This window comes from Denitrobacterium sp., from assembly GCF_056180635.1.
The window spans coordinates 1-52,984 of the sequence record NZ_JAZZJS010000069.1 but is presented as its reverse complement, the minus strand read 5'-3'; the positions used below and the strand labels follow the sequence as shown (position 1 = coordinate 52,984).

43 protein-coding genes, 2 tRNA genes and 1 pseudogene are annotated in these 52,984 nt (G+C 61.4%); 38 read left to right on the top strand and 8 right to left on the bottom strand.

Annotation, left to right across the window (positions count from 1 at the left end; translation table 11 throughout):
• From AC04P6_RS06295 to AC04P6_RS06235, 13 genes and pseudogenes are all read left to right on the top strand, one after another.
• A pseudogene (locus tag AC04P6_RS06295) lies at positions 1-373 on the top strand (tRNA threonylcarbamoyladenosine dehydratase); the annotation flags it as partial.
• Between the two features lie 39 nt (positions 374-412).
• Positions 413-1,177 carry a TatD family hydrolase gene (locus AC04P6_RS06290; protein WP_475565764.1) on the top strand — a complete coding sequence of 255 codons (765 nt, stop codon included), beginning with the start codon at positions 413-415 and terminating at the stop codon, positions 1,175-1,177.
• Entirely contained in the window at positions 1,170-1,388 is a 219-nt protein-coding gene (locus AC04P6_RS06285; protein ID WP_475565763.1) for a hypothetical protein, read from the top strand. Before AC04P6_RS06290 ends, AC04P6_RS06285 begins: the two co-directional genes overlap by 8 nt.
• A gap of 413 nt (positions 1,389-1,801) precedes the next feature.
• On the top strand, positions 1,802-3,328 hold the full coding sequence (locus AC04P6_RS06280) for an anthranilate synthase component I family protein (RefSeq protein ID WP_475565762.1): 1,527 nt from the start codon (positions 1,802-1,804) through the stop codon (positions 3,326-3,328).
• On the top strand, positions 3,325-3,927 hold the full coding sequence (locus AC04P6_RS06275) for an anthranilate synthase component II (protein ID WP_475565761.1): 603 nt from the start codon (positions 3,325-3,327) through the stop codon (positions 3,925-3,927). Before AC04P6_RS06280 ends, AC04P6_RS06275 begins: the two co-directional genes overlap by 4 nt.
• Positions 3,920-4,939: an anthranilate phosphoribosyltransferase gene (gene trpD, locus AC04P6_RS06270; protein WP_475565760.1), complete on the top strand. Its 1,020-nt coding sequence runs from the start codon at positions 3,920-3,922 to the stop codon at positions 4,937-4,939. The genes AC04P6_RS06275 and trpD overlap by 8 nt, the downstream gene beginning before the upstream one ends.
• A gap of 6 nt (positions 4,940-4,945) precedes the next feature.
• Positions 4,946-5,740, top strand: a complete 795-nt coding sequence (gene trpC / locus AC04P6_RS06265; protein WP_475565759.1) for an indole-3-glycerol phosphate synthase TrpC — start codon at positions 4,946-4,948, stop codon at positions 5,738-5,740.
• Entirely contained in the window at positions 5,737-6,345 is a 609-nt protein-coding gene (locus tag AC04P6_RS06260) for a phosphoribosylanthranilate isomerase (protein ID WP_475565758.1), read from the top strand. The genes trpC and AC04P6_RS06260 overlap by 4 nt, the downstream gene beginning before the upstream one ends.
• The gene (trpB, locus tag AC04P6_RS06255; protein ID WP_475565757.1) at positions 6,345-7,535 is read left to right on the top strand and encodes a tryptophan synthase subunit beta; all 1,191 of its coding nucleotides are present in this window, start codon (positions 6,345-6,347) and stop codon (positions 7,533-7,535) included. Before AC04P6_RS06260 ends, trpB begins: the two co-directional genes overlap by 1 nt.
• Positions 7,528-8,319: a tryptophan synthase subunit alpha gene (trpA, locus tag AC04P6_RS06250; protein ID WP_475565756.1), complete on the top strand. Its 792-nt coding sequence runs from the start codon at positions 7,528-7,530 to the stop codon at positions 8,317-8,319. Before trpB ends, trpA begins: the two co-directional genes overlap by 8 nt.
• A gap of 109 nt (positions 8,320-8,428) precedes the next feature.
• Entirely contained in the window at positions 8,429-9,994 is a 1,566-nt protein-coding gene (locus AC04P6_RS06245; RefSeq protein WP_475565755.1) for a sodium:solute symporter family protein, read from the top strand.
• A 121-nt stretch (positions 9,995-10,115) separates the two neighbouring features.
• Entirely contained in the window at positions 10,116-11,186 is a 1,071-nt protein-coding gene (locus AC04P6_RS06240; protein ID WP_475565754.1) for a PseG/SpsG family protein, read from the top strand.
• A 78-nt stretch (positions 11,187-11,264) separates the two neighbouring features.
• A complete protein-coding gene (locus AC04P6_RS06235; RefSeq protein ID WP_475565753.1) occupies positions 11,265-13,751 on the top strand; it encodes an EAL domain-containing protein in 2,487 nt (828 codons plus the stop codon).
• Here AC04P6_RS06235 and AC04P6_RS06230 read toward each other — a convergent pair.
• Positions 13,748-14,773, bottom strand: a complete 1,026-nt coding sequence (locus tag AC04P6_RS06230; RefSeq protein WP_475565752.1) for a C40 family peptidase — start codon at positions 14,771-14,773, stop codon at positions 13,748-13,750. The genes AC04P6_RS06235 and AC04P6_RS06230 overlap by 4 nt on opposite strands.
• 122 nt (positions 14,774-14,895) lie before the next feature.
• Positions 14,896-15,360: a MarR family winged helix-turn-helix transcriptional regulator gene (locus tag AC04P6_RS06225; RefSeq protein WP_475565751.1), complete on the bottom strand. Its 465-nt coding sequence runs from the start codon at positions 15,358-15,360 to the stop codon at positions 14,896-14,898.
• A 167-nt stretch (positions 15,361-15,527) separates the two neighbouring features.
• Here AC04P6_RS06225 and AC04P6_RS06220 point away from each other — a divergent pair, with 167 nt between their 5' ends.
• From AC04P6_RS06220 to thrH, 11 genes are all read left to right on the top strand, one after another.
• Positions 15,528-16,604: a beta-ketoacyl-ACP synthase 3 gene (locus AC04P6_RS06220; protein ID WP_475565750.1), complete on the top strand. Its 1,077-nt coding sequence runs from the start codon at positions 15,528-15,530 to the stop codon at positions 16,602-16,604.
• Positions 16,605-16,772: 168 nt separating this feature from the next.
• The gene (locus AC04P6_RS06215) at positions 16,773-18,035 is read left to right on the top strand and encodes a hypothetical protein (RefSeq protein ID WP_475565749.1); all 1,263 of its coding nucleotides are present in this window, start codon (positions 16,773-16,775) and stop codon (positions 18,033-18,035) included.
• A 139-nt stretch (positions 18,036-18,174) separates the two neighbouring features.
• Positions 18,175-20,787 carry a heavy metal translocating P-type ATPase gene (locus tag AC04P6_RS06210; protein ID WP_475565748.1) on the top strand — a complete coding sequence of 871 codons (2,613 nt, stop codon included), beginning with the start codon at positions 18,175-18,177 and terminating at the stop codon, positions 20,785-20,787.
• Positions 20,788-20,937: 150 nt separating this feature from the next.
• Positions 20,938-21,159 (top strand): acyl carrier protein, encoded by a 222-nt coding sequence (locus AC04P6_RS06205; protein ID WP_066664791.1) that lies wholly within the window; start codon positions 20,938-20,940, stop codon positions 21,157-21,159.
• Between the two features lie 7 nt (positions 21,160-21,166).
• Positions 21,167-22,129 carry a nitronate monooxygenase gene (locus AC04P6_RS06200; RefSeq protein WP_475565747.1) on the top strand — a complete coding sequence of 321 codons (963 nt, stop codon included), beginning with the start codon at positions 21,167-21,169 and terminating at the stop codon, positions 22,127-22,129.
• Between the two features lie 14 nt (positions 22,130-22,143).
• The gene (locus AC04P6_RS06195; protein ID WP_475565746.1) at positions 22,144-23,082 is read left to right on the top strand and encodes an ACP S-malonyltransferase; all 939 of its coding nucleotides are present in this window, start codon (positions 22,144-22,146) and stop codon (positions 23,080-23,082) included.
• Between the two features lie 106 nt (positions 23,083-23,188).
• Complete coding sequence (gene fabG / locus AC04P6_RS06190; protein WP_475565745.1) at positions 23,189-23,953, top strand: 3-oxoacyl-[acyl-carrier-protein] reductase; 765 nt, start codon at positions 23,189-23,191, stop codon at positions 23,951-23,953.
• The gene (gene fabF / locus AC04P6_RS06185) at positions 23,950-25,230 is read left to right on the top strand and encodes a beta-ketoacyl-ACP synthase II (protein ID WP_475565744.1); all 1,281 of its coding nucleotides are present in this window, start codon (positions 23,950-23,952) and stop codon (positions 25,228-25,230) included. Before fabG ends, fabF begins: the two co-directional genes overlap by 4 nt.
• A 30-nt stretch (positions 25,231-25,260) precedes the next feature.
• Positions 25,261-25,713, top strand: a complete 453-nt coding sequence (gene fabZ / locus AC04P6_RS06180; RefSeq protein WP_475565743.1) for a 3-hydroxyacyl-ACP dehydratase FabZ — start codon at positions 25,261-25,263, stop codon at positions 25,711-25,713.
• 18 nt (positions 25,714-25,731) lie between these two features.
• On the top strand, positions 25,732-28,068 hold the full coding sequence (locus AC04P6_RS06175; protein ID WP_475565742.1) for an acetyl-CoA carboxylase carboxyltransferase subunit alpha: 2,337 nt from the start codon (positions 25,732-25,734) through the stop codon (positions 28,066-28,068).
• A gap of 66 nt (positions 28,069-28,134) precedes the next feature.
• On the top strand, positions 28,135-28,743 hold the full coding sequence (gene thrH, locus AC04P6_RS06170; protein WP_475565741.1) for a bifunctional phosphoserine phosphatase/homoserine phosphotransferase ThrH: 609 nt from the start codon (positions 28,135-28,137) through the stop codon (positions 28,741-28,743).
• 6 nt (positions 28,744-28,749) lie between these two features.
• Here the strand turns inward: thrH and AC04P6_RS06165 are convergent, their stop codons facing one another.
• Entirely contained in the window at positions 28,750-29,898 is a 1,149-nt protein-coding gene (locus AC04P6_RS06165; protein ID WP_475565740.1) for a GGDEF domain-containing protein, read from the bottom strand.
• A gap of 299 nt (positions 29,899-30,197) precedes the next feature.
• Here AC04P6_RS06165 and AC04P6_RS06160 point away from each other — a divergent pair, with 299 nt between their 5' ends.
• The 3 genes from AC04P6_RS06160 to AC04P6_RS06150 all read left to right on the top strand — a co-directional run bounded on the left by AC04P6_RS06160 (position 30,198) and on the right by AC04P6_RS06150 (position 34,911).
• Positions 30,198-31,658 (top strand): solute carrier family 23 protein, encoded by a 1,461-nt coding sequence (locus AC04P6_RS06160; protein WP_475565739.1) that lies wholly within the window; start codon positions 30,198-30,200, stop codon positions 31,656-31,658.
• A gap of 246 nt (positions 31,659-31,904) precedes the next feature.
• Complete coding sequence (locus AC04P6_RS06155) at positions 31,905-33,317, top strand: uracil-xanthine permease family protein (RefSeq protein WP_475565765.1); 1,413 nt, start codon at positions 31,905-31,907, stop codon at positions 33,315-33,317.
• Between the two features lie 181 nt (positions 33,318-33,498).
• Positions 33,499-34,911, top strand: a complete 1,413-nt coding sequence (locus AC04P6_RS06150; RefSeq protein ID WP_475565738.1) for a helix-turn-helix transcriptional regulator — start codon at positions 33,499-33,501, stop codon at positions 34,909-34,911.
• Between the two features lie 56 nt (positions 34,912-34,967).
• On the opposite strand, the gene AC04P6_RS06145 is transcribed toward AC04P6_RS06150, so the two are convergent.
• Positions 34,968-35,052: transfer RNA gene (locus tag AC04P6_RS06145), tRNA-Leu, on the bottom strand.
• A 329-nt stretch (positions 35,053-35,381) separates the two neighbouring features.
• Here AC04P6_RS06145 and AC04P6_RS06140 point away from each other — a divergent pair.
• The 8 genes from AC04P6_RS06140 (at position 35,382) to AC04P6_RS06105 (ending at position 42,462) form a co-directional block, all read left to right on the top strand.
• Positions 35,382-36,965, top strand: a complete 1,584-nt coding sequence (locus AC04P6_RS06140; protein ID WP_475565737.1) for a L,D-transpeptidase family protein — start codon at positions 35,382-35,384, stop codon at positions 36,963-36,965.
• A 63-nt stretch (positions 36,966-37,028) separates the two neighbouring features.
• The gene (locus AC04P6_RS06135) at positions 37,029-38,384 is read left to right on the top strand and encodes an MATE family efflux transporter (protein WP_475565736.1); all 1,356 of its coding nucleotides are present in this window, start codon (positions 37,029-37,031) and stop codon (positions 38,382-38,384) included.
• 57 nt (positions 38,385-38,441) lie between these two features.
• A tRNA-Val gene (locus tag AC04P6_RS06130) sits at positions 38,442-38,516 on the top strand.
• Positions 38,517-38,721: 205 nt separating this feature from the next.
• Positions 38,722-39,210 (top strand): CarD family transcriptional regulator, encoded by a 489-nt coding sequence (locus tag AC04P6_RS06125; protein ID WP_475565735.1) that lies wholly within the window; start codon positions 38,722-38,724, stop codon positions 39,208-39,210.
• Positions 39,211-39,350: 140 nt separating this feature from the next.
• Positions 39,351-39,815, top strand: coding sequence for a universal stress protein (locus AC04P6_RS06120; protein ID WP_475565734.1), 465 nt, complete (start codon positions 39,351-39,353; stop codon positions 39,813-39,815).
• A 5-nt stretch (positions 39,816-39,820) separates the two neighbouring features.
• The gene (locus AC04P6_RS06115) at positions 39,821-41,224 is read left to right on the top strand and encodes an NAD(P)/FAD-dependent oxidoreductase (RefSeq protein WP_475565733.1); all 1,404 of its coding nucleotides are present in this window, start codon (positions 39,821-39,823) and stop codon (positions 41,222-41,224) included.
• Positions 41,217-42,269, top strand: a complete 1,053-nt coding sequence (gene mtnA, locus AC04P6_RS06110) for an S-methyl-5-thioribose-1-phosphate isomerase (RefSeq protein ID WP_475565732.1) — start codon at positions 41,217-41,219, stop codon at positions 42,267-42,269. The genes AC04P6_RS06115 and mtnA overlap by 8 nt, the downstream gene beginning before the upstream one ends.
• A gap of 4 nt (positions 42,270-42,273) precedes the next feature.
• Positions 42,274-42,462, top strand: coding sequence for a hypothetical protein (locus tag AC04P6_RS06105; RefSeq protein ID WP_475565731.1), 189 nt, complete (start codon positions 42,274-42,276; stop codon positions 42,460-42,462).
• Between the two features lie 7 nt (positions 42,463-42,469).
• On the opposite strand, the gene AC04P6_RS06100 is transcribed toward AC04P6_RS06105, so the two are convergent.
• Positions 42,470-42,934: a metallophosphoesterase family protein gene (locus AC04P6_RS06100; RefSeq protein ID WP_475565730.1), complete on the bottom strand. Its 465-nt coding sequence runs from the start codon at positions 42,932-42,934 to the stop codon at positions 42,470-42,472.
• A gap of 124 nt (positions 42,935-43,058) precedes the next feature.
• On the opposite strand from AC04P6_RS06100, the gene rlmB reads away from it, so the two are divergent.
• Together rlmB and AC04P6_RS06090 are read left to right on the top strand one after the other, a co-directional pair.
• The gene (gene rlmB, locus AC04P6_RS06095) at positions 43,059-43,805 is read left to right on the top strand and encodes a 23S rRNA (guanosine(2251)-2'-O)-methyltransferase RlmB (protein WP_475565729.1); all 747 of its coding nucleotides are present in this window, start codon (positions 43,059-43,061) and stop codon (positions 43,803-43,805) included.
• An 85-nt stretch (positions 43,806-43,890) separates the two neighbouring features.
• The gene (locus AC04P6_RS06090; protein WP_475565728.1) at positions 43,891-44,403 is read left to right on the top strand and encodes an NYN domain-containing protein; all 513 of its coding nucleotides are present in this window, start codon (positions 43,891-43,893) and stop codon (positions 44,401-44,403) included.
• An 11-nt stretch (positions 44,404-44,414) separates the two neighbouring features.
• On the opposite strand, the gene AC04P6_RS06085 is transcribed toward AC04P6_RS06090, so the two are convergent.
• Genes AC04P6_RS06085 through AC04P6_RS06075 form a run of 3 tightly spaced genes read right to left on the bottom strand, consistent with a single transcriptional unit; the run spans position 44,415 to position 49,640 of the window.
• On the bottom strand, positions 44,415-45,059 hold the full coding sequence (locus AC04P6_RS06085; RefSeq protein ID WP_475565727.1) for a hypothetical protein: 645 nt from the start codon (positions 45,057-45,059) through the stop codon (positions 44,415-44,417).
• A gap of 31 nt (positions 45,060-45,090) precedes the next feature.
• Entirely contained in the window at positions 45,091-45,612 is a 522-nt protein-coding gene (locus tag AC04P6_RS06080) for a hypothetical protein (RefSeq protein WP_475565726.1), read from the bottom strand.
• A 23-nt stretch (positions 45,613-45,635) separates the two neighbouring features.
• Positions 45,636-49,640: an MSCRAMM family protein gene (locus AC04P6_RS06075; protein WP_475565725.1), complete on the bottom strand. Its 4,005-nt coding sequence runs from the start codon at positions 49,638-49,640 to the stop codon at positions 45,636-45,638.
• A gap of 287 nt (positions 49,641-49,927) precedes the next feature.
• On the opposite strand from AC04P6_RS06075, the gene rpoB reads away from it, so the two are divergent.
• Positions 49,928-52,984, top strand: a 3,057-nt coding sequence (gene rpoB, locus AC04P6_RS06070) for a DNA-directed RNA polymerase subunit beta (protein WP_475565724.1), incomplete at its 3' end; no start/stop codon positions are given.

Sequence of the window (52,984 nt, the reverse complement as noted above, 5' to 3'; positions counted from 1 at the left end):
CTCGACGAAGCTTGCCATCGCCGAGGCGGCGCAGAAGCGCGGCATCAATCTCATCAGCTCGATGGGTGGCGGCAATAAGCTTCATCCCGAATACCTGCGCGTCGCCGACATCTTCGATACGGTGAACTGCCGCATGTGCCGTATCATGCGCAAGGAATGCCGCAAGCGCGGCATCACCCATTTGCGCGTTCTGTACTCGTGCGAAGAGGCTGCGCCCGCAACTGCACGTCCTGGCACGGAACGTGGCGAGCGCACGGGGCTGGGAACCATGCCGTATTTTCCGCCGATTATGGGCCAGACCATCGCGGGCTACGTCATCCGCTCCATCGCGGGCGTAGAGTCGCGTGAGGATGTGCTCGCGCGCCGAGGATAGGCTTCGTCAACCTGCCCGCCGCGTCGAAAGGAGAGTGGCATGCGCTACGTGGATATGCACTGCCATCCCGGCTTCCTGCGGGATGCTCCCGCATTCGTCGAGCGTGCCGGGCGCGATGGCATGGGGCTTTTCGCGAATACCGTCCTTCCCTCCGAATTCGAGCGCCTTTCGCGTGATGTGGCAGCTTGCGCGCATGCGCGCGTGGGGCTTGGGCTTCATCCCTGGTGGATTGCGAATGGGGAAGCCGATGAGCGAGAGATTGCCCTATTCGAACGCCATGCCGCGAAATGCAGCTACATTGGCGAGATTGGGCTCGACTTCGGAAAACGTTTCGCGCAGTCTCGCGACCTGCAGATTTCCGTGCTTCGGCGCATTCTTTCCGTATGCGCGTTCACGGGCGTGCAGCATGTAATCTCGTTTCATTCGTCGGGGGCCGCAGGCATGCTCATGGACGAAGTCGAACGTGCATGCCTACCCGATGCGATCTGCATCTTCCATTGGTTTTCCGGCTCGTCCGACGAGCTGGTGCGCGCTCGCGATGCCGGCTGGTATTTCAGCGTGGGGGAGCGCATGCTCGCCACGAAGCGTGGCAAGGCGTACTTGAGCGCCATACCTGCCAATCGGCTGCTCTTGGAAACCGACTTCCCCTCGGCGCCTGGGAGCAAGATGCATTATGATGCGTATTGCCGTAGTTTGCGGGGCGTTGCCAAGGCGGTGGCGGCTGCGCGCGGCGAGGAGGTAGTGCAGCAGGCGCTGGAAACCAGCTACAGGCTGCTTGATTTGAATGTGGTGAATCATGGCTAACGAGGAAAAGCAGGAATTCGTTCCCCAGACTGAAGACGAGGCACTGGCCGAAGAGGCGCGCAAGATGGCTCAGATCAGCAACGAGTACGTTGCGATGACCGACGAACTTGCCGAGCTGAACGCCCTGGAGGCGTTCGTCGACGCGCACGACGCAAGCGAGTTGGGTGGCGTATACGGTTCTATGCTGGGCATGCTTGGCAACCGCAAGTAACGTTGCTGCAACTCTATTGCGCGCTGCCGAAAAATCACTTGCGCGCGCTAAAGCGTGCGTGCTAGTATGAGCGCATTCACAAATGAATAGCCAAACCGTTGAAGCGGAAGTAACGGCGAATATGCTTTCACAGAGAGCCCGCGATGGTGGAAATCGGGCAAAACACAGTTCGTCAAATGGACCGCCGAGGGCGCGGTGAAAGGCCTAGGCCAAGTAGCACGCGACGTGTGGGCATACGTTAGTTGCCGGGAATGTGTTGGCATTCCGCAGAGTGCGTGGCCGAAGGGTCGCGAATCAAGGTGGCACCACGGATCTTCAGATTCGCCCTTGATGGAACCAGGTTCCGTCGGGGCGTTTTTTATTGCCCCGACGCGCTCGTCTCCAACAGGGCGGGCATGGGGAAGGAGGATCCCATGGGTGTTGCTGAAATGACAGTGCGCGCAGATGGCATGCGGGATGGCCCGCGTGCTTCCGTGCGGAATGCGTCGCCTACGCTCGACGAAGCGCTCTCTATCGCGCACGAGCAGGACGTTTCGCGCGTTCCCATCGCCATCGAGATGCTTTCCGACGCGTATACCCCGCTCACGGTGCTTTCGAAGCTGAAGGCGGTGTCGCAGCACTGCTTCGTGCTGGAGAGCGTAGCGGGCGGCGACAAGCGCGGGCGCTATACGTTTCTGGGCTTCGAGCCCCGCATGGCCATCGCCTGCAAAGACTCCGTGTTCACGGTTGATGGCGAAAGCCGGGCCGCATCGAATCCCAGCTCAGAGCTGCGTGCGATTTTGCGCGAGTATCGCACCGCGCGCGTTGAGGGCCAGCCGCCGTTCACGGGAGGCCTGGTGGGCTACTTCAGCTACGACTACCTGAAGTACGCCGAACCGACGCTCAACCTGGATGCGCGCGACACCGAGAACTTCCAGGACTTCGACTTGATGCTGTTCGATCGCCTGATCTGCTTCGACGACGTACGGCAGAAAATCATCCTCATCGCCCACGCCGATCTTTCACGTGGGAGCGAGGGCTACGAAGATGCCCTTGAGTCGCTCGAGCATATCGCGAATATCATCGAGCGTGGCGAATTGTCCGTCGAAATGCCAGGTCACGTGCTTGGTCCGGCGAAGGCCCTCTTCGACGAGGAAGCGTACTGCTCGATGGTGCGCCGAGCACAGGAGTTCATTCGCGAAGGCGACATCTTCCAGGTCGTGCTGAGCAATCGCCTGGAAGTTCCCTACGAGGGAAGCCTGCTGAACGCCTATCGCGTGCTTCGCGCCATCAATCCGTCGCCCTATATGTTCTATTTCAGCGGCAGCGACATGGAGGTCGCCGGCGCGAGTCCCGAAACCCTCGTGAAGCTCGAGGATGGCGTACTGCATACGTTCCCCCTGGCAGGAACGCGTCCGCGCGGGAAGACGCCCGAGGAAGACCGTGCGCTCGAGGAAGAGCTGCTGTGCGACGAGAAGGAGCTTGCCGAGCATAACATGCTTGTCGACCTGGGGCGCAACGACCTGGGCAAGGTGAGCGAATTCGGGACGGTGGAAGTGGAGCGCCTCCATTCCATTGAGCGTTACAGCCATGTCATGCATATCGGCAGCGTGGTGCGCGGGCGCCTGCGTGAAGGGTGCGACGCGCTCGACGCGGTGGAGGCCGTTCTTCCTGCGGGCACGCTTTCGGGGGCTCCCAAGATTCGCGCTGCGCAAATCATCAACGATCTCGAGGACAACAAGCGTGGCATCTACGGCGGTGCGCTTGGCTATCTGGATTTCACGGGCAACCTGGACGTTTGCATTGCCATCCGCATTGCGTACAAGAAGAACGGCCGCGTGTTCGTGCGCAGCGGTGCGGGCATCGTGGCTGATAGCGACCCCGCAAAGGAGTATCGCGAATGCGTGAACAAGGCCGCGGCGGTAGTGCGTGCCCTGGATGATGCGGAGGAGCTGCGATGATTCTGCTTATCGACAACTATGACAGCTTTTCCTACAACCTGTTCCAGATGCTTGGGGCGATCGAGCCCGATATTCGCGTCGTGCGCAACGACGCCCTGTCGGTTGAGGATATTCGCGACGCTAACCCAGCTGGCATCATCCTCTCGCCTGGGCCGGGCCGTCCGGAGGATGCGGGCGTGTGCGTCGAAGTGGTACGCGAGCTGGGCGCGCATATCCCAATTCTGGGAGTTTGCCTGGGGCATCAGGCGATTGCGGTGGCATCTGGCGCTCGCGTGGGGTATGCGTCCACGCTCATGCATGGCAAGCAGTCGGTGGCTTCTCTCGCCGATGGCTGCCCGCTCTTCAGCGGGGTTCCGCATGAGACTCCGGTTGCCCGCTACCATTCGCTTTCCGTCGACGAGGCGACGTTGCCCGATCACGTGCATGTCGTCGCGCGTGCCGACGATGGCGAGGTGATGGCCATCGCGTACGAGGGCGCTCCCGTCTGGGGCGTTCAATTCCATCCCGAGAGCATCATGACGCCTGATGGCGCGCGCATGCTTTCGAACTTCATCCAGCTTACGAAGAGGTACGACCTGCAAGGAGGCAGCAATGATTAAGGAAGCGATAGAGAAAATCGTGCGGAAGGAAGACCTCACGTACGACGAGGCGTATGCCGTTATGAACGAGATCATGGACGGCGCGACGAGCGCGACGCAGAACGCGGCGTTTCTGGCTGCGCTGTCGACGAAGAGCGCCAAGGCGGAAACCATCGACGAGATTGCGGGATGCGCTGCGGCGATGCGCGACCATGCGACGCCCGTTCCGCATCCTGGCATGGAGGTGCTCGAAATCGTGGGCACGGGCGGCGACCGCAGCAACACGTTCAACATCTCGACGACCACCGCTCCCGTGGTGGCTTCGACGGGCGTGAAGGTAGCGAAGCACGGCAACCGCGCGGCTTCGAGCAAATCGGGCACGGCCGATTGCCAGGAGGCGCTGGGCGTGAATTTGCAGCAGAGTCCCGAAAAGGCGCTACAGCTGCTCGACGACGTGGGCCTGTGCTTCTTCTTCGCGCAGATGTACCACGCTTCGATGAAATACGTTGGTTCTATCAGGCGCGAACTGGGGTTCCGCACGGTGTTCAACATCCTGGGGCCGCTTACCAATCCTGCTCGCCCCGAGTACTTCCTGCTGGGCGTCTACGATGAATACCTGGTAGAGCCCATCGCGAAGGTTCTTGACGCCATGGGCGTGAAGCGCGCGTTGGTGGTGTACGGCTCCGACAAGATGGACGAAGTGTCTGCAAGCGCTCCCACCGTCATGTGCGAGCTGCGCGACGGCTACTATCGCACGAGCCGCATTGCGCCCGAGGACTTCGGGCTCGAGCGTTGCCGCAAGGAAGACCTGGTGGGCGGCACGCCCGAGGAGAATGCCGCTATTACGCGCGACGTGCTTTCGGGCGCCGAGGGGCCACGCCGAACCGTGGTGCTCATGAATGCCGCGGCCGCGCTCTTTGCGGCGGGCGCCGTCGATAGCCTGCAAGAGGGCGTTAAGCTTGCCGCGCGTCAGATCGATAATGGCGCCGCGCTTCAGACGCTCGATGCGTACATTCGCGCAAGCAACGAGTAAGGGCGCATGATGGCGAATATCCTGCAAGAACTTGCCCGCGCAGCCGAGGTGCGCGTTGCGGCCGACAAGGAGGCGTGCTCCCTCGACGAGCTGCGCTCTCGGACGCTCGCGTTGCCGGCCGACGACGCGTTTTCCTTTGAGCGCGCGCTTGCAGCGCCGGGCATGTCGTTCATCTGCGAATGCAAGAAGGCGTCGCCCAGCAAGGGCGTCATCAACGAATCGTTTCCCTATATGGACATTGTGCGCGCGTACGAGCAGGCGGGTGCGGCCGCAATTTCGGTGCTCACCGAGCCAACGCGCTTTCTGGGAAGCGACGCGTACCTGGCCGAGATTTCCGCGACGGTGGGCATCCCGTGCCTGCGGAAGGATTTCACGGTCGACGAGTACATGATCTACCAGGCGAAGCTCCTGGGCGCCAAGGCAGTGCTGCTCATCTGCTCCATCCTTGACGATGCGCAGCTCGCGCGTTTCATCGACGTGGCGGACGGCCTGGGGCTCAGTGCGCTCGTGGAGGCGCATGATGCGCGCGAGGTGGAGCGTGCGTTGCGGGCGGGGGCTCGCGTAGTGGGTGTGAACAATCGCAATCTGGCGGATTTCTCGGTCGATTTCCGGAACAGCCTGCGCTTGCGCGACATGGTGCCGTCCGATGTTCTCTTCGTCGCGGAAAGCGGCGTGCGCGAGCCCGAGCAGGTACGTGTGCTCGAGGAAGGCGGCGTGGATGCCGTGCTGGTGGGGGAGGCGCTCATGCGCGCATCCGATATCGGCTCGGCGCTGGCGGCATTGCGGGGCGATGCCCTATGACGCGCATCAAGATGTGCGGGCTCCATTCCCCGCAGGATATCGAGGTGGCGAACGAGGTTCGTCCCGAGTACGCCGGCTTCGTGTTCGTGCCCAATTCCCATCGAGGCGTATCGCTGAGCCAGGCTATGGAGCTGAGCGCCAAGCTCGATGCGTCGATTTGCCCGGTGGGCGTGTTCCTGGATGCGCCCATTGCGTTTATCGCCGCAGCGTGCGAATCGGGTGCGATACGCATGGTTCAGCTGCATGGGAACGAAGGCGAGCCGTATATCGATGCGCTTCGCAAACGCGTGGATGTGCCAGTCGTGCAGGCGTTCGTCGTACGCGATGAGGAAGATGCCCGCCGCGCTTCCCGCAGTAGCGCCGATTACGTGCTGCTTGATGCAGGGCGCGGTGATGGGAGGGCGTTCGACTGGTCGTTGGCCACGCGCGTGCAACGCCCCTTCTTCCTGGCAGGTGGGCTCGACCCCGAAAACGTCGTACGCGCCATTGAGTCAGTGCATCCCTTCGCCGTTGACGTGAGCAGCGGCATCGAGACCAATAAAGCGAAAGACCCTGGGAAAATGCGCGCATTCGCTGCGGCGGTGCGCTCGGAAAGGACGGAATGATGGCCGAGAGGAAAGGACGCTATGGCGTGCATGGCGGGCAGTATATGCCCGAAACGCTCATGAACGCCGTGATCGAGCTGGAGGAGGCGTATGGGCATTACCGCAACGACCCGACGTTCCAGCGTGAACTGACCGAGTTGCTGAACGGCTACGCCAATCGCCCGAGCTTGCTGTACTTCGCCAAGAAAATGACGGAAGACCTGGGTGGCGCCAAGGTATACCTCAAGCGCGAGGACCTCAACCATACGGGCGCGCACAAGATTAACAACGTGCTGGGCCAGGCGTTGCTAACCAAGAAGATGGGCAAGACGCGCATGATCGCCGAAACTGGCGCGGGCCAGCATGGCGTTGCCGCCGCCACGGCCGCTGCCCTGCTGGGGCTCGAATGCGTGGTGTTCATGGGGAAGGTCGATATCGAACGCCAGGCCCTGAACGTCTATAAGATGCGCCTGCTGGGCGCCGAAGTGGTTTCCGTTGAAACGGGGACGGGCACGCTGAAGGACGCGGTGAGCGAGGCGATGCGCGAGTGGACGGGCCGCATGGCCGACACCCACTACTGCATCGGCTCCACGATGGGCCCGCATCCGTTTCCCGCGATGGTGCGCGACTTCCAGGCTGTCATCGGCCGCGAGATCAAGCAGCAGCATCTTGCGGCGGAGGGGCGGCTCCCCGATGCCGTTGTCGCATGCGTGGGCGGCGGAAGCAACGCAGCCGGTACGTTCTACGACTTCATTGGCGATGCGGATGTGGCGCTCTATGGCTGCGAGGCCGCAGGTCGGGGCATTGATACGTTCGAGACGGCCGCAACCATCTCCACGGGCAGCCAGGGCATCTTCCATGGGATGAAGAGCTATTTCTGCCAAGACGAATATGGCCAGATAGCGCCCGTGTACAGCATTTCCGCGGGCTTGGATTACCCGGGCATCGGGCCAGAACACGCCCATTGGCACGACATTGGGCGCGTGCGCTACGTGCCCGTTACCGATGAGGAATCGGTTGAGGCGTTCGAATACCTGTCGCGCATGGAGGGTATCATTCCCGCCATCGAAAGCTCGCATGCCTTGGCGTACGCGATGAAGCTGGCGCGGGAAATGACTCCGGACCAGAGCATCGTCGTAACCGTTTCGGGGCGCGGCGACAAGGATTGCGTGTCCGTCGCGCGCTATAGGGGAGAGGATATCCATGAGTAACATCGCACGTGCCTTTCAGGGCGGAAAGGCATTCATTCCGTTCATTACCGCAGGCGATCCCTCGATTGCGGTTACCGAAGAGTGCATTCGGGGCATGGCTGCGGCAGGCGCCGACCTCATCGAGATAGGCATTCCCTTTTCCGATCCCACAGCCGAAGGCCCCGTCATCATGGAGGCGAATGAACGCGCGTTGGCGGGCGGCGTCACGACCGACGATGTGCTCGACATGGTGGCGCGCCTGCGCTCGGGCGAGCATGGGCAGGCGGTGAGCATTCCATTCGTGTTCATGACCTACGCGAACGTCGTGTTCAGCTATGGCGTCGAGCGCTTCATGGACCGCGCGGCGAGCGTGGGCGTGGATGGGCTCATTCTTCCCGACGTGCCCTTCGAGGAGCGCGAGGAGTTTGCGCTTCCGGCTGCGCGCCATGGGCTTGACGTCGTATCGATGGTGGCTCCCACCTCGAAGGATCGCATTCGCACTATCGCGAGCGAGGCGTCGGGATTCATCTACGTCGTTTCCTCCCTGGGCGTGACGGGCGTGCGCAGCCACATCACCACCGATATCGGGGAGCTAGTCGCGCATATTCGCGAGGCTACCGACGTGCCTGCGGCTATTGGGTTCGGCATTTCCACGCCCGAGCAGGCCTCAAGCATGTCGCGGGCCGCCGACGGCGCCATCGTGGGCAGCGCGATCATGAAGCTCATCGCCGCCCATGGCGATGGGGCCCCTGGGCCTGTTTCTGCCTACGTTGCCGAAATGGCTGCGGCCGTGCATGGGGAATAGCATTCGGCACGCACGGTCACGTGCCGAATTCATTGGCACTGGGGCACTCTGCTGTGGTAAAGTGCCCCATGTCCGATGGTGGGTACCTGCTCTCTGGAAGGAATAGCCCGTGTTTGCAAAGCTCCTCATGATCGTCGTGTTCGTCGCCATCGTAGTTGCGATTGGCATATACACGCGCCATCATGCGAACAGCGTCGATGGGTTCGTTTTGGGTGGTCGCAACGTTGGCCCGTGGCTTTCCGCCTTCGCCTACGGCACCAGCTACTTTTCCGCGGTCATCTTCGTGGGCTATGCTGGCCAGTTTGGCTGGAAGTTCGGTCTTTCGGCATTCTGGATTGGCCTGGGCAACGCGTTCCTGGGAAGCTTGCTTGCCTGGTGGGTGCTTGGTCCGCGCACGCGCGAGATGACCCAGCGCCTGAAGGCCGCCACCATGCCCGAGTTCTTCGGCAAGCGCTATGCGAGCAAGGCGTTGCGCGTGGCTAGCGCCGCCATCATCTTCGTGTTCCTCATTCCCTATACCGCCTCGGTTTATAACGGCCTATCGCGCCTGTTCACGATGGCGTTTGGCATTCCCTATGAATGGTGCGTCGTGGGTATGGCGGTTGTGACCTGCATCTACGTGGTTCTGGGCGGCTACATGGCCACCGTGGTGAACGACTTCGTGCAGGGCTGCATCATGCTCGTGGGCATCATCGCCGTCATCGTGGCCGTGATGCTCTCGAATGGCGGCTTTTCGGAGGCGGTTATCTCGCTTTCGCAGGTGCAAGCCGATACGGGCGGCCTCCAGGGCGCGTTCGTGAGCATGTTTGGCCCCGATTTGTTCAACCTCGTGTGCGTCATCATCCTCACGAGCCTTGGCACGTGGGGATTGCCCCAGATGGTTCAGAAGTTCTACGCCATCAAGAGTGGCCCCGCGGTGAAGGAAGGCGCCATTATCAGCACGCTGTTCGCCGTGGTGGTTGCGGGCGGGAGCTACTTCCTGGGTGGCTTTGGGCGCCTGTACGAAGGCGATATCGCCTTTGCCGCCAATGGCACTCCGGTGTACGACTCCATCATGCCCACCATGCTTTCCAGCCTGCCCGATGCTCTTATCGGCTTGGTCGTGGTGCTCGTGCTTTCGGCGAGCATGTCCACGCTTAGCTCCCTCGTGCTCACCAGCTCCAGCACGCTTACGCTCGACCTCATCAAGGGCAACGTGGTGAAGAAGATGTCCGACGAAGCGTCCCTTGGCTGGATGCGCGCGCTCATCGTGTTCTTCGTCGTGGTGTCGGCGGCCATCGCGCTCGTGCAGTATCACAGCACGATTACCTGGATTGCCCAGCTCATGGGCATTTCCTGGGGCGCGCTTGCCGGCGCGTTCCTGGGTCCTCTGCTATGGGGCCTGTTCAGCAAGCGCATTTCGAAGGCTGCGGTTTGGGCGAGCTTCATCTGCGGCGTGGGCCTTACCACTGCCAACATGATCGTTCCCTTCATGGGGTCGTCCATCGTGGCGGGTGCGGCCGCCATGCTGCTTTCGATCGTCATCGTGCCGCTCGTGAGCCTCGTTACGCCCTCGGTGCCGTTCGAGGTCACGCCGCCTCGTGCAACCGCGGCCATCGACCGCGAATACGCGCACGAACTCGCCGAAGGGGGCCAGCCGGCCTTCGATAGCGCCGAGACCCTGGAGCGCCTGTAGTCACGCCGTTTGCCCATCGATACATCGATTTGCAGGGCGCGGCGCATGTCGCACCCTGTCTGGGTGGGGTATAATCCCCTCTGGAAATGAAGCGCCAGAGACGACGAGAGGGGTGCATGAGATGCTTCTTATTCGCACCGATGCGAGTGCCGATGTGGCCATCGGGGTAGGGCATGTCATGCGTTGCGCCGCCGTTGCCGAGCAGGCGCGTCTCGCTGGCGAAGACGTTCTGTTTCTCGTGTCCACCGAAGAGTCGGCTCTCATCGTCGAGTCGTTTGGCTTCCCCTGCGAAATGGTGGGCGGCGATCCGCACCTGTTCATGCGCGTCGACGCCATCAATCTCGCGCGCGTGGCCCGCGATGAAGACGCGTCGGCCATCCTCATCGACTCGTACGCCGTAACGAACGGGTTCTTCGACGAGCTTGCGAATCTTCTTGCCTCGCGTGACACCAAGGTCGCCTACATCGACGATGCCTTCACGTTCAAGGAGGGCTTCACGTCGCATCCCGCGCCCATCCAGGCCGACGTGGTCATCAACTACGGCTTTGCCTTCACGGAAGCCCAGTACCGCGACGCCTACGAGGGCTTGCCTACCATGCTCTGCATTGGCCCCGCGTATGCGCCCGTACGCCATGCGTTTTCGGAAATGCGCTCCGCCGAACCTACGGGCGACGAGGTGCATTCCATTCTCGTTACCTGCGGCTATGCAAATCCCGATGGCATTCTGGAAAGGCTTGCCGATTGCTGCCTGCGCGCGCATGAAAGCGCCCATGTCTACGTGGTGCTGGGTGGCGACGCCCCGTTCTCGCTCAGCTCGTTCGGCACGCAGGTGGCCGGCCGCGTGCATTTGGTGCGCAACGCCACGAACATGCCCGAGCTCATGCGCTCCGCCGATGTCGCTCTTTCCGCTTCGGGGCTTACTCTGTACGAGCTCGCCTGCGTGGGCGTACCTACGGTGGCCCTGCCTACCGCCGAGAACCAGACGGGTCATGCCCGCGGATTCCAGGACCTTGGCTTGGGGCCGCATGTTTCGATCGAGCGTCCATTCGATTTCGACGGAATCGCCCGTGCACTCGCCAATCTTGCCGCCGATGCCTCCGCTCGCGGCCGTTTTTCCCGTCTAGAGCAACAGGCAGTTGACGGATGTGGTGGTGCGCGCATCTTCCAATGCATCTCGAACGGTACCAATTAGTACCTCTGCTATAATTGTCAGACACTTGGGGGCGCAGTTTGGGGCCATGCGTTGGCTCCCGAATGCGAAGGGTGTGCTGTGCCGGAAGCGTTGGAGTCATATGCGGCAAAAGACAGTGTGACGGGGTTGCTGAGCGAACCCGCCTTCCGTGCCCGTGCGTCTTCTTTCATCTCCCATATGAAAAATCCGGGCACCCACGCCCTCATCGTCATCAATATCGGCAACTTCAAGGGAATCAACAGCCGCCACGGCTATGCGCGCGGCGATGAATGCCTGCGCACCATGGGCGAGGTCCTGCGAAGCATTTTCCCCGACGGCATTCTGGGGCGCTTGTATGCCGACCGCTTCTGCTGCATCGTGCGCAATGAGCGAATCGAGCAGGCTATCGCCGCCATTCATTCGCACATGGCGTGGCATTACGAGCGCACGTCGCTGGGCATCATCGCGGGCGTGTACGTGCTCGACGATTCATCGGCGAGCGAGAAGCGCGCTATCGACCGTGCCTTGTTTGCGTGTCAGAGCGTCACCGACCGCTTCGGCGTGCACGTTCGCTATTTCGACGACGAGCTGGCGCGCAAGCTCAGCCGCGATGGCTACGTGCTCAATAATTTGGAAGAGGGCATAGCTTCGGGCGAGCTCACCGTGTACTACCAGCCCATCGTGCGCGTGATCTCGGGAAAGATCTGCGGCGTGGAAGCTCTTGTGCGCTGGAACAGCCGCGTGCACGGCATGATGGACCCCGGCCAGTTCATCTCCACGCTCGAGCAGAGCCGTTTCATCCATAAGCTCGACGCGTTCGTGATTCGCACGGTGTGCAGCGAGTTTCATCGCATCCGCGAGCTCGTGCCCACTGCAAGCGTTTCCGTGAACCTTTCGCGCCTCGACTTCGAGCTGTGCGATATCTTCGAGATCGTCGACAGCGCGGTGCGCGAAAATGGCATGAATCCGTCTGACCTGGATATCGAGGTGACGGAAAGCTCGTTCGCCGAGGACTTCGTCATGGTGCGCGAGGGGGTCGAGCGGTTCCGTCGCGCTGGATACAAGATCTGGATGGATGACTTCGGCAGCGGGTATTCCTCGCTTTCCGCCCTTACTGCCGTGCTGTTCGATACCGTGAAGATCGACATGAGCCTCATTCGCGACATCGACAAGAACCCGGCTACGCGCACGGTGCTCTCGCAGGTCGTTGGCATGGTGAAGCGCCTGGGGGCCCATACGCTCACCGAGGGCGTGGAAACGCAGAACCAGCTTGAGTTCCTTCAGTCGATTGGCTGCGAGAAGGCGCAGGGCTACCTGTTCTCACGCCCGGCTCCCATCGACGATATCGTCGAGCGCATTCAGGGCGGCACGCTCGAATCGGAAACGGTTACGGAAAGCGGCTACTTCAGCGATATCGGCCGCGTGAGCCTGGCGGGTGGTTTGGCGGATGCCATGGCGGCATCGGACATGCTCATTTCCGGCACGGTGCCCCTGGCGGTCGTTGAGATTGACCGCGGACGCCTGCGCGTCATTTCCCGCAATCGCCCGTTCGGCGGCTTTCTCGCGGCATTGGGCGTGCATCATTTCGAGGACCTGATGAGCGAGGAGCGGGAATTCGGAACCATTCTGCGCGACCGCTTCCTGCATACGGCGCTCGAGGCGAAGACGGAACAGGCCGACCGTGCCGTCGAGTTCAATTTCGGCGGCGACCTGTGCGCGCTCAGCGTGCGCCATGTCGCGCAGGCCGACCATCGTGACGCATATCTGGTGCGAGCCGTGAACCTCACGCGCCTCGATTCGGCTGATAGCTGGGATAGCCAGGTGACGGTGCGCTCGTTCGTATATGGCCTGTTCGATCGCATCGACGTCATCGACATCGTATCCGGGGAGTTCGACAACATTCGCTATGCCTCGGAAGCGGACAAGAATTTGTTCGCCCGCGGAAAGCTCTCGAAGGTGATCCAGCTCGTGTCGGAGGGCTACGTGCATCCTGACGAGCGGCAGCTGTTCACGGCGTTCTTCGACCAGCACTCCATATTGCGTCGCCTGCGCGCGAATAATGGCCTTATCTCGCTCATCTTCCGCTTCCGCATTCGCACGCGTGGCTATCGCTGGGTGCGCGTTGTCATCACGCCGGTTGCGGCTTCGGGCGAGCGCCGCGTCGTTGCCTGCTTCAAGCTCGTGGGCACGCTTGGCGACCAGGGGCTTTCCGCCATTGTGGGCGGGCTTGCCACCACGTCGCTCGTCGATGCCGTGCTGTACGCGACCGAGCAGAAGGTGTTCTGGAAAGACAAGCATCGCCGGTTCCTGGGGGCGAACCGTGCGTTCTTGGATTACTACGGCTTCGGCAGCGTGCGCGATATCTTGGGAAAGACCGACGAGGATATGGGATGGCATAGCAACCCCGGTCCCTTTAGGTCGGACGAAGAGGATGTTCTAGAGGGCGGGTGCATTCAGGGTGCCCATGGCTTTTGCATCGCGAAGGGCGAGGAGCGCGCAATCATTGCGAACAAGATGCCCGTATTCCAAGATGGCCACATCGTGGGCCTGTTGGGCTATTTCTCGGATATCACCGACCGCGCCTAGTGAGGGAAGCGCAGGCCGCAGACGAATTTCGAATACGAGAGCGAATCGGTGGTGCGCACGAGTGCGCCAGTGTTGGGCGCGTGCACGTAGGGGAGTCCGCCGTCGCCCAGCGCGATTCCGCAGTGCCCGGGGCGAAAGAGGATGTCGCCCGGCTTTACGTCGGTGAGGTTCAGGATGGCGCCCCTGGCGTGCGCCAGGTCGTAAAGCGAGCCCGTGTAGTGGGGCATTCCCTTGATGCCCGCCTGCGCGAATGCCCAGATGACCAAGCCCGAGCAATCGAACGTGTCGGGGCCGGCGGCGCCCCAGACGTAGGGGCATCCCACGCGCGAGAGCGCATAGTCGATGATGGCGGGGAAGGGCTCGATGTTGCGCGGATTGCCGATGATGTCGACCGGCCAGTCGGCGCTCGCCATTGCCTGCGCTTGGGCGGTTTCGAGCAGCTCCTTTGCCTGGGCGTCGAGGCTGTCGTACAGCGTTTGCAGCTCGGCCGTCTTCTTTTCGGCCTCTTCCTTGATGCGGTTCGCCTCATCCATCTTCGAACGGGCGATCTGCTCCTGCTCTTGCTTCTTGCGCTTGGCTTCCTCGTTTTGGGCACGCAGGTCTTTCGTTTCCTGCACCATTTCGGCGTCGGCCTTGTTGATGTAGTCGTACATGTCGAGCTGCGTGGCAAGCTCTTCGAACGTGCTCGAGCCGAAGAGCAGGTCGTATATGCTCGTGAGCCCCGTCTTGTATTCCAGGCGGATGCGTTCGCCCATGCGGTCCTGCAGCTCGCCGATGCGCTTGTTGTTAACGTCGATGAGCTTCTGGACTTCGGCGACTTCCGCTTCGGCGGCGTCGTGCTCTTCCAGGGCCTTCTGGTAATTGTCGGCAGCGGTTTCCACTTCGCCGCGCATCTGGATGATCTGCTGCTGCACATCGTATTGCTGCGTCTTCAGGTCGAGCAGCTCGTCGGCGGACGCGCGGCGTGGCAGCGCGCACCCCAACGCCCCCGCTACTGCAAGAGCGCCCATACCAACTACCACGCGCCGGCGTCCTGAACTAAATGATATGTCTTTTGTAGCAATCATGGAAGGCCATTGTAGCGCGAGCGCCAAGGGGGCGCAATTGCGCGCGACCAAGGCGCACCAAGTTGTAATGTGGGGCATTAGGCCCGTTCGTCGAAGAAGTTCTTCACTTTCGCGAGGGCGTGGGCGAGGACGCGCTGCTCTTCGCTCGTAAGACCGTTGAGTGCTTCGGAGATCATGCGCTCATGGAAGAGGCGGTGCGCACGGTACGCCTTGCGGCCCTTCGTGGTGAGGGAGAGGAGCACCTTGCGGCGGTCTTCCTGCGAGCGTTCGCGACGCACGTAGCCCAGCTTTTCCAGCTTGTTCACGGCGGTGGTGAGCGTGGCGAGCGTTACCTCCAGGCGCGTCGCGCAGACGTTCATTGGGTTTCGCTCGTAGAGCCCAACGGCTACGATAGTATGGATGTCCGTGATGGTAAGGCCCTGGGTGAACTGGTTGGCAAGCGCGCGCTCTTCGATGCGCATGACCGACTGGAACGTTCCCGAGAACAGGTCGTCGAGGCCAAGATTATGCGCGGCCATGGCCGGATATGCGGAAGCTGCCATAGATGGGTCCACCTTCATCGCCGTGGGCGTTGCATGTATACGCTTGCATCGCCTGGGGGCATCGGATAATTTTGTTTGAGTTTCAAAGTATTTTACCGCATCGTAAACCTTGCGCGCGTGCTGCACAATACGACCATGCGTGAGCGGTGCGTGAAGGAGGCATATACGTGGGTTGCACGGTTATTGGATGCGGCAAGGCGCTCCCGAAGCTGTCGGTGAGCAACGACGATTTGGCCAAGCTCGTCGATACGAGCGACGAATGGATCGTGAAGCGCACGGGTATCCACGAACGCCGCATCGCCGTGAACGAGTCGAGCACCGACCTTGCGGCTGCTGCCTGTTCTGCTGCTTTGGGTCTTGAGGGCTCTTCCATCGAGGCCTCCTCGTGGAATCTGGGCTCGGTCGACCCCGAAAGCATCGACCTGCTCATCTGCATGACCATCACGCCCGACGCCACCATTCCCTGCCAGGCTTCCCTGATCAAGATGCGCCTGGGCCTTACCAATGCGGTGGCGTTCGATTTGAATGCCGCCTGCTCGGGGTGCGTGTACGGCATCACCGTGGCCGAAAACATGATGCGTGCCTCGCAGATGGCACCGGGCAGCGGCAACAGCATTCGCCGCGCCCTCGTGGTGGGCGTCGAACGCCTGAGTCGCATCGTCGACTGGACCGACCGCGCGACGTGCGTGCTGTTCGGCGATGGAGCGGGCGCCGTTCTCTTGGAATGGGACGAATCGCAGACGGGCATTATCAGCTCGTTTTTGAAGAATACCGACGACGAGGAACTCACGCTTTCGCGCGCGAACATGTTCGATCGCGCCCTGTTCCCCTTCGACGAGGCGGGTGTCGCGGAATCCTCGAACGATGCCGCATTCGATTGCGCCATTCCCGTGACGCCGTTCATCGGCATGGCGGGGCGTACCGTCTTCAAGTTCGCCACCGCTGCCATGCGCGAGGCCATCGAGGCGGTTCTCGAGCGTGGCTCCATCGATATCGACCAGGTGAAATGCATCGTCCCCCATCAGGCGAACGAGCGCATCATCGCCCACGTGGCCAAGAAGATGGAAGTCCCCCTCGAACGTTTCCAGGTTTCCATCGGCACGAGCGCAAACACGAGCGCGGCCAGCGCCCTCATGGCGCTGTGCGACGCGTATTGCGACGGTCGCATCAAGCGCGGCGACAAGGTGGTCATGGCCGGCTTCGGCGGGGGCCTCACCTCGGGAGCCGTGCTGTTCGAGGCGTAATTCACGGTATCGCCTGGCTGAAGACGTATATGCGCTCACGTGGTAAAATGGGGCGCATCGCGGCCAGGCTGTCTTAAATCGCAGCTGAAACGGAAAAGGATAGACATGCAGTGTCCTCGTTGCGGAGCAAGGAACGGTAGGCAGGCGGAGCGCTGCCACGCGTGCGGCATGCCCCTCATGCAAATGGGCGGGCGCGTAGTGCCCGTTCAGGTTCACCATAATCGCAGTAGGCTCGCCAATCGCCAGATGCGCCCGCAGGGGGCCGCGTATTCCGCGGTGCCGCTGTACGAGCGCCGTCAGCCCTGGTATCAGAAGCTGCTCATGTTTGTCGTGGCCATTCTGGTAATCTGCGGCGTGATCTTCGGCATCTATTCCGCGTTCCAGACGTTCCAAAACGATAAGGCCAGTCAGGCCGCCTACGATGCCCAGCATGTAAGGCAGACGGTGAAGATTGCCTTCGACCTGCCCGAATACAAGGCGGGTTCCTCGTCGGTCATTCCCATTCGCGTTACGGGCACCGACCTCGACGGCAATAGCGTCAACGAGATTCATCTCATGACGCTTGCCGACAACACCATCGATCTGCTGCAGGGCACCTACACGTTCACGCCTGCGGGATCCCCGGTTACGGCAGCTGGCAATATCTACAACCTTCCCGCTGCGGTGAACGTATCCGTTACGGCTGATGGCATTGCCGTCGACGGCAATGCGGGAACCACTGCCTCGATGTCCTATTCGGTGATTCAGCCCATCGATATTACCGACCAGCAGATTTCCGATGTTCGCCAGTGGATGACCGAAGCGTCGTTGGACGATGCGACTATCCAGAAGTACGTCGATGCCATTACCACTGCGCGCACCACGGCGCAGGAAGAGGAGGCGGAGGCTTCCGGTAGCGTGGTGGAAACCGATTACTTTACGGTCACCATTCCCGCGTTGTGGCGCGACGAGGTGAGCACGAAGACCACGAAGAACAATGGGCTTCCCACCGTTACCGTGTACCTGGATGGCTACAGCAGCCTCGAGCTCATGACGGTGACATGCGTGAAAGACGGCGCCAAGAGCGACGAGGAAGACAACGTCGACCATATCGCGGGCACCGTGCAGGGCAATGGCTATCGCGTGGAAGTCTGGACGACGAACTGGGCCTATTATGCATCGCTCATGGCCCAGGGCTCCGTCGACCAGATCGTCTCGACGAGCGTGCTCGAAGACCTGGTACGCCTCTCTTCGGGTGGCGCATTCACGTATAGCCAGGTGAGCGAAATGAGCAAGAGCGCCATTGGCACGCCCGACATCGATTTCGCGCAGGATAGCGTCATCCCGTCGGTGAAGGCCACGGGCACGGTGAGCGCCTCTTCTTCCGCCAGCGACGAAGACGAATACACCACCGTTACCACGACGACCACTACCACCACGCGTTCGAACTAGCCAAGGTTGCAGAATGGTTACAGCTGCGTGTGCACCTCGCGGCTGTGAATTCCTGCCCCATGCACTCCGTTCCGTAGGGGTACAATGACCCCGAAAAATGTCATTGCCCGCTGCGAGTTTTGCAGAACGGAGTACGAACGTGAAACATACCTTCGATGTGACGGGGATGTCGTGTGCGGCATGCTCGTCGCGCGTCGACAAAGCGACGCGCGCAGTTCCCGGCGTGGCCGATTGCGCCGTCAACCTTCTGAAGAACAGCATGGAGGTGGAATACGCCTCCGACGTCACGCCCGAGCAGGTGAGCTCGATTGATGACGAAATCGCGGCTCAAGTGTCGAAAGCGGGCTACGGGGCGATTCTACGCGAGCCCGTTGAGCAGCAAGGCGGCGGCAAGAGCGCCGCGCGTTTCGCCCATGAGCGCCAGGAAGAGCTCGCTGCTAGTCGCGAGCGCCATATGCGCATGAGGCTTATCGTCTCGGCGATTTTCTGCGTTCCCCTGTTCTATCTGGCCATGGGCCATATGCTCGAATGGCCGCTTCCCATGATCTTCATGGGCGACGAGAACATGTTCATCGTCGCGCTTACCGAGCTGCTGCTCTCGATTCCCATCGTGGTAGCCGGTGCCGATTTCTTCCGTGGGGGTTTCAAGAGCCTCTTCCACCTGTCGCCCAATATGGATGCCCTCATTGCCATTGGCGCGACTGCGTCCATGGGGTACAGCATCGCGAACATGTACCTGATGGCGTATGCGATGGGCGCGGGCGACATGGAGGCCATGCACGGGGCGTTTTCTTCGCTGTACTTCGATTCCGCGGGCATGATTCTCACGCTCATCACGGTGGGCAAGTACTTCGAGGCCCGTGCGAAGGGGCGTACCACCGATGCTATCTCGAAGCTCATCGACCTCGCTCCCAAAACGGCGCGCGTTTCCCGCGATGGCGTTGAGGTGGAGCTCCCCGTGGAGCAGGTCTCCGTGGGCGACGTGCTCGTGGTGCGCACGGGCGAGGCCATTCCCCTCGACGGCGTGCTGCTCGAAGGCGCGGCTTCGGTAGACGAATCGGCTCTTACCGGTGAAAGCGTGCCCGTGGAGAAGGCTCCCGGCGATGTGGTGACGGGCGCCACCATGAATACGGCGGGCTATTTCACCATGCGCGTAACCAAGACGGGCGACGATACGGTGCTTGCGGGCATCATCGCCCTGGTCGACGATGCCACGAGCTCGAAGGCCCCCATCCAGAAGACGGCCGACAAGATCGCCGGCGTCTTCGTGCCGGTGGTCATTGCGTTTGCCCTGGCCGTGTTCGCGCTTTGGATGGTGCTGGGCGCCGATTTGTCGCAGGCCCTGAACTACGCCATCAGCGTGCTCGTCATTTCGTGCCCGTGCGCGTTGGGCCTGGCCACGCCTACGGCAATCATGGTGGGAACGGGCCGCGGCGCGCGCAGCGGCATCCTCATCAAGTCGGCCGAAGCGCTCGAGGCGGCTGGCAATGCCCATACCGTGGTGTTCGACAAGACGGGCACCATCACGGCCGGCGCGCCTTCCGTTGTCGACGTGTATCCCGTTGGCCTGGGCGAGCATGAGCTCGTCTCCTTTGCCGCAGCGCTCGAGGCGAAGAGCGAGCATCCTTTCGCGCGCGCCATCGTTGCGTATGCATCCGAGCATGAGGCGTCTTCGCCCATCGCCGTCGAGTTCGAGCAGATTCCCGGCGGGGGAGTGGCTGCGCTCGTCGACGGGCATACGGTTTGCGCTGGCAATGCGTCGCTCATGGGCGAGCGTGGCATCTCGGTTAGCGAGGTCGAGGAGCTGGCCTACGCGTATGCCGACGAAGGCGCGACGCCGCTCTATTTCGGTTGCGACGGCAAGTTGGCCGGCGTTATCGCGGTTGCCGACCGCATCAAGCCCACGAGCGCTCGCGCTATCGAGGCGCTGGGCGGATTGGGCATCGAGACCATTATGCTCACGGGCGACAACGAGCGCACTGCCGCTGCCATTCAGCGCCAGGCGGGCGTGGGCCGCGTGATCGCGGGCGTGCTTCCTGCCGACAAGGAGCGTGAGGTTTCGCGTCTCTCCCAGGCCGGGCGCGTGATCATGGTGGGCGATGGCGTGAACGACGCTCCCGCGCTTGCCCGAGCCGACGTGGGCATCGCCATCGGCAACGGTACCGATATCGCCATCGACAGCGCAGACGTCGTGCTCATGCGCAGCGACTTGGCCGATGTCGTTTCCGCCGTCGAGCTTTCGCGCCGCACGTTGCGCACCATTCGCCAGAACCTGTTCTGGGCGTTTATCTACAATGTCATTTGCATTCCCATCGCGGCGGGCTTCTTCGCGTGGGCCGGCCTTACCATCAACCCGATGATCGGTGCCGCGGCCATGGGCTTCTCGTCGGTGTTCGTGGTTGGCAACGCGTTGCGCATGCGCTCGTGGAAGCCTTCGCTCGCTGCGTCCACGGTTGCCGCGGTCGCAGATGGGGAAGAGGAACTGGAATCGTCCGGCGCCGAGGGCGCGCCGGTGGAACATGCCGATAGCGCAAAGGAGACCGTCATGGAAAAGAAGTTCAACGTCGAGGGCATGATGTGCCAGCACTGCGTCGCCCACGTGACCAAGGCCCTGGAGGGCGTCGAGGGCGTAACCTCCGCCGATGTCGACCTGGATGCGAAGAGCGCCGTGGTTCATCTATCTGCCGATGTGGCCGACGATGTGCTCGTGGCCGCCATCGTGGAAGCGGGTTACGAGGCGACCGTCGCCTAGCTTGCCACCACAACTTAGCTGCTTGGTTCGCGCGCCCTCGTTGGCGCGCGAATACTGTGGAGACGGTTGCGTTCTCCAGGTGGTATCCTTACCATATCTGAATAGTTAGATTGTCTAAGGAATTAGATTCCAAGCGAAAGGAAGATGTTCATGGCTACCATCGACGTCATCAAAGAAGTGCTCTCCGACAACCTCGACATCGACCCCGAAACGGTTACTCCGGAGTCCACCCTGGAATCTCTGGGCATCGACTCCCTCGACATGGTTGAAATGACCTGCGACATCGAAGAGAAGCTCGACATCGAGTTCGGCGAGCCCGAAGGCCTCGATACCATCGGCGCCATGGTGGAATACATCGACTCTCTGAAATAAGGCGCGCATGAATACTCGCGTAACTGAACTACTGGGCATTCGCGTGCCCATCATTCAGGGCGCTATGGCTCGCATCGCCGATGCGAGCCTTGCGTCTGCCGTGAGCGAGGCTGGCGGACTGGGCATCATCGCCTGCGGTGGTGCCCCGCTTTCGTGGGTGGAAGAGCAGGTCGAGGCCGCACGTGCCAAGACCAGCGCTCCCATCGGCGCCAACGTCATGCTCATGGATCCTCAGGCTGCCGATCTGGCCAAGCTTCTGGTCGACCTCAAGATCGACGTCATCACTACGGGCGCTGGCAGTCCGGCCAACTACATGGAAATGTGGAAGGAAGCCGGCATCAAGGTCATCCCCGTCGTGGCGAGTGCTGCTCTGGCCCGCCGCATGGAGCGCCTGGGCGCCGACGCCGTTGTGGCGGAAGGCACCGAATCGGGCGGTCATGTGGGCGAGCTCACGACCATGGCTCTTATTCCCTCGGTATGCGAAGCTGTTAGCATTCCCGTTATCGGCGCTGGCGGCATTGCCGATGGCCGCGGTCTCGCGGCTGCATTCGCGCTGGGCGCCGAAGGCGTTCAGTGCGGTACACGCTTCCTCACGGTAGAGGAGTGCACGGTTTCCGACGCGTACAAGGAAAAGATTCTGGGCGCGAAGGATGCCGACACCATCGTCACCGGTCGTGGCTCGGGTCATCCGGTGCGTTGCCTGAAGAACAAGTTCGCACGTACCGCGCGCAAGCTCGAAACCGACCCGACGAAGGGCGCCGAGCTCGAGGCCATGTACGTGGGCAGCCTGCGCCGCGCCGTGGAGGGCGATGTTGAAAATGGCACCGTCATGGCTGGTCAGATTGCCTCCATTGTCAACAAGCGCGAAACGGCTGCGTCCGTGTTGCAGGAAATGGTGAGCCAAGCCGAAGCCATCTGCGGTCTTTCCCTCGAGGCACGCGCCGCGAAAAGCGCCGAGCGCGCGCTGTAGTGGGGCGTGATCGTATGGAATTGAACGAAGCAAACGCACGCGTGTTCATGTGCTCTGGCCAGGGTTCCCAGAAGCCTGGCATGGGCGCCGACATCATCGACATCCCCGAAGTGGCCGAAGTGTTCGACTGCGCGGGCGATGTGCTGGGCCTCGACGTTCGCAACCTGTGCACGCAGGCCACTGCCGAAGAGCTCAACGAGACGCGTAATGCCCAGGCCGCCATCGCGACGCTGTCCATCGGCGTTGCGGCGGCGCTTGTCGCCCGCGGCATTCGCCCCCAGGCCGTTCTGGGCTTCTCGCTCGGGCAGATCAGCGCCCTGGCCATTTCCGGCATGCTTTCCGTGGAAGACACGTTCCGCCTTCTGTCGGTGCGTTCCGGGCTCATGGCGAAGGCTGCCGCCGAAAGCGCCGGCGTGATGAGCGCGTTCATGAAGGGTAAGCCCGAAGAGGTCGAAGAGGTGTGCGCTCAGTGCGCCCAGGGCCAGGTGCTTGTTCCCGCGAACTATAACAGCGCAGCTCAGATTGTTGTTTCGGGCGAAGTCGACGCCGTCGACCGTGCCGAGGCCGCATGGAAGGAACGTGGCTACAAGGCCCGTCGCCTGGCTACGTCGGGCGCTTTCCACAGCCCGCTCATGCAGCAGGCGGCAACCGAGTTCGCAGCGTACCTGGAAACGGTCGACTTCGACGAGCCCCGCGTTCCGCTCATCTGCAACACGGATGCGCAGCCCCTTTCCGCTGCCGAGGCTCCCGCTCATCTGGCGGCGCATCTCACGCATCCCGTGCGATTCATGCAGAGCGTGCAGGCGCTTGCTTCCGCCGGCGCCACCGATTTCGTGGAAGTCGGCTTTGGCGGCGTCCTGAATAACCTGGTGAAGCGCATCGATCCATCGCTTACCCACGTGTGCGTGCAAGATAAGGCGAGCTTCGAATCCCTTATCGAGAGTCGAGCTTAAACACAGACGGGCGCCGGTTTCATCCGGCGCTCGGATTTCTGGAAGCATCCAGAGCGTTCGCCGCGCCCGCGTGCGCTAAGGCGAACGTCGATATGAAGGAGTAGCAATGCAAGAACAGGAAACGCCCATCACCCGTTCGGCTATCGTCACGGGTTCGGGTCGCGGCATTGGCCGCGCAATTGCCCTGGAATTCGCATCGAGGGGGTATAACGTCTGCGTGAATTGCCCCAGCGAGTCCTCCCTGGAAAGCGCGAACGCGGTTGCGTCTGAAATCGAACGCGATTTCGGCGTGCGCGCCATCGTTGCCGTGGCCGACGTATCCAAGATGGACGAGGCCAAGCAGATGGTCGATACGGTCCTTTCCGAATTCGGCCGCGTCGACGTGCTGGTGAACAATGCCGGCATCACGCGCGACGGCCTTATCATGCGCATGAAGGAAGAGGATTTCGACAGCGTCATCGCCGTTAACCTCAAGGGCTCCTTCAACTGCTGCAAGGCGGTTTCCCGCGCCATGACCAAGCAGCGTTATGGCCGCATCATCAGCCTTTCCAGCGTCGTTGGCGTATACGGCAACGCTGGCCAGGCTAATTATGCGGCTTCCAAAGCGGGCATCATCGGCCTTACCAAGTCGCTGGCGAAGGAACTCGCTGGCCGTGGCGTAACGGTTAACGCCGTCGCCCCCGGTTTCGTCGAGACGCCCATGACCGATGCGCTCACCGAAAAGCAGCGCACGGCAATCATCGACCGCATTGGCTGTGGTCGCCTGGGCCAGCCCGAAGACGTGGCGCATCTCGTCGCCTTCCTGGCCGAAGAAGAATCGAGCTATATCACCGGCCAGGTGGTATGCGTGGACGGAGGTCTTTCCGAATGAGCGAACTGAACACCGCAACCCGTCGCCCCGACGGCACCCACCGCGTAGCCATCACGGGCATGGGCGCCGTTTCGCCTGCGGGCATCGGCGTCGACGTCCTGTGGGGTGCGCTCATGCAGCGTTCGTGCTGCATCGCGCCCATCGAGCGCTTCGATACCGAGGAATTCCAGGTTCATAACGCGGGCGAAGTGCGCAACTTCGACGGCACCGAACATGGCCTGAGCAAGAAGGAGGCGCGTCGTTTCGAGCGCTTCGTGCAGTACGCCATCGTGGCGAGCGACGAGGCCCTTGCCCAGAGCGGCCTGAAGATGGAAGAGGAGGACGCTTCCCGCGTCGCCGTCATCTTCGGTTCGGGCATCGGTGGCATCGACGAGCTGCAGAAGGGCTTCCACGACCTCGAGAACAAGGGTGCCAAGCGCGTGAGCCCGCTGTTCGTGCCCACCATGATCAGCAATATCGCTGCGGGCAACCTCGCCATTCGCTACGGCATGAAGGGCGAGTGCCTCGACATCGTGACGGCATGCGCCACGGGTGCCCATTCCATCGGTACCGCCGTGCGCGACATCCGCCATGGCTATGTCGACGCCGCCCTGGCTGGTGGCGCCGAAGAGGCCATCAGCCCTATTTGCATCGCGGGCTTCAGCAACCTGGGCGCCCTTACCAAGGAAGAAGACCCCACGAAGGCGTCTCTTCCGTTCGACGCCCGCAGGGGCGGCTTCGTGGCGGGCGAAGGCGCAGGTGCCGTGGTTCTGGAATCGTTCGAGCATGCCATTGCGCGTGGCGCCGCCATCTTGGCCGAGGTCACGGGCTACGGCTCCACGGGCGATGCCTATCATATGACCGCCCCCGATCCCAGCGCCGAGGGCATCACGCGCGCCATGCGCATGGCCCTGGAAGAGGGAGGCTTCACGCCTTCTGACCTGGGCCATTTGAATGCCCATGGCACGGGCACCGCTGCCAACGACAGCACCGAATCGGCAGCGCTTCTCGCGTTGTGCGGCGAAGAAGAGGGCAAGAAGGTGCCGGTAACCAGCGTGAAGGGCTGCATCGGCCATACGCTGGGCGCTGCGGGCGCCATCGAGGCCATCGTGTGCGCGCTCTCCGTGATGCGCGACGCGGTTCCTCCCACGTCCGGCTTCGAGCAGGCCGACCCGGAATGTCCCGTAAACGTCGTTTCCCAGCCCATGGAGGGCTACGAGCAGAAGGTCGCCCTTACGACGTCCCTGGGCTTCGGCGGACATAACGCCGCCCTGGCCATTTCGCCTTACAAGGCATAAGCGCGTACCGCGCAAAGGAGTGTGTACAAGATGGATATTACCTTTCCCGCAGATGCGTCTGTCGTGAAGAGCGTGCTTCCGCACCGCGAGCCCTTCGTATGGGTCACGCGCGTGCTGGAGTGCGCGCCGTGCGAGCATGTCGTCGCCGAGCTCGACGTCGATTCCGAGCTCGAGATCTTCAAGGGGCATTTCCCCACGCATCCCGTCCTGCCCGGCGTCATCCTCATGGAGGCGCTCGCCCAGGCTGCGTCGTTCTGCGTTCTCGCAGGTCGTGGCATCGAGGGCACGGTAGGGTTCCTCACGGGCATCGATAAGGCGAAGTTCCGCCGCCAGGTTCTGCCCGGCGAGACGGTTCGTCTGGAAGGCACGATCGTGAAGGCTGGCTCCCGCATGGTGGTCGCCGAAGTCGTGGCCACGGTCGATGGCGAAGTGTGCGCGCAGGCGACGCAGAAATACGTGCTCGCCACTGCTCAGCAGGCGTAACGCGCGGAGGGGGTTTACATGGAGAACTACTATACCTATGGGCGAACGCCCGTAGCGAACCAGAGCGAAACGGCTGATGCCGCAAAGGTACTGTATCGGCTCGACCGCATCACCGAGGAAGCGCCTGCGACGATTCCCGTTGCGCTGGTCATGACGCATGGCAAGGATGCGCGCACGGTCCTTCAGGATGTCGCGTCTGCGGGCATGCAGCCGTGCGCCGTATACACCGAAGACCACAAGGCGGCTTCCTATCTGCGCTTCGCCGAGAAGCGCGTGTGCCTGGGCGAACGCTATTCCGATGAGCTCTTCTCGAACGCCTATGCGGTGCTTGGCGCCGCCCTGGAGGCGGAGGCTCAGGTCATCCTGCTGTGCGAAGAGGCGCTGCCCCTGGCGACGGTCGACTCGTTCCTCGCTCGCGCGAAATGCCATGGCATTAGCGTGTATGCCACCGACGACGTTGCCGCCAACCTTCTGGGTTGGAAGCTCTGCGAAACCGACCGCGATTCCGTAGAGGAAGAGCATTGGTGCACGTGCCGCAATTGCAAGCTCACGTTCGCCGAGTCCTCGCTGGCGAAGAGCTACTACACCTGCCCGGCGTGTGGCACCTACTACCGCCTGTCCTCCACGCAGCGCATCAACGACCTGCTGGATATGGACAGCTTCGAGGAGTGGAACGCCACCTGCACGGAAACCGACCCACTCGATTTTCCCGGGTATCAGGACAAGCTGCAGAAGCAGCGCGAGAAGACGGGCCTCGATGAAGCCGTTCGCACGGGTCGTGGCCGCATCGCGGGCCTGCCGTGCGCGTTGGGCGTGATGGAGGCAGGCTTCTTCATGGGCTCCATGGGCTCGGTTGTGGGCGATAAGGTGTCGAAGCTGTTCGACCGCGCCACGGAAGAGGGCTTGCCCGTCATCATCTTCTGCGCGAGCGGTGGTGCGCGCATGCAGGAGGGCCTTGTGTCCCTCATGCAGATGGCGAAGGTCAGCTGCGCGGTGGAGCGCCATTCCCGCGCGGGCCTGCTCTACATTTCCATCATTACCGACCCCACCACGGGCGGCGTTACCGCGTCGTTTGCCACGCAGGGCGACATCATCATCGCCGAACCGCATGCGCTTATCGGCTTCGCCGGCAAGCGCGTCATTCAGGATACGATTCGCCAGGAGCTCCCGAAGGGCTTCCAGACGGCGGAATTCGCCCTGGAGCACGGCTTGATTGACGCCATCGTTCCGCGCGAGGAGCTGCGCCGCACGCTGGCGCACCTGCTGGCCATGCATCGTGCCACCACCAGCTCGGTGGAGCCGGGCACGCCCACGGCCATCCTTACGTATGGCAGCGTGAAGGAGGCAATCGAGACGGGCCGCAACTCGTATAACCACGTTACGTACGGCCGCGTGCCCGTAACCGAGCTCGAAGAGCCCGAACCTGGCTTCTTCGATGCGCTGCGCAAGAAGCTGGGCATCCCCGAGCTTCAGGAGGCGCTTGGTTCGCGCGACGCCGTGGCGTTTTCCGATGGCGTGCCCCTGTACAAGGAGCCGCGTCCCGTATCCGACACGAGCCAGTCGAGCGAGGAGCCGAACGAGGCCTGGAAGAGCGTGCAGCTTGCCAGGAACACGCATCGTCCCACGGCCATCTACTACATCCGCAAGATGATCGACGGCTTCATCGAGTTGCATGGCGACCGCGCGTTCGGCGACGATGGCGCCATCGTGGGCGGCATCGGCTGGCTGGGTGGCCAGGTGGTTACCGTTATCGCCGAGGAAAAGGGCGAGGACTTGAAGCAGCGCATCGCGCGCAACTTCGGCTGCCCGCAGCCGGAGGGCTATCGCAAGAGCCTGCGTCTCATGCGCCAGGCCGAAAAGTTCGGGCGTCCCATCATCTGCCTGGTCGACACGCAGGGCGCCTTCTGCGGCGCCGAGGCGGAAGAGCGTGGGCAGGGCAATGCCATCGCCGAGAACCTGCAGGCCATGGCCGGGTTGCGCGTTCCCGTGGTGAGCGTGCTCCTGGGCGAGGGCGGTTCCGGCGGCGCGTTGGCGCTTGCCGTTTCGAATCGCGTGGCCATGCAGGAGCATGCGGTGTATTCGGTGCTTTCGCCCGAAGGCTTCGCGTCCATTCTGTGGAAGGACCGCTCCCGCGCCGCCGAAGCGGCTGCCGTCATGCGCATGAATGCCAATCAGGTGCATGAGATGGGCATCATCGATGCCGTGCTCGCCGAAGGCGACGCGCCCGCTCACGAGAATCCCGAGCAGGCTGCTCGTGAGCTGCGTCATTACCTGAAGCGCAGCTTGAACGACCTCGCGGATCTTACTCCCGACGAGCTCGTGGCGCAGCGCCAGGAGCGTTTCGCGAAATTCTAGAATTCCAGGCGTCATGTTCGTAGTAGCATGGCGCCTGTACTTTTTTACGACCGAAAGGAATTCCCCATGGCCATGCATGTCGTATGCCTCGATTTGGAAGGCGTACTCGTTCCCGAAATCTGGCAGGAGTTCGCGCAGGCGCGCAACATTCCCGCGCTCATGAAGACCACGCGCGACGAGCCCGATTACGATAAGCTCATGGCCTATCGCATCGACATCCTGCGCGAGGCGGGGCTGGGCCTTGCCGACATCCAGCAGACCATCGGCGCAATGGACCCGCTTCCCGGCGCTGCCGAATTCCTCGACGAACTGCGCTCCTTCGCGCAGGTCATCATCGTGAGCGACACGTTCGACCAGTTCGCGCGCCCGCTTATGCGCAAGCTCGGCTGGCCCACGCTGTTCTGCAACACGCTGGAGGTCGACGAGAATGGCATGCTGTGCGGTCACATCATGCGCGTGCAGGATTCCAAGCGCACCACCGTGCGCGCCCTGCAGAGCTGTGGCTTCGAAACGCTCGCGAGCGGCGATAGCTACAACGACCTGGGCATGATCCAGGCGAGCAAGGCCGGTTGGCTGTTCCGCGCGCCCGAGAGCATCAAGGAAGCCCACCCCGAGGTTCCCGCGCTGGAAACCTACGACGAGCTTCTAGCTGCCATCAGGGAAGAACTTGCGTAAGCGCGTTTAGCGCACGCAGCGCTTGTCGTCGTAGAGGCGCAAGTCGGCAATCTGATAGAGCTCGTCGGCGTCGAAGGGGCGAATGGTGTTGGCAACCGCCACGCCCACCGATGCGCTGGCGAAGGAGGCCGTTTCCCGGTCGACGCAAATAAGGCGAATACGGTCCACGATGCGCTGCGCGATTTCTCGCGCAGCGTTTTCGTTTTCCACGTTGCGCGCTGCCACGATGAACTCGTCGCCGCCCAGGCGCGCTGCGAAGTCGCTGCCGTCTTCCAACGTGCGCTGCATGAAGTCCCACGACTCGGGGTTCATGTTCACTTCCTCGCGAATCGCGCGGCCAACGGCCGTGAGCGTCGCGTCGCCGCGCTTGTGCCCGAAGCTATCGTTCACGAGCTTGAATCGATCGAGGTCGATGACCAGGAAGGCAACGGGCTTGCTACGTTCGCCCGCAAGCATGCTGTCGGCCAGGTCGAAGAAGGCCGTGCGGTTCAGCAGACCCGTAAGGGGGTCGAATGTCGACTGCACCTTCAGCTGCCGGCGGCTTTGCTCGAACATGCGCGCCGTGATGAAGCGCTCCATCTTCTCGCGCTGGAACATGAAGTGCAGGATGAGCGCGCCCACGAGGAAGATGACGACGTTGGTGGTGTCGCCTGCCGAAAGCGCTGGGTCTTTCGAGGCAAATGAGAATACGAGGAGCAATCCGCCCGCCAGGATGAGGCGCAGGGCCATCATCGCCATGGTTTCCATGAACACGATTCCCACGATGACCATGATGACCAGGAAGCTCGTGGCTACCATCGACGGGTCGATGGCGCTGGCCACCACGCCGAATGCCAGGAGCTCCGTCATGATGGCGTGGGATAGCGCGCGGATGAGGCGGTCGTCTCGTTCGTCGCTTGCGTCGAGGTCGCGGCGCTTCAGCTGCAGCGATGCGTGCTCGGTTGCGGCGGCGAGCACGGTGAAGACGACGTAGGCGGGGAAGAAGGCGCCGTCGAACAGACCAACGCCCGAGCAGAACGTCAGAATGGTCATGATGGCCAGGAACCAGGTGTTCAGGTGGTATCCGGCGTTGAAGTTGTTGATGGAGACGTCGCGGAGGGATTCGCGGAACACGCGCTGTGAATACCCGTAATGGTTGAATTCGTCGAGCGTCATGCGCTGCGTTCCCCCTAATGGTGTCGCAAGAATGCCATATACGTCACTATACTACAGGCGCTATGGCTCGTGTTCCTTACCATCGCTTTGCCACATTGCCCAAATCAATGTTCGCTCGGGCAATGCGCGGATAAATGTAATAAATTGACCAGCGACTAATAGGGTAAAGACTGGTACATTTTTACGCACATACATATGCGTATGTCATGGATTGCTGTATGAAACAGGGGCTTCTGCTCGGTTCATGCTGCGCATCGCCGGAAAAGGGGAGTCCGGCGTCCTTCGAGGAGGGAGCATACATGGCTTTCATGAAGCGTTCTTACGGTGGCGTCCAGCCTTACATTCCGTGCGGGCTGCTGCGCATACGCTTGCCATTCATTCACTTCAAGATTTCCCCTCCCGAAATCGTCACAGGCCTCATGAACGCATGCACGAGCTATGGCGCGCTCGCCGTGCTCATCACCACGCTGGGGCTCGACCCCGAAGTGGCATGGGCGCTCGTCGTGTTCGAGACCATGATGTACACGCTCAACTGGTTCTTGGGCGAACCCTCCATCTGCGGATGGATTACGCCTGCCATGGCAATCGTCATCGTGTACCTGGAGGGCTTCGACCCGGGCGTCGTGCGATTGCAGGCGCTTACCGCGGTTCAGCTGGAATTGGCGGCGATGTTCATATTCCTTGGCTTAACGGGCCTATCGAAGAAGCTCAACACGCTCGTGCCCCCGGGCGTTAAGGCCGGCATCGTGCTGGGCGCCGGCGTGAACGCCGTGTACGCGCGCCTTCAGCAGGGTGGCGCGGTCGACACCGTAACCGTGGGCTGCATGGCCGGCCTCATCGTCGTGTTCGTGCTAATGTTCAGCCAGCGCATCCGCAGTCGCATGGAAAAGCACCGTGTGCTTCAGGTACTTGGCAACTACAGCTTCCTGTGGGCCGTTCTCGTGATGTTCGTCGCGGGCGGCATTTCCGGCGAGTTCAATTACAACTTCAGCGGGCAGATCTTCAAGGTCCCCGATTTCGGTGCCCTGTTCGTGGCGGTTTCCCCGTTCTTCATCGGTTGGGCTCAGCCTGCCATCTGGATTTCCAGCCTGCCTATCGCGCTCATCGCGTGGGTTATCGCCTATGGCGACTTCATCACCGTGCAGCAGCTGGGCATGCAGGCGCAGCGCGAAGACGAGTACATCGAGTTCGATACGAACCGCACCAACGTCATCTGCGGTATCCGCAATCTCATCCTCGCGCTCTTCGCGCCGTACCCGGCACTTGCCGGCCCGCTGTCTGCTCCGTACTGCGTTGCCACGTACCAGCGTTATAAGGTTTCCGGCCGCCAGGGCATGGACAGCATCTACGACGGCTCGGGCACGAACCTCATCTTCACGGTAATCGGCCTGTTCATCTATCCGCTGTACGAGGCTGCGGCAGCTGCCGCCGGCGCAATGCTCGTGGTAGTGCTCTGCATTCAGGGCTTCGTCTGCACGCAGATCTGCTTCGATTTGGCGAACGACAAGCTCGACCAGGGCGTTGCCGGCATGATGGCCGGCTTCATCCTGGCGCGCGGCGGTGGCGTGGGGCTCGTGGCCGGCATCGGCCTGTATCTGCTCCTGGCCAGCAACTCGAAGATTCGCGACGACTTCCGCAAGAACAAGGAGAAGCAGCGCATCGAAGACGAGGAGACGGCGCGTCAGATTGCCGCGCTGGAAGAACGGCGGCGCCGCTTCCAGGCGGGCGAAATGCAGGAAGAGCCCAGTGCCCGCGAGTAGGGGCGTGGCGCTGTAATGTCGCAGGGGACCTCCCGTGTGGAACTGCCGAATGCGTTCCGCGCGGGAGGTTTTTCATATGCGGCACGCGCGTTTACCGCCTTTGCGTTGTTGTCAACGTGAATTGCTCGTTTCGCGCATATGACGATATCCGCCTTTGTGATAATGTCGCAACCGTTTATGCGCATTTCCGAATTGCAAGGAAGGGTAGGGACCGCAGTGACGGAAGACAAGACGATAATCCCCACGATGGGCACGAAGGATAGCGAGGACGCCGTTTACGACGCTCGCACCATTGGCAAGCCCAAGATGGCCGTGTTCGGCCTCCAGCATATGTTCGCCATGTTTGGCGCGACTATCCTGGTTCCCACGCTCACGGGCCTCTCGGTATCTGCGACGCTTCTGTTCGCGGGCCTGGGCACGCTCCTGTTCCACCTGCTCACGCGCGGCAAGGTGCCCGCGTTCCTGGGCTCCTCGTTCGCCTTCATCGCGGGCTACGCGGCCATCGCGCCCGCCGGCGAGCCCGAGCTGCTGCCGTACGCCTGCCTGGGCGTTGCATGCGCTGGCTTGCTCTACCTGGTTCTTTCCGGTCTGTTCAAGGTGTTTGGCGCCGCGCGTGTCATGCGCTTCTTCCCGCCGGTAGTAACGGGCCCCATCGTTATCTCCATCGGCCTCACGCTGGCATCTTCCGCTATCGCGAACTGTTCCACGAACTGGATCGTGGCCGTCGTCGCCATCGTCGTGGTTATCGCCTGCAACATCTGGGGCCGTGGCATGGTCCGCATCATTCCCATCCTGATGGCCGTCATCGTGTCGTACATCGTGGCTGCCTTCCTGGGTGAAGTCGACTTCACGCCCGTTGCCGAGGCTTCCTGGTTCGGCCTCCCCGTGCTTTACGACAACACGGTGTTCTCGCTGTTCACCAATGGCATGGACACGGGCCTGGCAATCACGGCCGTCATCACCATCATGCCCCTGGCGTTCGCCACGATGATCGAGCATATCGGCGACATCTCGGCCATTAGCTCCACGTGCAACCGCAACTACATCGCCAATCCTGGCCTGCATCGCACGCTTCTGGGCGACGGCTTGGCCACCATCCTGGCTTCGCTCTTCGGCGCTCCCGCCAACACCACGTACGGCGAGAACACCGGCGTTCTGGCGCTCACGAAGGTCTTCGATCCTCGCGTCGTGCGCCTGGCTGCCCTGTTCGCCGTTATCTTCTCGTTCTGCCCGAAGTTCGCCGCGGTTATCGAGGTCATGCCTGCGTGCGTTATCGGCGGCATTTCGCTCATCCTGTACGGCATGATTTCCGCCGTGGGCATTCGCAACCTGGTTGAGGCCCATGTCGACTTCACGCTCAGCCGTAACGTCATCGTCACGGCGCTCATCATCGTGCTGTCGGTGGGCATTGCCTACAGCGCCGACGGCGCCATCATCATCCCCGCGGGCTCCATCGTCATTTCGCTTTCCGGCTTGGCAATCGGCTCCCTCGTGGGCATTCTGGTGAACATCATCCTTCCTGGCAAGGAAACCGTGTATGGCATCGACGGCACGAAGGTGCAGGGGCATGCCGAAGACGCGGCCGTTGCCGGCGACCTTCCGCTCGAGGGTCCCACGCGCGACGAAGTGAAGAACGTCGCGGAGCATATGACCCGATAGGCCCTTCTTTTTGAATGAGTCGCACCCCGCTTCGTCGCTAGCGCGATGAGCGGGGTGTTTGTGTATCTTGCGCTCGTTTCGCCCTATTTATTTTCCAGCTCGGTTATATTCATATGAGTGAAACGAGGCTAAGAGTGGTACGTGCAGTGGCGCGTCGCCGTGAAGAGAGACGAGGACCGCTGTGACGGCAGAAGAGCGGGGTCATTCGAATAAGCCCTATGTGTTCGAGCATTTCAAGCTTGGATATATCGGCTTCTGCATTCCCTGGACGTGGGTGTATGAAATGGCCCATCGTCGTGCCACGGAGTCTTCTTCGTCCGACAACGCCGCCGTTCTCTTCCTCATGGTTGCGGCGGGCATGCTCCTGTTCGTTGCCCTGCGCAAGATAGTGAAGAATGATGCGGTGGAGCGCCTTCTCCATTGGCCTGCCGCCATTCTGGCAACCCTTTCCGTTGCGCTTATCACGTTGCCGCATTTCGGCATCACCATCTTGCCCGATACGGCTGGCTTCGCGCTTGGCGGCCTTGCCGGTGCTTTCTTGTACCTGTCGTGGGTGCCCTTCTACTCGGCGGTCGATGTGCGTTCCGCCGTGGCGTGCGTTTTCTCCTCGATGATCGTGGCGTCGGTGCTGAAGTTCACGCTCGACGTGCTTCCCCTCTTGGCGGGGAACGTCCTTCTTGCGGCGCTTCCGCTCTTCCTTCCGTATTTCGTGCGTCAGGCGTCAAAGAACATGCCTCCCAAGGACGCTCCGCTCATCTACTTCGGGTCGGCCCGCCAGTCGTTCCCGCATCTGGTTCTTCTGGGCGTCATCGTCTGCGCGTTCGTTATCGGCGTGGCTCCCGCCGTTGCGCCCACGTCTGCTTCGCAGCCCATCTTCCCGTTGGTGCTCGCGCAGCACACCATCGACATCATCGTGGCGCTCGCCGTGCTCTGGTGGGTTTTCGCGTATCGCGGGAAGCTGCATTTCACCAATACCTGGCGCGCCATTGTGATCATCGTTTCCACGGCGCTGCTGTTCCTGCCCAACATCGACACCGACCTTGCGGGCTGGGCGCTCGTGCTCGTGGGCGTCGCTCAGGGCATTCTGGTGGCCGTGCTGTGGTGCATGCTTTCCGACGTGGCGCATCATAGCTCCGCGAACCGCTTTACCATTTTCGGCGTCGCATGGGTGTGCTATGCGCTTCCCCTCGCGCTGGGCAGGCTTGCTGGCGGGGCGCTCGCGCAGCTGTCCAACGTGGTGTTCGTCGTCGCGCTTCTGTCGTATGCGCTCACGGTAACGGGCATTCTCTCGCTGAACGAGCGCAATTTCATCGAGAGCCAGATCTTCCGCGACCTCGACATGCCCGAAACCGGTCGCTCCATGTACGCGAGCATCGACGAAGGCTGCGAGCACCTTGGCGCGCGCTACAAGCTCACGAGCAGGGAAGTGGAAGTGCTGAAGCTCCTATGCAAGGGGCGGTCGAAGAGCTATATCGCCGAAACGCTCGTCATTTCCGAGAACACCGTGCGCAGCCATGCGCGCCATATCTACCGCAAGCTCGACGTTCACAGCAAGCAGGACGTCATGGACATGATTACCGAGAAGTCCGTCTAGGCACCTTGCCCCAAGAAGCAGAACAGCCTCCCAATGGGAGGCTGTTTTCATGTGAATGGTGCCCGAGGCGGGATTCGAACCCGCATGTCTTGTGGACAGCGGTTTTTGAGACCGCCGCGTCTGCCATTCCGCCACTCGGGCGCAGAATGCGATTATACCCGAACGGCGCATGCCCGCAAGAGCGCAGGCTCCGACCCACCATTGCTCCACGACGTGCTGGTGCGTGCTTGTCATGCTGCGCGGTAAAACGGGCTCAAGCGTTTGACGTGCGCATGCGTCTCTGCGAACATGGGCGAGCGTTGTTTTTCGGGAGGAATGCTATATTTCAAGTCTCAATTTTAAGAATCGCTTAAGCTATATGTAGATAGCGGTAGCATTTCGATGAATTGGGGTCATCCGTTCATTTGCGCGGCATCATAGATGGGCGATGTTGCTACAATTGCGAATGGTATTTATCTTAGGTAGGGGCGATGTCAGGCAAAATGGAATCTATGGGCAAGCACGCTGCTGTTTCGCAGGAGCAGGCCGAAGCTACCCAGACTCAGCAGGTCTCTGCTGTTAATCAGGCTGAACCGGATTCGTTCGCGTCCGCATTCAAGGCGGCTGGCATCAGTGCGCCCAAAGAGAAGAAGCCCTTCAACAAGCGTCTTGCCGCGAAGATCGGCATCGTCATCGCGGCCGTTCTCGTGGTTGCCTACATTGCCGGCGCGGTGTTCTTCTCGGGGCATTTCTTCCCCAACACGGCGCTCGGTTCGCAGGATATCTCTCTGAAGTCCACGCAGGAAGCGGCGAAGGTCGCCACCAGCATCGGCAGCAGCTATTCCGTCACCGTGAAGGGCGACGGTCTGTCGTTCAGCGTTTCCTCCGCTCAGGCGGGCCTCGAGGTCGATGGCGACGCGGTTGCGAACGCCTCCATCGCCGATAACAACATCTGGCTGTGGCCCATCGAGTTCTTCCGCACGCACGATGAAAGCGCCAATCTCTCTTCCGAGTACAGCGAAAGCGGTCTGGGCGATGTCGTGAGGCAGCAGGTGGAAACGTTCAACGCCACCGCCACCGACCCCCAGAACGCGTCGGTTCAGTACTCCTCCACTACGAAGCAGTTCGAAGTTGCCGCCGAAAAGGTGGGAACGAAGCTCGATTCCGATGCCGTGCTCCAGGCGGTCAACGATGCCGTGCTCGACATGTCTTCCACGGTCACGCTCGACGACGAGCAGCTTGTGAAGCCTACCGTCTTTTCCGACAACCCCGATCTCATCGCTGCCGCGCAAACCGCGAATGGGTACCTTACCGCCGATATCGAGCTCGTTCTGGGCACTACGGCCATCCATGCCGCGAACATTGGCGCGAACGAGATTTCCCAGTGGGTCGTCATTGGCGACGACCTTGCGGTCACCTTCGATGAAGATGCCATGCACGAATGGGTGGAAGAGCTTGCTTCCAGCTTGAACACCGTTGGCACCGAGCGCACTTACACGCGCCCCGACGGCCAGACGTTCACCGTTTCGGGCGGCACGTATGGCTGGAACATCGACGATGACGCCATGGTGTCCGATGTCGAAGATGCCATCGTGAATGGCCTGGTGGGTCAGCTTACCGTTGCCACCACGCTCGAGGGCTACACCTACAACGGCGCGGGCACGCAGGACTGGGGCGCATATGCCGACGTCAGCCTTTCCGAGCAGCACGTGCGCTTCTACAACGAAGCGGGCGAGCTTGTGTGGGAAGCCGATTGCGTCACCGGTAAGCCCGACGGCAAGCACAACACGCCCACGGGTGTGTGGCGCGTGCTGAACAAGGCGCGCAATTATACGCTCAAGGGCGACATTATGGTTGCCACGGGCCAGCCCGAATACGAGACGAAGGTGTCGTATTGGATGCCCTTCACGTATTCCGGTTGCGGCTTCCATGATGCCACCTGGCAGTCGGCGTTCGGCGGTACGCGCTACAAGGATGGCTACGGTTCGCATGGATGCGTGAACCTGGCTATGGGTGATGCCGCGTCCCTGTACGACCTCATCGCCGTGGGTAACGCCGTAGTCGTCCACGACTAGCGATTCGCACTACAAGAGGGTATGATGAGGGCCGCATTGCGGCCCTCGTTGCTTGGAGGGGTAATGCTTGACGTTCGCATGCTGAAAACGTACGTAAGCTACGTGGTGCCGTCCACGTTGGCTTTCGTGCTCACGGGCGTGTACAGCATCGTCGACGGCTTTTTCGTCGGGCAGATGGCGGGCGATGTCGCGCTGGCGGGCATCAACGTTGCATGGCCCATCGTGGCGCTTGTCATGGCATTGGGCACGGGGATTGGCATGGGCGGTGCCGTCGTGTCCTCCATTCGTTCCGGCGAGGGCAACGAGCAAGCCTCCCGTCGCGCAATCGGCTGCGCCATCACGCTTCTTCTGGCGGTAACTCCCCTCGTCATGGTCGTGCTTCTCGTGGGCGGCCAGCCCCTTCTATGGGTCATTGGCGGTCGTGACGAGGTTCTGGTGCAGGCCCAGGCATATCTTTCCGTTATTGCCTGGGGCTCCGTGTTTCAGATGATCGAGGGTGGAAGCGTTCCGCTCGTGCGCAACATGGGGCACGTGAAGTTCGCCATGGTGGCGCAGATGGTTGGCGGGCTCATCAACGTCTTCGGCGACTGGGTCCTCGTCGTGCTGCTGGGGTGGGGGCTCGTTGGCGCCGCTCTGGCTACCGTTTCGGCGCAGGCCGTAGCTTCGGTCTTCTTCATCGTCTTCTTCCTGCGCAGCGGCCGTCTTTCCAAGGGCGACCTTGGCATCGAACGCGCGCTGGTGGGGCGCATGTTCAAGATCGGTTTCGCTCCGGCTGCGCTTACCCTCCTGCCCGAAGTCACCACGATTGTGATGAACATCGCGACGGTCACGTATGGTGGGGTGACCGCTCAGGCATCGTTCGCCATCATGTCGTATACGGTTGTGGCGGTGCAGTGGGTTATCCAGGGCGTGCACGACGGCTCGCAGCCCATCATCAGCCTCTGCTATGGTTCGGGCGACGCGCGCAGCGTGAAGCGCCTGCGCTACATCAATTACGTTCTGGCCGTGCTCGTGGGCATCGTGGGCTGGGTGGGGTTGTATGCGTCGCGTGCGCAGATTGCCATGCTCTTCGGTGCTTCCGCGGAGGGTGCTGCGGTGTTCGCGCATGGCGTTGCCATCTTCGCGTTCTGCCTGCCGTTCTACGCTATCGCCCATGTGGCCGTGTCGTTCTTCTACGCTGTCGAGCACGCACGGGGCGCTATGGCGCTTATCGTGGGCGAGATTGCCCTCATGGTGGCGTTGCCCGTGTTGCTCCCCCTTGCATGGGGGCTCGATGGCGCGTGGGCATCGGCGCCTTGCTGCTATGCGCTGCTGGCCGTTCTGGCCGTATGCCTTGTGCGTGTGGGGAATGAGCGTTTGCGGGAACGCCTGCTCAGGCAAAAGCGTTTACATGATGAAAAAGAAAACGAGGTCGTGTGAAAAGTTTAATTTGGCTTGCATGAACCGCATCGCTTGTGGGACAATACCCCAGCATTCGGGCGATTGGCGCAGCGGGAGCGCAAATGCCTTACAAGCATTAGGTCGCAGGTTCGAATCCTGCATCGCCCACCACGAATAGCAAGTCCGCATCGTATTCGATGCGGACTTTTTTGTACCCGAAAGTGAATGGCCTCTTGTGGCCTCCGCGGGGTTTTCCACATCATATGGCGCGCCATGGAAACAGATTTGAACAGTTGATGGGGATTATCTGCCAGCGTATGTGGAAAACGTGGATAGAAAAGGGTGCAGGGTAAAATAGTTTGCGGAGATGATATAAATGATTAATTTTGCCCTCAACGATGTTGTTTTGTACGGTTCAAATGGCGTCTGCAAGGTCGATGCCATCGAAGAGCGGGAAATGGGTACGTATTACATTCTGCGTCCCGTCCACAAGTCGCATACCAAGCTCATGGTGCCCGCCAATAACGAACGCCTTCTGAATCGCATTCGCGCAATTCCCTCGGCAGCCGATGCAAGGGAATCCATCGAAGCCGCCCGCAATGCCGAGCCCTGTTGGATTTCCGATGCCAACGCCCGCAAGGAACGTGCGAAGGAAATTCTGGAAAACGGAACCGAATATGAACTGCTCATGCTCGCCCGTAGCTTCTACCTTCACAAGAAGAAGGTCCTCGAGGCGGGGAAGAAAGCCACGTCGAGCGACAATGGCATCCTTCGTTCCGCGCAGGAGCGCGTGCGCGACGAGTTTTCGGTTGTTCTGGGCATCGAGCCCGAAGAAGTCGACGAGTACGTTTTCGCCGAAGCCTAAGCCAGAATCGCATATCGGTCTAACGGCCCCGCATCTACTTCCCGGTTAGATGCGGGGCTTACCGTATGGGGCTTTCCGCATGTGGCAGGGCCTGTTTGTGCTAAAGTGGAAGCATCTTAACTCCGAGGTTAGGGGGCATCATGTACCGTTCAATCCTCGTTCCGTTCGATAATTCCGAACACGCTCGCCACGCACTGCAATCCGCTCTCGAGCTGGCCAAGCTCGAACCCGATTCCCGCGTAACGGTGCTCACCGTCGTGGACATGCCCGACTTCAGCGATCCTACGTTCGTCGTGGCTGCGCAGATGGCCGGAATGACGAGCCCCAATGCCGAAACCACGCTGGAAATGCAGCGCGAGTTCTACGAGAAGAAACGCGATGCGCTCATTCGCGCGGTTGCGCCCATTGCGGGCGACGCGGGCAATATCGTGTATCGCACCAGCTCGGGTAAGCCGCAGGACGCCATCGCCGATTTGGCGAACAACGGGGCGTTCGACTTGGTGGTCATGGGCTGCCGTGGCCTGGGTGCCCTTCGGGGCGCGCTGGGTAGCGTAAGCTACGCCGTGCTCCGTTCGGTGGACGTTCCCGTTCTCGTGGTGAAATAGCTGCCATGTCCGAATCTCAATACGACATTATCATCGTGGGCGCTGGGCCCGCGGGTATCTTCTGCGCGCTGTCGCTTCTGGAAGCGCGTCCGAATGCGCGCATCGTCATGGTCGAGAAAGGTTTGCCCATCGAGAAGCGCAGCTGCCCGAAGGAACGCTTTGGCCGCTGCATTGGGTGTCAGCCGTGCCGCATCACCACGGGCTTTTCGGGCGCGGGCGCCTTTTCCGATGGCAAGCTCTCTCTTTCGTGCGAAGTAGGGGGCAAGCTGCCCCAGCTTATCGGGGAAGAGCGTGCGCAGCATGCGATTTCCCTGGTAGACGACATGTATCTCTCCTTCGGCGCCGATGAGCGCGTCGAGGGTCTGGGGGCTACGCGGGAAGTGGCCGATATTCGCCGCCGCGCTATCAAGGCCGGCCTGAAGCTCGTCGATTGCCCCATTCGCCATCTGGGCACGGAACAGGCTCAGCGCCTCTATGGCCGCATTCAGAAGACGCTTCTCGAGGCGGGCGTGGAAATGCGTTTCGAATGCGAGTGCACGCGCCTTCTCATCGAAGACGGCACATGCCAGGGCATATGCGCTTCGTCACAGCACGGCGAGGAGGTGCTGCGCGCTCGCTCCACGGTGGTTGCCACGGGGCGTCGCGGTGCCGATTGGCTCGATAGGATCTGCCGCGAATACGGCATCGCGCATGAGCCCGGTCCCGTCGACATCGGCGTGCGCGTAGAGGTGCGCAACGAGGTCATGGAAACGGTGAACAACGTGCTCTACGAGAGCAAGCTCATCGGGTATCCCAATCCGTTCCGCAACAAGGTGCGCACGTTTTGCCAGAACCCGGGCGGGTTCGTCAGCCAGGAGAATTACGACGGCGGCCTGGCGGTGGTGAATGGGCATTCGTACAAGGAGCGCAAATCGCCCAATACGAACCTCGCCATTCTCTGCTCGATGAACTTTCGCGAGCCGTTCGACCGGCCCATTTCGTACGCGCAGAAGGTGGGCGAGCTCACGAACATGCTTGGTGCGGGGCATATCCTGGTGCAACGCTACGGCGACATTCTCGATGGCAAGCGCACCTGGCCCGAGGAGCTCGTGCGTGCCAACGTGCGCCCCTCGCTGCCCGACGCGCAGGCGGGCGATATCACGAGCGCGATGCCGTATCGCGCCATGACCAACATTCTGAACTTCATGAAGTCCGTCGACGAGGTGGTGCCTGGTTTCGCTGCCGAGGAGACGCTTCTGTACTCGCCGGAGCTGAAGTTCTACAGCAACCGCGTGAAAATGGACGAGTCGTTCACGACGAACGTCGGAGGGCTGCATTGCCTGGGCGATTCGAGCGGATGGACGCGCGGCCTGATGATGGCGAGCGTAATGGGTTATCTCATGGGCAAGGAGCTAGGCGAACGTGTATAGCAATGTGAACTTCGATTTGGGTGGCACGTGCGTGCGCGTTCTCGATCAGACGCGTCTTCCGAACGAGGAAACGTACCTGCATCTTTCTACGCCCGAGGAATGCCACGACGCCATCGCGCGCCTGTGCGTGCGCGGGGCTCCCGCAATCGGCATCTTTGCCGCCTTCGCCTTTGCCCAGATCGCACGCAACGAATCACCCGCGCATGCTGACGACGATGCGTTCGCGCGCCGCATGACGGCCGTTGCCGAGTATCTGGAAAGCAGCAGGCCCACTGCGGTGAACCTTCGATGGGCTCTTGCGCGCATGCGGGGCGTGCTTGCCTCGAGCGCAGGGCAGGGAAGGGAAGACGTCCTTGCCGCGCTGCAGGCCGAGGCCCTTGCCATTCAGGCGGAGGATGCCTCCATGTGCGAGCGTATGGCCGAATACGGCTTGTCGCTCATCGAGGATGGCTGGGGTCTCATCACCCATTGCAATGCCGGCCCCCTTGCAACGAGCTCGTACGGAACGGCGTTGGGTCCGATGCTTCTTGGCGTCGAACGCGGCATGCAATTCCACGTGTTCGCCGACGAAACGCGTCCGCTTCTGCAGGGCGCGCGCCTTACCACGTACGAACTGCATAAGGCGGGCGTCGACGTTACGCTCATCTGCGACAACATGGCGAGCATCGTGATGTCGAAGGGTCTGGTGCAGGCATGTTTCGTGGGGTGCGACCGCGTGGCTGCGAATGGCGATACCGCGAACAAGATTGGAACGAGCGGCCTGGCGATTATCGCCCGCCATTATGACGTGCCGTTTTACGTGATGTGCCCATCTAGCACGATTGACCTCGCGTGTGCTTCGGGTGCCGATATCCCCATCGAGGAGCGTGCGGGCGACGAAATCAAGACGATGTTCTTCAGCCGGCCCGTAGCCCCGAAGGAAGTTCCCTGCTTCAACCCGTCGTTCGACGTCACCGACCATAGCCTCATTACGGCTATCGTCACCGAAAAGGGTATTTGCCGCGCTCCGTTCGAAGAGAGCCTTGCGCGGGTGTTGGAAGGCTAGCGCCATGGATAAGATTCGCTACCTCATGTTTGCCTGCGGCATATGCGGCGCTCTTGCGCTGTTCGCCTTGGGCATCTTGCTCGTTGGGTATCAGGCGTGGGATTTCAAGCACGTGGTTACGCTCGTCGCCTTGGTGCTGGGCGCCGTGGCGTTCGGCATTTTCGCGTATCGCGAATCGAAGCGCGGGAGGTAGGGACTGGCTACCACCATCCGCCTTCGTCGCGTTCGAGCTCAACGAGTTCCACGTCGAGCAGCTTTCCGTTTGCGATGAGCGCGGTCATGCAACTTGCGGGGTTGCCGCCGCGTGGCCTGCTGGTGCTTCCCGGATTGAGGTAGCGTACGTTGCCGATCATCTGGTCGCGGGGGATGTGCGTGTGCCCATGGACGACCACGTCGATGTTGCTGGCGGGGATGCCAATGTCCTCGGGGCGATGGACGATGAAGATGGTCACGCCCTCGACGGTGGTGGTAACGCTGAAGGGCAGGTCGAGCGACCAGTCGTTGTTGCCGCTCACTGCGGTAACGGGGGCGATGGTCTGCAGTTCCCAGAGCACGCTTTCGCGTTCCACGTCGCCCGCGCAGAGTATGCGGCTGCACCCCTGCAGCGCGTCGTGAAGCGACTTCGGTACGTGCCGGTGCAAATCGCTGACTATGCCTATCCTCATGCTCGGGCCTCTTCCCATGCTCTTTTTGCGTCATCGTTCTTACGCGGTATTGTAGCGTGATACCGTAATATCCTCATGAAGGAAGAAAATCCCTATGCGCTGAGCGAAAGGTGGGCACGACGCCATGGCTGAATACATCGAAGGCAAACGACCGGTCATCGAGGCGCTGCGTACGCGCGTGCCCGTGGAGCGCGTGCTTCTGGCCGATAACGCCCAGCGCGATGGCCTGGTGCAGGACATTCTGCGCAAGGCGAAGGCTGCGGGCGTGAAGGTGGACATGGTTCCGCGCGCGCAGCTCGACAAGCGTTCCGAACGTGGCAGCCATCAGGGCGTTATGGCCCAGGCGAAGCCGTTCCCCTATGCCGGCCTTTCCGATATCTTGGCGCATGCGGAAGGCCAGGCGAAGCGCGGAAACGGTTCCGCGCTCATCGTCCTGCTCGACCACATCACCGACGCGGGCAACCTGGGCGCCATCGCCCGTTCCGCCGAAGTGGTGGGCGCTGCTGGCATCATCATCCCGAATAAGCGCTCTGCGCGCGTAACCGCTGCGACGTACAAGAGCTCGGCGGGCGCCATCGCGCATTTGCCCATTGCGCAGGTGGCCAACGTAAAGCAGGCTCTGGAGCGCTGCAAGGAAAACGGCTTCTGGGTTGCCGGTGCGTCCGAAAAGGCCGAACAGACCATCTGGCAGAGCAACATGAAGGGCAAGATCGTGCTCGTCATGGGCAACGAAGCCGAGGGCCTCGCGCGTCTCACGCAGGACAATTGCGATTTCCTTGCGGCGCTTCCTCAGGTGGGGAAGACGGCATCGCTGAACGTTGCGCAGTCCGCCACGGCGATCATGTACGAATGGCTGAGGCAGAATCAGTAGCGTGTTTGCGGCCTTGCTGATGGCGGGGCTAATCGCATGAGGGTGCGTGGGGGCAGAAGTGAAGCATCGCAATAAAATTCTCATCGTGGATGGGTATAACATCCTTCGCAGCGGAAGCCGGTATCGCCATTTGCGCGAAGCGGAGGACTTCACGTACGAGGTTCTCAACCGCGTCCGCGAAGCCCTCATCAACGACGTCATCGCCTATATGGGCCGCGATTACCGCGAGGCGGTCGTGGTGTTCGATGCCGGGCAGAATAGCGAATCGGAAGGGCGCGAGGAGCGCGTGGGCGGCGTGCGCGTGGTGTTTAGTCCTGCGGGCCGCAGTGCCGATTCCGTGATCGAGAAGATTTCCCACGATGCGCGCGAGCGCGGCTGGGAAGTTATGGTCGTCACCAGCGATGCGACCATTCAGGATACCGTGTTCGGCTTGGGCGTCGACCGCATGAGCGCCGACGGTTTCAGCCGCGAGGCCGAGCTGCTCGACGAGGAAACGCGCGAGGAGGCCGGCCCCGCCATTGCCCGCAAGAATACCGTTGCGGGGCGCATCAATGCGGAAACGCTACGCAAGCTCGAGCGACTTCGCGATTCGATGTAGCTGCCCTTCAGCTATTTCCCCTGATTTTCCAGGCTCGATGTGTATCTAATCACTCCGTTGAGCGTGTTTGCGCTGCGTACGATGCCCGTCAGCGATAGCGTGTCGGTGCTGGCCGTCCCGCGCAGGCTCCCATCTTCGTTCAGCCCGCCGAAGCACTCTTGCGGGTTCCACTCGGTTTTGCCCTGCTCGGTCGTTCCCGTGATGCTGTAGCAGTCGCCTCCGTTGATGCTCGTCGTTTCTTCCGCGCTTACGCGTACGACCTTGTATTGGGGTATAACGCCGCGCACTACGACCTCGTAGGAATCGCGCGTGTTCACTTCGCCGACGTTCATGTTCGAGTAGACGATGGACGTGGGGATGATCACCTGGTAGGAGCCGTTCTGGTGCGAGGTGTTGTCGCCATTGTCCGATGCATCGGCGCCCGGGTCTTCCCACGTGCCCTGCGTGGTGTCGTAGGTGATGCGTATGTTGCCAGCGCTTGCCTGTCCGTCGCTCGACCAGCCTCCTCGCTCCGAATCGTACGTTTGGGTGGAAGGGGATTGCGTCGTCGGGGTTTCCGCAAGTGCGTAGGGTGGCAGAACTGCCCCGAGGGCAAGGCCGGTTGCGATGGCCGCCAGGCCCAGAGTGCGGCTCCTTCGTGCAATGCGATTGTTCATATGTGGCTCCTATCTGAGTTGACGCTTCGCTTTAGTAAGCGTCTAGGGTGAATTCGAATGACATGGGGTTGGTTTCCGCATGCGTGACTACGTCGAGCGCGGTAAACGAGAGCTGGGCTGCGTAGTGGCCTTCCGGTACGGGGCGGCAGAGGGAAATCGTTTCCACTTGCTTTCCGGGGGCGATGAAAAGCCCCCAGTTCGTAACGTTGCCTGCCTCATCGCGCTCTATTGGGTTGAAGACGCATTCGTCGTCTTCGAATGACCCGCTTCCGTCGAGGTCGACGTGGATGTGCGGTGCCATGTCCACGCTGTTTCCCCGTGGGTTCGCAAGCGTGATGTGCTGCGTCGTCTGGTTGGCCTGCCATGTCGCGTCGTTTTCGCCGAGCGATTGAAATGTGGTCGACCCTCCGATGGATGCGTGATTGCGTTCCGTCACGCGTTTTCCGTCCGTCTGTCCCGCAAGAGGGTTGGGTGCCCTGATGGGCGTTGCGTCCCATGCGATGACGCCGGCCCATAGAAGCAGCGCGATTCCCAGGAGGATGCACCCTGCCATGCATATGCGTTTTGCCCTCTTGCTCATTGCCTTGCCTTTCTCGGGTGCTTCTGCCATGCGGCCGCTTTCCGTCGCGCTCCAACGGCAATTGCCGTTGCCGCTGTGAGCGCCGCCAATCCCGCCGCAAGCGCGCAGAGCGGTGCGGGTGCGTCATCGCTGGTGGGAGGGGAGGCGCGTGGCGTTTGTGCGGGCTTTGCCGGTTCTTCGGGGATGGGTGCTTCGGGCGGTATGGGCTCGTCTTCGACGTAGATCGTCGTATCCTCCGTCGCCCCTTCCGATTCCGCTATGTGTATGAATCCCTGGTCGTCGACGTTAATGTCGCAGCCCAGAGCCGCGTCCTCGCTGACCTCCCACCCAGGTGGCGCGTGCGTTTCGCGAAGATGGTAGGCTCCGTGGCCGAGCCGCTCGATAGACGCGAAGCCGTTCGCTTCGGTTTCCAGTTCGATGGCATCGCCCTGTTCGCTAAGCGGTTCGAGCAGGAAGTGGGCGCCTCCAAGCGGCTGCCCCGTTTCTGAGCACGTTTTCAGGATACGAAGCGACGTGGGGTTGTCGCTTGTCGTGGCATGGGCGATTGCAAGATCCGCCGTCTGGTCGGCCTGTGCTAGCTCGACGGGATGCTCATCTGGGTCGAGCGCGTAACCTTCGGGTGCCTTCGTTTCGTAGAAAAGATACGAGCCCAAATACAGCTCGTCAGACTCTGCCATCCCTTCCTCATCGCAGGAAAGCTGCGCGACGACATCTCCTTCATGTGCGTGGATGGTGCCGTCGGGCGTGGCTATATCGGCTGCAGCCCGAACATCGTAGCGTGCGCCCGCGACGTTCGCTCCCGTTTCGCTGTCGTTCTTCGTAAGGCGAAGCCTCCCCTTCGCTGGAGCGTTTTCGACGGTGACGATAATCGGGTTGTCCCAGCTTCGCGTCTGGCTATCAACGGTGAAGGGAATGGGGTCGCCTAGGATTGCGTATCCGCAAGGTGCTTCGATCTCGCGAAGCGTGTAGTTGCCGTCGTGCAGCATCATGGGCAGCGTCGCTTCGCCCGATTCGTTTGTCGTCCATCTGCTCATGACGGCATGCTCCGGGTAATGCGTTTCGTGCGTAACGATTTGGCCGCTTTGGTCGTAGAGCTCGAATGTGCAGGGGAGGGGTATCGGCTTGCCGCTTTCCCCGTCGATCTTCTGGATGGTAAGGGGCGATTGGGGGACGCCGTCGGTTACGATTGCGGGCGCGTCGTACTGCTTGTCGGCCGTGATGGCGATGCGCCAGTCGGGGACGGTGGTCATGGTAGCGCCCGCATGTGCTTCGGCGAATGCGTCTCGCACGTCGCTGGGGATGTATTCGTGGATGCGATAGGTGCCATAGGCGAGCGCGCCTGACCAGGTGGGAGGGATGTTCCATCCGTTCGCCGCGGCATTGCGCGTGGATGCGAGGCCGTTTTCGTCTACCGTAATCGTGCAGACTTCCTCTCCGTGTGCCGCGAGCTCTCCTTGCACGCCTGGCTTTGCGACTGCCTGGTCGTTCTCGTTGAATAGTTGAAATTGAACTCCTCGGGCTAGCTCGGCGATGCCCGTTTCCGAGGCCACGTTCTTAACGAGGCGGAAGTCGCCGCGTTGCACGCTATCGGGCTGATCGTAGGGCGCATAGCAATTCACGGCGGAGGAAGTGCTTTGGGCTCCGTTGTCTCTTATGTGCGTGACGCGAGCGGGCGCGCTTTTGCCCGTGCCGTCTTCAAGCGTGTAGCCTGGTGGTGCGGTGCTTTCCTGGATGGAGATGGTTCCCAGGGGAATGACGGGGCGCTTCTGCGCGTCGCGGTAGAGCGCGTCACCCGATTTCAGGTGCTTCTCATCGAAGTGCACCTCGCCGTTTTCGTCGCTTTCGAATGTCCATGTGCGTGTGGCAGTTGCCGGAAGCGCGCCCTCGTCGTAGAAGCCGGCGAAGTAGCGCACGGTGAAGCGAGCCCCTCTCAGAGACGCTTCCCCCTGCGCATTGCTGCCCGCTTGGGCGTCGACCTTCCGCACGAGCAAATCGATGGGGTTGCCCAGTGGCTCGTCGGCTACGATGCCCGCTTGTCCGCCAACGCGCGTGGTGGCGTTCGCCTTCACGGTAACCGAGAACGCTTTCGTGCTCAGGGCGTATCCCGTAGGAGCCTTCGTTTCGCGCACCGTGTACGTTCCGCAGGGAATCTCGGGGGAACGGGCGTATCCATGTGCGTCGGTTACGAGCGTCGCTGCGTTTCTTCCCGAAGCGTCCGTGACCGCGAATTCGGCGCCCTGTAGGGAATAGCATCCGTTTCCGCTGGTGATGGCGTTGTTTGCCGAGCCCTTCTGGAGTTCTATCCTGCCCTTGGGCGCGATGGCGATCTTGTACATGCCCGCGCCCGCCTGGTATTTTCCGCCTCCGAGCGAGCTGCCGCCCGTGGACCCTTTATAGCCAGGGGTAACCAGTCCGATAACGATGTAGTCGTTGGCGACGGCCATGAGGCGCATGCGGATGGGCGTGTCGTCGTTGTAGTTGTTGCCGGCGACGATTTCTCCTGTGGCCACCGCCCCGCGGAATGGGGCCGAAGCATGGCAGCAGAGGAGCGTGACGAGGGGGTAGATGAACGCGTTCGTCTCGTTGTTCCAGTAGAGCGAGCGATTATTCTCGCAGAGCTGAGTGCCGATGCTGTACGCCCATGCGGGTGCGGTTGCATCGTTGTTGCCCTTCCACCCGTTTACGGGCAGCGACGTGCAGAAGCTCATATACTTCCAGCCCGTGGAAACGCCCGCTTCGCCGTCTTTGCCGAATGTATAGCCGCTGTAGAGCGCGGCGTCTACGTCGTCAAGCGTGCTGCCATTCTTGATGGTGTCGTAGAGCTCGTCGTCTTCATTTGCTCCCACGGCCTTGATGCGATACCCATACTGCGTAATCCATTTCGCCGCCCGGTGTTCCGCTGCGTTCAGGTCGCCTTGCTCGTCGATGCGCGTGTAGTTCGTCTGCCCCGTGTAATCCCATAGGTCGCCTGCGCGGTACGCGCCTGCGTCGAAGTCCGTGAGCTTCACGTTCGGAATGCACTGCCAGCCTCCCGAAATGCCCTTTCCATCTCCGCTTGCGCCCCATGCCTTGCCGCATTCGCTGGCTATTCGCACGTCGATCGATGCAATCGACAGGGGGCTGCCGGCAACGCAGAGCGCGCCCGCCGACGGGTCGTAGGAGTAATTGCTCCGCGGCAGGGGCTCGGGCGCGCCATTGATGCGCACTTCCAGGTCGTCGGCGGAGATGAGCGCACGGGTTTCCTCGTTCACGAGAGGGATGCGCACGCTGGTGTCGATGAGGGGCGCGGCAATGGTGCCTTCCGCGAACAGGGCCGTTGCTTCGGACCGGTTGTCTATGCGTACGTCTATGTGCCCGCGCGTAAGGTCGTCTTGCGGGTCGTGCGCGACCACGAGCTGAAGCTGCATCTGCCCCTCGTCGTCCAGCACCGATTTGGGTACGTACGCGATGCCCGTCTCGTAGTCGAACGAGGCGCCTTCCACGATTGTGCCCGTATCGTCGCCATGCGCAAAGGTGGCATCGACGATGGCGTCACCACCGCAAATCGGCGTAGCCGACGCCAGGCACAGGTAGCTGTCGCTTGCATCTGGCGTGCGGTATGCGGGCATGCTGTATACCTGCTGGGCGAGGACGTAGGTAAGCAGGGAGTCGTCGCCCGCATCGAATGCCTCATCGAGCGTGAAGCCATCCCATATGGCGTTCGCATCGACGAGGGTGTATTTCACCAACACGCGCGCGTCGGTCTGCACGAGTTCGCCCTGCGTTCCCGCAAGAAGGCTGGAAATCGGATGAGCCGCTCCTTCGGTAAGGGGCTGGCTGTCGTTTCGGGCGTGCTCTTCCAGAAATTGCCGCATGGGCTCGTGCGCGCATCGCGAGAGCTCGTTCGCGTATGCCTTCGAGCGCAGGTGGGGAAGCGCCCCGGAAGGGAAGCAGAGCGCCATCGACAGAATGGCGGCCAGTATGATGCGTGCGGGAAGGCGAAGCGCCGCGCGTGCGTTCATGCGAGTTCCTTTCACCGTGATTGCTCGTTCGCGATACTCACGGTGCGCGTTCGCTCTAACGCATCGATGCCAGAAAAGTCGCGGCAAAGTCGCACTGGAACAGCACGCGGCATGCGCTATAATGCCCTGCGTGCTCAGAGGCTCGGATGTATTGCATCGAGTCTCTCTTTCCAGAATAATTCCATAGCTTAAAAAAATATTTCTTGACTCTTGACAGCGGGGCAAGTATTCTATTTCGTTGCAACTTTTTGCAAAAAGACGGATTTTCTTTAAGGAGGAAAAGCCCCGTGGCGAAAGCAGAAACAACCGCTCCCACCAGCCTTTATAGGAGCCGCAGAAGCTTCGCGAAGATTCCGTCCGTTATGGACGTGCCCAACCTCATCGCCATTCAGACGGAAAGTTTTGATTGGTTCACGAAAGAGGGCCTCGACGAAGCGTTTAAGGACATTTGCCCCATCGAGAGCAATACCAAAGACATGCGCGTCGAGATTGGCGGGCATAGCTTTGGCGAGCCCAAGTACTCGGTCGACGAGTGCAAGCGCAAGGATGTGAGCTATCAGGCTCCTCTGTTCGCCGAAGTTCGCTTCACGAACCTCGAAACCGGCGAAATCAAGGAACAGGACGTGTTCATGGGCGACTTCCCGCTCATGACCCCGCGCGGTACGTTCATCATCAACGGTACCGAACGCGTCGTCGTTTCCCAGCTGGTCCGCAGCCCTGGTGTCTACTTTGGCGCCGAACGCGACAAGACGAGCAACAAGACCGTGTACAACGCGAAGATCATTCCTTCCCGCGGTGCATGGCTCGAGTTCGAAACCGACAAGCGCGACATCCTTTCCGTGCGCATCGACCGCAAGCGCAAGCAGCCCGCTACGCTGCTCGTTCGCGCTCTCGGCCTTGCCGAAACGCACGAGGAAATCGTCGAGCTGCTCGGCGATTCCGAAATGGTGCTCCGTACCCTCGACCGCGACCCCGCCACCACGCGTGACGAGTCGCTCATCGAGCTGTACAAGCGCTTCCGTCCGGGCGAGCCGCCTACGATCGATTCCGCCCGCACGCTGCTCGACGGTCTGTTCTTCAATCAGCAGCGCTACAACCTCGCACGCGTTGGTCGCTACAAGATCAACAAGAAGCTGGGCTTTGACTCCGATAACGATTCCTCCACGCTCACCAAGGAAGATATCCTCGCGTCCATGCGCTACATCGTGGCGCTGCACGACGGTGAAGAAGGCTATGTCACCGACGATATCGACCACTTCGGCAACCGCCGCATCCGCACGGTGGGCGAGCTGATCCAGAACCAGTTCCGCATCGGCCTCTCCCGTATGGAGCGCGTCGTCCGCGAGCGCATGAGCATGCAGGAGCCCGACGACATCACGCCGCAGAGCCTCATCAACATCCGCCCGATCGTGGCTGCCATCAAGGAGTTCTTCGGTTCCTCGCAGCTGTCTCAGTTCATGGACCAGTCGAACCCCGCCGCAGGCATCACGCACAAGCGCCGTCTGTCGGCTCTGGGCCCGGGCGGTCTGTCCCGCGAGCGCGCAGGCTTCGAAGTCCGCGACGTTCACAACTCTCACTACGGTCGTATGTGCCCCATCGAAACGCCTGAAGGCCCGAACATCGGTCTTATCGGTTCGCTGGCTACCTACGGTCGCGTGAACTCCTACGGCTTCATCGAGTCGCCGTATCGCCGCGTCGAAAACGGCAAGGTAACCGACGACGTCGAGTACCTCACCGCAGACGAGGAAGAGAAGCACACCATCGCGCAGGCCAACGAGCCCTTCGATCCCGAAACGCGCGTGTTCGGCCGCAAGGTCGACGGCAAGTTCGTTCCCTCCACCCGTATCCTCGCCCGTACGCGCAACTCGCGTGGCGAGTTCGGTGACCCGAGCGAAGTCGCTGTCGATATGGTCGACTACATGGACGTATCCCCGCGTCAGATGGTATCTGTCGCTACCTCGCTCATTCCGTTCCTCGAGCACGACGACTGCAACCGCGCCCTCATGGGTTCGAACATGCAGCGTCAGGCCGTGCCCCTGCTCAACCCGCATGCACCGCTCGTTGGTACCGGTATCGAGCACCGTATCGCGGTCGACTCCGGTGAAATTCTGGTCGCCCAGAACCCCGGCGTTGTCGACTACGTCGATGGCGAGGTCATCAACGTCCTCACCGACGACGGCGAATACGACGAGTACCTGGTTCCCAAGTTCCAGCGCTCCAACCAGGGCTACTGCATGAACCACAAGCCCATCGTCCGCAAGGGCGACCGCGTTGCGGCCGGCGACGTACTCGCCGACGGCCCCAGCTGCGATACGGCAGAGCTCGCACTTGGCCAGAACCTCATGATCGCCTACATGCCCTGGGAAGGCTACAACTACGAGGACGCTATCATCATTTCCGAGCGCGTCGTCGCAGAAGACCTGCTCACGAGCATTAACATCAGCGAATACGAAGTCGACGCCCGCGACACCAAGCTCGGGCCCGAGGAAATCACCCGCGAAATCCCCAACATCAGCGAGGATATGACGAGCGACCTCGACGCCGACGGCATCATTCGCATCGGTGCCGAAGTGCACCCCGGCGACGTTCTGGTTGGCAAGGTCACCCCGAAGGGCGAGACCGAGCTCACCGCTGAAGAGCGCCTGCTGCGCGCCATCTTCGGCGAGAAGGCCCGCGAAGTTCGCGACACGAGCCTCAAGGTGCCTCATGGCTCCGGCGGCCGCGTCATCGACATCCAGCGCTTCAGCGCCGAAAACGGCGACGAGCTCGCCCCCGGCGTAAACGAGCAGGTTCGCGTGTTCGTTGCCCAGAAGCGTAAGGTCCAGCAGGGCGACAAGCTGTCTGGTCGTCACGGTAACAAGGGTGTTATCTCCAACGTCCTTCCCGTGGAAGACATGCCGTACCTGGCCGATGGTACCCCCATCGACGTCATGCTCAATCCCCTGGGCGTACCTTCCCGTATGAACGTTGGTCAGCTGCTCGAATGCCACCTCGGCTGGGCTGCCAAGTGGGGTTGGTCCGACGAGGCGAACTCCGACGAGGCCATCGATCACTCCATCTTCGTTTCCACGCCCGTCTTCGACGGCGCTACCGAGGAAGAGATCGCCGACGTCATCCAGAAGGCCAACCGCAATCTCATCAACATCCATCGCAAGAAGTACGGCGATATGGCGCGCGAGGAATTCGTTCCCCAGCTGAACTCGTTCGGCAAGACCACGCTGTACGACGGTCGCACCGGCGAGCCCTTCCGCGAGCCCATCACCGTCGGCTTCCCGTACATCCTGAAACTCGGCCACATGGTCGACGACAAGATTCACGCTCGCTCGACTGGCCCCTACAGCCTC

Excerpts from the sequence above, each read along its gene's own strand:
- AC04P6_RS06290 (WP_475565764.1), top strand. The coding sequence starts at position 413 with ATGCGCTACGTGGATATGCACTGCCATCCCGGCTTCCTGCGGGATGCT.
- AC04P6_RS06285 (WP_475565763.1), top strand. The coding sequence starts at position 1,170 with ATGGCTAACGAGGAAAAGCAGGAATTCGTTCCCCAGACTGAAGACGAG.
- AC04P6_RS06280 (WP_475565762.1), top strand. The coding sequence starts at position 1,802 with ATGGGTGTTGCTGAAATGACAGTGCGCGCAGATGGCATGCGGGATGGC.
- AC04P6_RS06275 (WP_475565761.1), top strand. The coding sequence starts at position 3,325 with ATGATTCTGCTTATCGACAACTATGACAGCTTTTCCTACAACCTGTTC.
- trpD (WP_475565760.1), top strand. The coding sequence starts at position 3,920 with ATGATTAAGGAAGCGATAGAGAAAATCGTGCGGAAGGAAGACCTCACG.
- trpC (WP_475565759.1), top strand. The coding sequence starts at position 4,946 with ATGATGGCGAATATCCTGCAAGAACTTGCCCGCGCAGCCGAGGTGCGC.
- AC04P6_RS06260 (WP_475565758.1), top strand. The coding sequence starts at position 5,737 with ATGACGCGCATCAAGATGTGCGGGCTCCATTCCCCGCAGGATATCGAG.
- trpB (WP_475565757.1), top strand. The coding sequence starts at position 6,345 with ATGGCCGAGAGGAAAGGACGCTATGGCGTGCATGGCGGGCAGTATATG.
- trpA (WP_475565756.1), top strand. The coding sequence starts at position 7,528 with ATGAGTAACATCGCACGTGCCTTTCAGGGCGGAAAGGCATTCATTCCG.
- AC04P6_RS06240 (WP_475565754.1), top strand. The coding sequence starts at position 10,116 with ATGCTTCTTATTCGCACCGATGCGAGTGCCGATGTGGCCATCGGGGTA.
- AC04P6_RS06225 (WP_475565751.1), bottom strand. The coding sequence starts at position 15,360 with ATGGCAGCTTCCGCATATCCGGCCATGGCCGCGCATAATCTTGGCCTC.
- AC04P6_RS06215 (WP_475565749.1), top strand. The coding sequence starts at position 16,773 with ATGCCCCTCATGCAAATGGGCGGGCGCGTAGTGCCCGTTCAGGTTCAC.
- AC04P6_RS06205 (WP_066664791.1), top strand. The coding sequence starts at position 20,938 with ATGGCTACCATCGACGTCATCAAAGAAGTGCTCTCCGACAACCTCGAC.
- AC04P6_RS06200 (WP_475565747.1), top strand. The coding sequence starts at position 21,167 with ATGAATACTCGCGTAACTGAACTACTGGGCATTCGCGTGCCCATCATT.
- AC04P6_RS06195 (WP_475565746.1), top strand. The coding sequence starts at position 22,144 with ATGGAATTGAACGAAGCAAACGCACGCGTGTTCATGTGCTCTGGCCAG.
- fabG (WP_475565745.1), top strand. The coding sequence starts at position 23,189 with ATGCAAGAACAGGAAACGCCCATCACCCGTTCGGCTATCGTCACGGGT.
- fabF (WP_475565744.1), top strand. The coding sequence starts at position 23,950 with ATGAGCGAACTGAACACCGCAACCCGTCGCCCCGACGGCACCCACCGC.
- fabZ (WP_475565743.1), top strand. The coding sequence starts at position 25,261 with ATGGATATTACCTTTCCCGCAGATGCGTCTGTCGTGAAGAGCGTGCTT.
- AC04P6_RS06175 (WP_475565742.1), top strand. The coding sequence starts at position 25,732 with ATGGAGAACTACTATACCTATGGGCGAACGCCCGTAGCGAACCAGAGC.
- thrH (WP_475565741.1), top strand. The coding sequence starts at position 28,135 with ATGGCCATGCATGTCGTATGCCTCGATTTGGAAGGCGTACTCGTTCCC.
- AC04P6_RS06165 (WP_475565740.1), bottom strand. The coding sequence starts at position 29,898 with ATGACGCTCGACGAATTCAACCATTACGGGTATTCACAGCGCGTGTTC.
- AC04P6_RS06160 (WP_475565739.1), top strand. The coding sequence starts at position 30,198 with ATGGCTTTCATGAAGCGTTCTTACGGTGGCGTCCAGCCTTACATTCCG.
- AC04P6_RS06155 (WP_475565765.1), top strand. The coding sequence starts at position 31,905 with ATGGGCACGAAGGATAGCGAGGACGCCGTTTACGACGCTCGCACCATT.
- AC04P6_RS06140 (WP_475565737.1), top strand. The coding sequence starts at position 35,382 with ATGTCAGGCAAAATGGAATCTATGGGCAAGCACGCTGCTGTTTCGCAG.
- AC04P6_RS06135 (WP_475565736.1), top strand. The coding sequence starts at position 37,029 with ATGCTTGACGTTCGCATGCTGAAAACGTACGTAAGCTACGTGGTGCCG.
- AC04P6_RS06125 (WP_475565735.1), top strand. The coding sequence starts at position 38,722 with ATGATTAATTTTGCCCTCAACGATGTTGTTTTGTACGGTTCAAATGGC.
- AC04P6_RS06120 (WP_475565734.1), top strand. The coding sequence starts at position 39,351 with ATGTACCGTTCAATCCTCGTTCCGTTCGATAATTCCGAACACGCTCGC.
- AC04P6_RS06115 (WP_475565733.1), top strand. The coding sequence starts at position 39,821 with ATGTCCGAATCTCAATACGACATTATCATCGTGGGCGCTGGGCCCGCG.
- AC04P6_RS06105 (WP_475565731.1), top strand. The coding sequence starts at position 42,274 with ATGGATAAGATTCGCTACCTCATGTTTGCCTGCGGCATATGCGGCGCT.
- AC04P6_RS06100 (WP_475565730.1), bottom strand. The coding sequence starts at position 42,934 with ATGAGGATAGGCATAGTCAGCGATTTGCACCGGCACGTACCGAAGTCG.
- rlmB (WP_475565729.1), top strand. The coding sequence starts at position 43,059 with ATGGCTGAATACATCGAAGGCAAACGACCGGTCATCGAGGCGCTGCGT.
- AC04P6_RS06085 (WP_475565727.1), bottom strand. The coding sequence starts at position 45,059 with ATGAACAATCGCATTGCACGAAGGAGCCGCACTCTGGGCCTGGCGGCC.
- AC04P6_RS06080 (WP_475565726.1), bottom strand. The coding sequence starts at position 45,612 with ATGGCAGGGTGCATCCTCCTGGGAATCGCGCTGCTTCTATGGGCCGGC.
- AC04P6_RS06075 (WP_475565725.1), bottom strand. The coding sequence starts at position 49,640 with ATGAACGCACGCGCGGCGCTTCGCCTTCCCGCACGCATCATACTGGCC.